This window comes from Streptomyces sp. JW3 (genome assembly GCF_052216785.1).
Classification (GTDB): domain Bacteria; phylum Actinomycetota; class Actinomycetes; order Streptomycetales; family Streptomycetaceae; genus Streptomyces.
Genome location: NZ_JBQOUX010000033.1, coordinates 18589 through 69049 on the forward strand (window position 1 = coordinate 18589; position 50461 = coordinate 69049).

Annotated in this window: 43 protein-coding genes and 1 pseudogene; 23 read left to right on the forward strand and 21 right to left on the reverse strand. The window is 70.7% G+C overall.

Annotated elements, in window-relative coordinates; genetic code table 11:
• The 4 genes from ACTT8P_RS15810 to ACTT8P_RS15825 form a co-directional block, all read left to right on the forward strand.
• On the forward strand, positions 1 to 997 hold a 997-nt coding region (locus ACTT8P_RS15810), incomplete at its 5' end, for an SDR family NAD(P)-dependent oxidoreductase (protein ID WP_442832272.1).
• A 119-nt stretch (positions 998 to 1116) separates the two neighbouring features.
• Positions 1117 to 1689 carry an RNA 2'-phosphotransferase gene (locus tag ACTT8P_RS15815; protein ID WP_442832273.1) on the forward strand — a complete coding sequence of 191 codons (573 nt, stop codon included), beginning with the start codon at positions 1117 to 1119 and terminating at the stop codon, positions 1687 to 1689.
• Positions 1690 to 1766: 77 nt separating this feature from the next.
• The gene (locus ACTT8P_RS15820) at positions 1767 to 2669 is read left to right on the forward strand and encodes an LLM class flavin-dependent oxidoreductase (RefSeq protein WP_442832274.1); all 903 of its coding nucleotides are present in this window, start codon (positions 1767 to 1769) and stop codon (positions 2667 to 2669) included.
• 142 nt (positions 2670 to 2811) lie between these two features.
• A complete protein-coding gene (locus tag ACTT8P_RS15825; RefSeq protein WP_442832275.1) occupies positions 2812 to 3681 on the forward strand; it encodes a Cof-type HAD-IIB family hydrolase in 870 nt (289 codons plus the stop codon).
• Positions 3682 to 3793: 112 nt separating this feature from the next.
• On the opposite strand, the gene ACTT8P_RS15830 is transcribed toward ACTT8P_RS15825, so the two are convergent.
• From ACTT8P_RS15830 to hisC, 6 genes and pseudogenes are all read right to left on the reverse strand, one after another.
• Positions 3794 to 4837: a peptidoglycan DD-metalloendopeptidase family protein gene (locus tag ACTT8P_RS15830; RefSeq protein ID WP_442832276.1), complete on the reverse strand. Its 1044-nt coding sequence runs from the start codon at positions 4835 to 4837 to the stop codon at positions 3794 to 3796.
• A gap of 109 nt (positions 4838 to 4946) precedes the next feature.
• Positions 4947 to 6466 (reverse strand): annotated as a pseudogene (locus ACTT8P_RS15835) (sensor histidine kinase).
• 204 nt (positions 6467 to 6670) lie between these two features.
• Positions 6671 to 10303, reverse strand: coding sequence for a thiol reductant ABC exporter subunit CydD (gene cydD / locus ACTT8P_RS15840; RefSeq protein WP_442832277.1), 3633 nt, complete (start codon positions 10301 to 10303; stop codon positions 6671 to 6673).
• Between the two features lie 34 nt (positions 10304 to 10337).
• On the reverse strand, positions 10338 to 11342 hold the full coding sequence (gene cydB / locus ACTT8P_RS15845; protein ID WP_442832278.1) for a cytochrome d ubiquinol oxidase subunit II: 1005 nt from the start codon (positions 11340 to 11342) through the stop codon (positions 10338 to 10340).
• A gap of 21 nt (positions 11343 to 11363) precedes the next feature.
• Complete coding sequence (locus ACTT8P_RS15850) at positions 11364 to 12869, reverse strand: cytochrome ubiquinol oxidase subunit I (protein WP_442832279.1); 1506 nt, start codon at positions 12867 to 12869, stop codon at positions 11364 to 11366.
• Between the two features lie 293 nt (positions 12870 to 13162).
• Positions 13163 to 14242 carry a histidinol-phosphate transaminase gene (gene hisC, locus ACTT8P_RS15855; RefSeq protein WP_442832280.1) on the reverse strand — a complete coding sequence of 360 codons (1080 nt, stop codon included), beginning with the start codon at positions 14240 to 14242 and terminating at the stop codon, positions 13163 to 13165.
• Between the two features lie 432 nt (positions 14243 to 14674).
• On the opposite strand from hisC, the gene ACTT8P_RS15860 reads away from it, so the two are divergent.
• The 3 genes from ACTT8P_RS15860 (at position 14675) to ACTT8P_RS15870 (ending at position 18204) form a co-directional block, all read left to right on the forward strand.
• Positions 14675 to 15787, forward strand: coding sequence for a LacI family DNA-binding transcriptional regulator (locus tag ACTT8P_RS15860; protein WP_442832281.1), 1113 nt, complete (start codon positions 14675 to 14677; stop codon positions 15785 to 15787).
• Positions 15788 to 16057: 270 nt separating this feature from the next.
• Complete coding sequence (locus ACTT8P_RS15865) at positions 16058 to 17149, forward strand: metallophosphoesterase (RefSeq protein ID WP_442832282.1); 1092 nt, start codon at positions 16058 to 16060, stop codon at positions 17147 to 17149.
• Between the two features lie 182 nt (positions 17150 to 17331).
• Positions 17332 to 18204, forward strand: a complete 873-nt coding sequence (locus ACTT8P_RS15870) for a hypothetical protein (RefSeq protein ID WP_442832283.1) — start codon at positions 17332 to 17334, stop codon at positions 18202 to 18204.
• Positions 18205 to 18350: 146 nt separating this feature from the next.
• Here the strand turns inward: ACTT8P_RS15870 and thiC are convergent, their stop codons facing one another.
• A complete protein-coding gene (gene thiC / locus ACTT8P_RS15875) occupies positions 18351 to 20123 on the reverse strand; it encodes a phosphomethylpyrimidine synthase ThiC (RefSeq protein ID WP_442832284.1) in 1773 nt (590 codons plus the stop codon).
• Positions 20124 to 20377: 254 nt separating this feature from the next.
• Between thiC and ACTT8P_RS15880 the strand changes: the two genes are divergently transcribed.
• Positions 20378 to 22132, forward strand: a complete 1755-nt coding sequence (locus tag ACTT8P_RS15880; RefSeq protein ID WP_442832285.1) for a YibE/F family protein — start codon at positions 20378 to 20380, stop codon at positions 22130 to 22132.
• A 119-nt stretch (positions 22133 to 22251) separates the two neighbouring features.
• Here the strand turns inward: ACTT8P_RS15880 and ACTT8P_RS15885 are convergent, their stop codons facing one another.
• The 4 genes from ACTT8P_RS15885 to ACTT8P_RS15900 all read right to left on the reverse strand — a co-directional run bounded on the left by ACTT8P_RS15885 (position 22252) and on the right by ACTT8P_RS15900 (position 24512).
• Complete coding sequence (locus tag ACTT8P_RS15885; RefSeq protein WP_442832286.1) at positions 22252 to 22689, reverse strand: SsgA family sporulation/cell division regulator; 438 nt, start codon at positions 22687 to 22689, stop codon at positions 22252 to 22254.
• A 98-nt stretch (positions 22690 to 22787) separates the two neighbouring features.
• Positions 22788 to 23513 carry an IclR family transcriptional regulator gene (locus ACTT8P_RS15890; RefSeq protein ID WP_442832308.1) on the reverse strand — a complete coding sequence of 242 codons (726 nt, stop codon included), beginning with the start codon at positions 23511 to 23513 and terminating at the stop codon, positions 22788 to 22790.
• Between the two features lie 312 nt (positions 23514 to 23825).
• A complete protein-coding gene (locus ACTT8P_RS15895; RefSeq protein ID WP_442832287.1) occupies positions 23826 to 24038 on the reverse strand; it encodes a DUF5326 family protein in 213 nt (70 codons plus the stop codon).
• A 156-nt stretch (positions 24039 to 24194) separates the two neighbouring features.
• Positions 24195 to 24512 carry a cupin domain-containing protein gene (locus tag ACTT8P_RS15900; RefSeq protein ID WP_361158897.1) on the reverse strand — a complete coding sequence of 106 codons (318 nt, stop codon included), beginning with the start codon at positions 24510 to 24512 and terminating at the stop codon, positions 24195 to 24197.
• 59 nt (positions 24513 to 24571) lie between these two features.
• Here ACTT8P_RS15900 and ACTT8P_RS15905 point away from each other — a divergent pair, with 59 nt between their 5' ends.
• The 5 genes from ACTT8P_RS15905 to ACTT8P_RS15925 all read left to right on the forward strand — a co-directional run bounded on the left by ACTT8P_RS15905 (position 24572) and on the right by ACTT8P_RS15925 (position 28282).
• Positions 24572 to 24949 (forward strand): phage holin family protein, encoded by a 378-nt coding sequence (locus tag ACTT8P_RS15905; protein ID WP_442832288.1) that lies wholly within the window; start codon positions 24572 to 24574, stop codon positions 24947 to 24949.
• A gap of 4 nt (positions 24950 to 24953) precedes the next feature.
• Entirely contained in the window at positions 24954 to 25442 is a 489-nt protein-coding gene (locus ACTT8P_RS15910) for a low molecular weight protein-tyrosine-phosphatase (protein ID WP_442832289.1), read from the forward strand.
• Positions 25439 to 26614: a cystathionine gamma-lyase gene (locus ACTT8P_RS15915; protein ID WP_442832290.1), complete on the forward strand. Its 1176-nt coding sequence runs from the start codon at positions 25439 to 25441 to the stop codon at positions 26612 to 26614. The genes ACTT8P_RS15910 and ACTT8P_RS15915 overlap by 4 nt, the downstream gene beginning before the upstream one ends.
• A 217-nt stretch (positions 26615 to 26831) precedes the next feature.
• Positions 26832 to 27737, forward strand: coding sequence for a LysR family transcriptional regulator (locus ACTT8P_RS15920; protein ID WP_442832291.1), 906 nt, complete (start codon positions 26832 to 26834; stop codon positions 27735 to 27737).
• 62 nt (positions 27738 to 27799) lie between these two features.
• Positions 27800 to 28282, forward strand: coding sequence for an NUDIX domain-containing protein (locus ACTT8P_RS15925; protein WP_442832292.1), 483 nt, complete (start codon positions 27800 to 27802; stop codon positions 28280 to 28282).
• An 11-nt stretch (positions 28283 to 28293) separates the two neighbouring features.
• Here ACTT8P_RS15925 and ACTT8P_RS15930 read toward each other — a convergent pair whose 3' ends face one another.
• The gene (locus ACTT8P_RS15930) at positions 28294 to 29463 is read right to left on the reverse strand and encodes a globin domain-containing protein (protein ID WP_442832309.1); all 1170 of its coding nucleotides are present in this window, start codon (positions 29461 to 29463) and stop codon (positions 28294 to 28296) included.
• A 281-nt stretch (positions 29464 to 29744) separates the two neighbouring features.
• Here ACTT8P_RS15930 and ACTT8P_RS15935 point away from each other — a divergent pair, with 281 nt between their 5' ends.
• Complete coding sequence (locus ACTT8P_RS15935; RefSeq protein WP_442832293.1) at positions 29745 to 30611, forward strand: GNAT family N-acetyltransferase; 867 nt, start codon at positions 29745 to 29747, stop codon at positions 30609 to 30611.
• A 23-nt stretch (positions 30612 to 30634) separates the two neighbouring features.
• Here the strand turns inward: ACTT8P_RS15935 and ACTT8P_RS15940 are convergent, their stop codons facing one another.
• Positions 30635 to 31840, reverse strand: coding sequence for an MFS transporter (locus ACTT8P_RS15940; protein WP_442832294.1), 1206 nt, complete (start codon positions 31838 to 31840; stop codon positions 30635 to 30637).
• A 140-nt stretch (positions 31841 to 31980) separates the two neighbouring features.
• Between ACTT8P_RS15940 and ACTT8P_RS15945 the strand changes: the two genes are divergently transcribed.
• Together ACTT8P_RS15945 and ACTT8P_RS15950 are read left to right on the forward strand one after the other, a co-directional pair.
• Positions 31981 to 32445 (forward strand): MarR family winged helix-turn-helix transcriptional regulator, encoded by a 465-nt coding sequence (locus ACTT8P_RS15945; protein ID WP_442832295.1) that lies wholly within the window; start codon positions 31981 to 31983, stop codon positions 32443 to 32445.
• An 85-nt stretch (positions 32446 to 32530) separates the two neighbouring features.
• Positions 32531 to 32983: a GNAT family N-acetyltransferase gene (locus tag ACTT8P_RS15950; protein WP_442832296.1), complete on the forward strand. Its 453-nt coding sequence runs from the start codon at positions 32531 to 32533 to the stop codon at positions 32981 to 32983.
• Positions 32984 to 32996: 13 nt separating this feature from the next.
• Here ACTT8P_RS15950 and ACTT8P_RS15955 read toward each other — a convergent pair whose 3' ends face one another.
• On the reverse strand, positions 32997 to 34382 hold the full coding sequence (locus ACTT8P_RS15955; RefSeq protein ID WP_442832297.1) for a serine hydrolase domain-containing protein: 1386 nt from the start codon (positions 34380 to 34382) through the stop codon (positions 32997 to 32999).
• 68 nt (positions 34383 to 34450) lie between these two features.
• Positions 34451 to 35929 (reverse strand): replicative DNA helicase, encoded by a 1479-nt coding sequence (gene dnaB, locus ACTT8P_RS15960; RefSeq protein WP_442832298.1) that lies wholly within the window; start codon positions 35927 to 35929, stop codon positions 34451 to 34453.
• Positions 35930 to 36388: 459 nt separating this feature from the next.
• On the opposite strand from dnaB, the gene ACTT8P_RS15965 reads away from it, so the two are divergent.
• On the forward strand, positions 36389 to 37726 hold the full coding sequence (locus ACTT8P_RS15965; protein WP_442832299.1) for an MATE family efflux transporter: 1338 nt from the start codon (positions 36389 to 36391) through the stop codon (positions 37724 to 37726).
• A gap of 104 nt (positions 37727 to 37830) precedes the next feature.
• On the opposite strand, the gene rplI is transcribed toward ACTT8P_RS15965, so the two are convergent.
• The 4 genes from rplI to rpsF form a co-directional block, all read right to left on the reverse strand.
• On the reverse strand, positions 37831 to 38277 hold the full coding sequence (gene rplI / locus ACTT8P_RS15970) for a 50S ribosomal protein L9 (protein ID WP_361158860.1): 447 nt from the start codon (positions 38275 to 38277) through the stop codon (positions 37831 to 37833).
• 18 nt (positions 38278 to 38295) lie between these two features.
• Positions 38296 to 38532: a 30S ribosomal protein S18 gene (gene rpsR / locus ACTT8P_RS15975; RefSeq protein WP_003949403.1), complete on the reverse strand. Its 237-nt coding sequence runs from the start codon at positions 38530 to 38532 to the stop codon at positions 38296 to 38298.
• 72 nt (positions 38533 to 38604) lie between these two features.
• Entirely contained in the window at positions 38605 to 39207 is a 603-nt protein-coding gene (locus tag ACTT8P_RS15980; protein ID WP_361158858.1) for a single-stranded DNA-binding protein, read from the reverse strand.
• Positions 39208 to 39282: 75 nt separating this feature from the next.
• Positions 39283 to 39573, reverse strand: coding sequence for a 30S ribosomal protein S6 (rpsF, locus tag ACTT8P_RS15985; RefSeq protein WP_442832300.1), 291 nt, complete (start codon positions 39571 to 39573; stop codon positions 39283 to 39285).
• Positions 39574 to 39804: 231 nt separating this feature from the next.
• Here rpsF and ACTT8P_RS15990 point away from each other — a divergent pair, with 231 nt between their 5' ends.
• From ACTT8P_RS15990 to ACTT8P_RS16000, 3 genes are all read left to right on the forward strand, one after another.
• Positions 39805 to 40119 (forward strand): hypothetical protein, encoded by a 315-nt coding sequence (locus tag ACTT8P_RS15990; RefSeq protein ID WP_442832301.1) that lies wholly within the window; start codon positions 39805 to 39807, stop codon positions 40117 to 40119.
• A gap of 165 nt (positions 40120 to 40284) precedes the next feature.
• Positions 40285 to 41406, forward strand: a complete 1122-nt coding sequence (femX, locus tag ACTT8P_RS15995; protein WP_361158853.1) for a peptidoglycan bridge formation glycyltransferase FemX — start codon at positions 40285 to 40287, stop codon at positions 41404 to 41406.
• A 62-nt stretch (positions 41407 to 41468) separates the two neighbouring features.
• Entirely contained in the window at positions 41469 to 42500 is a 1032-nt protein-coding gene (locus ACTT8P_RS16000) for an alanine racemase (protein ID WP_361158850.1), read from the forward strand.
• An 88-nt stretch (positions 42501 to 42588) separates the two neighbouring features.
• Here the strand turns inward: ACTT8P_RS16000 and ACTT8P_RS16005 are convergent, their stop codons facing one another.
• On the reverse strand, positions 42589 to 44094 hold the full coding sequence (locus ACTT8P_RS16005; protein WP_442832302.1) for a glycosyltransferase family 87 protein: 1506 nt from the start codon (positions 44092 to 44094) through the stop codon (positions 42589 to 42591).
• Positions 44095 to 44225: 131 nt separating this feature from the next.
• Positions 44226 to 46898, reverse strand: coding sequence for a transglycosylase domain-containing protein (locus ACTT8P_RS16010; protein ID WP_442832303.1), 2673 nt, complete (start codon positions 46896 to 46898; stop codon positions 44226 to 44228).
• Between the two features lie 362 nt (positions 46899 to 47260).
• Here ACTT8P_RS16010 and ACTT8P_RS16015 point away from each other — a divergent pair, with 362 nt between their 5' ends.
• From ACTT8P_RS16015 to ACTT8P_RS16025, 3 genes are all read left to right on the forward strand, one after another.
• A complete protein-coding gene (locus ACTT8P_RS16015; RefSeq protein ID WP_442832304.1) occupies positions 47261 to 47938 on the forward strand; it encodes a helix-turn-helix transcriptional regulator in 678 nt (225 codons plus the stop codon).
• A 44-nt stretch (positions 47939 to 47982) separates the two neighbouring features.
• A complete protein-coding gene (locus ACTT8P_RS16020) occupies positions 47983 to 49065 on the forward strand; it encodes an inositol-3-phosphate synthase (protein ID WP_442832305.1) in 1083 nt (360 codons plus the stop codon).
• Between the two features lie 79 nt (positions 49066 to 49144).
• Positions 49145 to 50407: an MFS transporter gene (locus ACTT8P_RS16025; RefSeq protein ID WP_442832306.1), complete on the forward strand. Its 1263-nt coding sequence runs from the start codon at positions 49145 to 49147 to the stop codon at positions 50405 to 50407.
• The last annotated feature ends 54 nt before the right edge of the window (positions 50408 to 50461 follow it).

Sequence of the window (50461 nt, forward strand, 5' to 3'; positions counted from 1 at the left end):
CGGGCTAGGCGGAGGCACGGGGCCGGGCGGGAGTGCCGGGCTAGGCGGAGGCACGGGGCCGGGCGGGAGTGCCGGGCTAGGCGGAGGCACGGGGCCGGGCGGGAGTGCCGGGCCGGGCGGAGGCACGGGGCCGGGCCGGAAGCGCGTCGAGGTCGCCGGGCGTGGGAAGTACGCCGATCGGTTCGGCGGGCAGCTCGTGCTGGTCACCGGGGCGGGCGGCGGCATCGGACGGGCCACGGCGCTGGCGTTCGCCGAGGCGGGCGCGCGCGTGGTGGCCGTCGACCGGAACGGCGCGGCCGCCCTGGACACCGCCGAGCGGGCCCGGGCGGCGGGCGCGCAGGCCGCCTGGGCCGAGACCACCGACGTCTCCGACGAGCAGGCGATGGAGAAGCTCGCCGGGAAGGTCGCCGCCGAGCACGGCGTGCTGGACATCCTGGTGAACAACGCCGGCATCGGCCTGTCGGGGTCCTTCTTCGACACCACGCCGGAGGACTGGCGGGACGTCCTCGGGGTCAACCTGTGGGGCGTGATCCACGGCTGCCGGCTCCTCGGGCGGCCGATGGCCGAGCGCGGCCAGGGCGGGCACATCGTCAACGTCGCCTCGGCGGCGGCGTACCAGCCCTCCCGCCTGCTGCCCGCCTACGGTGCCTCCAAGGCGGCGGTGCTGATGCTGAGCGAGTCCCTGCGCGCCGAACTGGCCGGGAAGGGCATCGGCGTCACGGCCGTCTGCCCCGGGCTCGTGGACACGGGCATCACCGCCACCGCGCGGTTCGCCGGCGCCGGTGCCGCCGAGGAGCAGCGCCGGCAACGGCGCACGGCACGGCTGTACGGGCTGCGGAACTACCCGGCGCGAAAGGTCGCCGACGCGATCCTGGAGGCGGTGGTGCGTGACCGGGCCGTCGTCCCGGTCACGCCGGAGGCCCGCGGCGCACGGCTGCTGTCCCGCTTCCTGCCGGGGGCGACGCGTGCACTCGCCCGGGGCAACCCACCGCTGTGAAGCCCCAGTTCTCCACAGTAATCCCCAACCAGCCTGTGGATAACACCCCTTGGCTGTGGACCAAACCTCACCGCGGAAATCGTTCGCGTGACCCGCATCTCATTCGGCACGCTGGTCGCATGAACGAACGAGACAAGAGAACCAAGGGGAGCACCGACGACAGACGCACCGTGAAGGTGTCGAAGTACCTGTCCAAGCATCTGCGGCACCAACCCGAACGGATCGGACTCACCCTCGACGCGGGCGGCTGGGTGGAGATCGAGGCGCTCCTCGCCGCGGTCGCCGCCCACGGCTTTCCCCTCTCCCGCCAGGAGCTGGACCACGTGGTCGCCGACAACGACAAGCGGCGCTTCGCGGTCGAGGGCACCCGCATCCGCGCCAGTCAGGGCCACAGCGTCGACGTCGACCTCGGCCTGCCCCCGGCGACCCCGCCGCCGTACCTCTACCACGGCACGGTCGCCCGCCACCTGGACGCCATCCGGACCGAAGGACTCCGGCCGATGAACCGGCACGCCGTCCATCTCTCGCCGGACCGGGAGACCGCGACCCGGGTCGGCGCTCGCCGCGGCCGTCCGGTGGTGCTGCCGGTGGACGCCGCCGCGATGCACCGCGACGGCCATGTCTTCCAGGTCAGCGCCAACGGGGTGTGGCTGACGCCGGCGGTGCCGCCGCACTATCTGCGCTTTTCCTGACGCCGGCCCGCGCGTGGCGGGTGTTCACGTGGCGGGTGTTTCACGTGAAACAGGCGGCGCCGCTTAGGCTCGGTGCCATGAGTCTGCGCCTGAGCACCGTGATCCTCCCCCACCGCCGCTGGCACGAGGGCGGCCGTGCCACCTGGACACGGGCCGAGCAGCTCGGTTTCCACGCCGCGTACACCTACGACCACCTGTCCTGGCGCAGCTTCCGCGACGGCCCCTGGTTCGGTGCCGTACCGACGCTGACCGCTGCCGCGTCGGCCACCGAGCGGATGCGCCTGGGCACCCTGGTGACCTCACCGAACTTCCGGCACCCCGTGACGCTGGCCAAGGAACTGATCTCCCTCGACGACATCTCCGGCGGCCGGATCACGCTGGGCATAGGAGCGGGCGGCACCGGCTTCGACGCCACCGCACTCGGCCAGGAGCCCTGGACGCCGCGCGAGCGGGCCGACCGGTTCGCCGAGTTCCTCCAGCTCCTCGACCGGCTGCTGACCGAGGACGCGGTCTCCTACGAGGGCGACTTCTACGCGGCCCACGAGGCGCGCAACGTGCCGGGCTGTGTGCAGCGGCCCCGGCTGCCGTTCGCGGTGGCCGCGACCGGTCCGCGCGGCCTGCGGCTGGCCGCCCGGTACGGACAGGCGTGGGTGACCACCGGCGACCCGAAGCTGTTCGAGGAGGGCACCCCCGAGCAGTCGGTACGGGCGCTGCGGGCGCAGGCGGAACGGCTGGCCGATGCCTGTGCCGAGCTCGGCCGTGACGCGGACGAGCTGGACAAGGTGCTGCTCACCGGCTTCACCCCGGACCGCAACGAGCCGCTGCGCTCCCTGGACGCGTTCGTGGACTTCGCCGGACGCCACCGGGAGCTGGGCTTCACCGAGATCGTCGTGCACTGGCCGATCCCGGACTCCGGCTTCGCCACGGACGAGAAGGTTTTCGAGCGGATCGCCATGGAGGCGCCGGCCCAGCTGGCCTGATGTCCCGCCCGCACCGGCTCCCATCGCTTCTCCGCTCACATGGGTTTTCCGCTCACACGGGCGGCCGGCCCGATGAGAGCCGTACCTCACAGATGGGCGGACTCCCGCACGCCCGTGCGGACCCGTGCGTGACAATGGCCCGGTGACCTCAGCGACTCGACAGCCCCAGACCCCGGCCGCCGCCGCTCGCCCCCGGCTCATCGCCACCGACCTCGACGGAACCCTGCTGCGCGACGACAAATCGGTCTCCCCCCGCACGGTCGCCGCGCTGGCCGCGGCCGAGCAGGCGGGCATCGAGGTCTTCTTCGTCACCGGCCGCCCCGCACGCTGGATGGACGTGGTCAGCGACCATGTGCACGGCCACGGCCTCGCCATCTGCGGCAACGGCGCCGCCGTGGTCGACCTGCACGGCGGCCCCGGTGCCCACCGGTTCGTGAAGGTGCGGGGCCTGGCCCGGCAGAACGCCCTGGACACCGTACGGCTGCTGCGCGAGGCGGCACCCGGCACGGTGTACGCGGTCGAGCAGACGTACGGCTTCAACCAGGAGCCGGAGTATCCGAAGATGCACCTGGAGGTCCCCGACGTCCTCCGGCCGGCCGAGGAGCTGCTGGGGCCGGACGGCCCGGCGCCGGACGAGCCGGTGCTCAAGATCCTCGCCTTCCACCCCACCATCGAGCCGGACGCCTTCCTCACCCTGGCCCGCCTCGCCGTGGGCGACCGCGCCAACGTCACCCGGTCCAGCCCCAGCGCCCTGCTGGAGATCAGCGGACCCGACGTCTCCAAGGCCAGCACGCTCGCCCTGTGCTGCGCCGAGCGCGGCATCTCGCACGAGGAGGTCGTCGCCTTCGGGGACATGCCGAACGACGTGGAGATGCTCACCTGGGCGGGGCAGTCCTACGCGATGGGCAACGCCCACCCGGACGCGGTCGCCGCCGCCTCGGGGCGGACCGTCGCCAACAACGACGACGGGGTCGCCCTCGTCATCGAACGGCTGCTCGCGCGGGCCGCCTGACACGCGTCACGGTCTGACACGAGTCACGGTCTGACACGAGTCACGGTCTGACACGAGTCACGGTCTGACACGCGTCACGGTCCAGGCAGCGGGCCGGGGCGCGAGGTGGCGGTCAGATCGTCACGCCGCGCTGCGCCAGCCAGGGCACCGGGTTCAGCGCCGAGCCCGTCTCCGGGGTGACCCGCACCTCGAAGTGCAGGTGCGGTCCGGTGGAGTTGCCGGTGCTGCCCGACTGCCCGATCCACTCGCCGGCCTCGACCCGGTCCCCCTGGTCGACGGCGACGCCGGCCAGATGCGCGTACTGCGTGTAGTACCCGCCGGCGTGCTGGAGGACGACCTGGATGCCGAAGGCGCCGCCGCACGACACCTTCACCACCCGCCCGGCGCCGACCGCCCGCACCGGTGTGCCGACCGGCACCGCGAAGTCCTGCCCGGTGTGCCGGTTCGCCCACCGCGTTCCGCCGCTGCCGAAGGACGCGGACAGGTCGTACGTCTCCACCGGCGCCACCCAGTCCCGGCTGAGCCGGGCCGCCGGCTGGTCGAGCCGGACGGCGCCGGGGCAGGACCCGGCGGCGGCCGACGCCTCGGCCCGGCCCTGCAGCTTGGACCGGGCCGCCGCCAGCTTGCGCTCGATGTCCTGTTTGAGGACGGCGAGTTCGGTGGTGCGCCGGTCCAGCTCCCGCCAGGCCGCCTCGGCCTTCGCCCGGTTCGCGGCCAGCCGGGCCTCGGCCCGCCGGCTGCGGCCGAGGGTGTTGCCGACGGTGCGGTTCACCCGCGCCACGGCACGCTGACCGCGCATCAGCTGGTCGGGGTCGTCGGCGAGGAGCATCCGCGCGGTGAGCGGCAGCCCGCCCCCGCCGCGGTACTGGGCGCGGGCGATCCGGCCCAGGTCCTCGTTGATGACGACGATCTCCCGGCGCTGACGCTCCAGCAGTTCCTCGGCCCGTTGTGCCTCCGCCCGCCGGATTTCAGCTTCGCGCCGCCCGTCCTCGTAGCGCCGGGTCGCCGTGGCGGCGTCCTGGTAGAGCCGGACCACTTCCGCGCCGGCCCCGGAGCCGGGACCGGCGTCCCCGTCCGACCCGGGGCGGGCCGCCAGGACGGCGAGCGCGCACAGCAGCACCGGAACGAGCAGCGTAGGTCGGCGAGATGAGCGCATGCCAGTGATCGTGGACCCTGCGGCACCTCCGGGTCATGTTCAGCTCGTACGGCTGGGGGAGCGGTTGCTGCACACGGGGCATCGGCGTCCCCCGAAAACCCCTCCGGGGTCAGTACGGCACTTCCCACACGACGGTCGTGCCCGCGCCCTCCGCCCCGATGCCCGGACCCGTCCGGCTGGAGCCGCCGAGGGCCCGCGCGCGGCGTTCCAGGTTGCGCAGGCCGCTGCGCCGGCCGCCCTCGGGGAGGCCCACGCCGTCGTCGGCGACGGTCAGCCGGACGCCCGGCCGGCCGTCGGGCAGGGTCACCGTCGCGTCGACGACGACCTCGGTCCGCGAGGCCCGGGCGTGCCGGTAGGCGTTGGAGAGCGCCTCGCGCAGGGCGGCGACGAGATTGCGGCCGGTCTCCTCGCCGACCGCGGTGTCGACCGGCCCGACACAGCGGTGGTCGGGGGTGTGGCCCAGCGGCACGGCGGCCATGGTGATCTCCCGCAGCACACGGGCGCGCAGCCCCGGCGGGGCCTCGGCGGGCTGCCGCAGCGCGAAGATCGCCGAGCGGATCTCCTGGATGGTGACGTCGAGTTCGGCCACCGCCCGGCCGACACCGTCACGCACCTCGGGCACGGCCGAGGCACGCGCGGCGCGCTCCAGCGTCATCCCGGTCGAGAACAGCCGCTGGATGACGAGCTCGTGCAGGTCGCGGGCGATGCGGTCGCGGTCCTCGTACACGGCGAGCCGTTCCCGGTCGCGCTGCGCCTCCGCCATGACCAGGGCCAGCGCGGCCTGTGCGGCGAACCGGTCGGCGAGCGCCCGCTCGGTGCGCGTGAACGGCCGCTCCCCGCGCGCCCGGTGACCAGCCGGGGGTCGGTGGCCGCGTCGTCCACCACCGTGGACCGTCCGGCGAGCAGATCGGCGACCAGGCCGCTGTGCGGCGGGACGACCGTGCCCAGGAACTCGGTGGGCCGCCGCGCGGCGACGGCCGCGATCTCCATCCCGCCCCCGGCGGCCGGCAGCAGCACGATCCCGGCGACGGCTCTGGAGAGCCGGCGCGCCTGTTCGGCGACCACCTGAAGGGAGTCGTCCGCGTCGGCGCCGGACAGCAGCGCCGTGGTGACGGCGACCGATCCGTCGATCCAGCGCTCCCGCTGCCGGGCCGCCTCGTACAGCCGGGCGTTGCCGATGGCGATGCCCGCCTCGGTGGCGAGCACCCGGACCAGGGCGAGGTCGTGGTCGTCGAACGGCACGTCGCCGCGTTTGCCGGCCAGGTACAGGGTGCCGAAGATCTCGCCCTGCACCCGGACGGGTACGCCGAGGAAGCCGCGCATCGGCGGGTGCCGGCCCGGCAGTCCGCCGGTGCGCGGGTCGGCGGTCAGGCCGGCGGGGCGGACCGGTCCCGGCTCGTCGGTCAGGGCGCCCAGCAGTCCGGTACGCGGGTCCGGTGGCCGGCCGATCCGGCGGGCGGTCGCCTCGTCGACGCCGTGGTGGACGAAGTAGGCGAGGCCGTCACCGTCCTCGGCGTCTTCGGCCACGACGCCCAGCGCCGCGTACCGCGCGTCGGCCAGGTCGGCCGCCGTCCGGCAGATCCGCTCCAGGGTGGAGTGCAGCTCCAGGCCGCTGCCGACCGAGCGCATCGCCTCCAGCAGCTTCGGCACCCGGACGCGCAACTCGGCGGCGGCTCCCGGCCCGGACGGCCCGGACGGCCCGGACGGTCGGGGGCCGGGCGGCGGGGTGTCTGAGGGTGGGGTGCCGGAGGGCGGGGTGCCGGGCATGCTCCGAGCCTAGTAAGACCTTTTTGTCCTGGAAAGTCGGGCTGCACGCATGGGCGGCGCCCGGGCCTACCCGGCCGCCGTCACCAGCAGGTCCGCGGCCGCCTCCCGCTCGGCCATCGACCGCAGCGGCCCCGGCGTGGCCACCAGCTCCGCGAAGGGGCCGCGCTGCACGACCCGCCCCGCGTCGAGCACGACCACCTCGTCGACGCTCTCCAGGCCGGCCAGCCGGTGGGTGATGAGCAGGGTCGTCCGGCCCTCGGTGGCGGCCAGCAGATCGGCGGTGAGCGCGTCGGCGGTCGGCAGGTCGAGGTGCTCGGCGGGCTCGTCGAGCACCAGTACCGGGAAGTCGGCCAGCAGCGCGCGGGCCAGCGCGAGACGCTGCCGCTGGCCGCCGGACAGCCGCGCCCCGTGCTCCCCGACCAGCGTGTCGAGCCCGTCGGGCAGACCGTCGGCCCACTCCAGCAGCCGGGCCCGGCCCAGCGCGTCGCGCAGTGCGACCTCGTCGGCATCCTTCCTGGCCAGCAGCAGGTTCTCCCGCACCGAGCTGTCGAAGAGGTGCGCGTCCTGCGCGCACAGCCCGACCAGCCGGCGTACGTCGTCGCTGTCCAGGGCGCGGGCGTCCACCCCGGCCAGCGTGTACGACCCCGCGCTCGGGTCCAGGAACCGCAGCAGCACCTGTGCGAGCGTCGTCTTGCCCGACCCGGACGCCCCGACCACGGCGACCCGGCGGCCCTGCGCCAGCGTCAGGTCCAGGCCGGTCACGGCCGCCCGGTCCTGCCCGGGGTGACGGGCGGCGAGCCCCTTGACGACGACCGGGAACGGCGTCGCGGGCGCCGGCCGGGGCCGCTCCGGCTCCGGTACGGGCTCGGGGGCGTCGAGCACCTCGTGGACGCGCTCGGCGCTGCGGCGTACCCGCTGCCGGTACTGGGCGGCCAGCGGCAGGCCGAGGACGGCCTCGAAGGCGGCCAGCGGGGTCAGCACGACCACCGCGAGGAGTACGCCGCCGAGCCGGCCGGCGCCGACCGCCTGGACGCCCACCAGCGCGGCGGCGGCGACGGTCAGCCCGCAGACCAGCGTGGTGAGTCCGTCGCCGAGCGCGGTCGCGGTGGCCGCCCGGGAGGCGATCCGGGTCAGCGTGGCGTCGGCCCGGCGGGCGTCGGCGGCGCGGGCGGGCAGGGCGCCGGCCACGGTCAGCTCGGCGGTGCCGGTGAGCAGGTCGGTGACCTCGGTGGCGAGCGCGCCCCGGGCGGGGGCCAGCCTGCGCTCGGCCCGGCGGGCCACCGCGCCGGTGACCAGCGGCACGCCGACGCCCGCGGCGAGCAGCCCGGCGGCGAGCACCGCACCGGCCGCCGGCAGCAGCCAGGCCGTGAAGCCGACGGCGGCGGCGGAGACCACCAGCGCGGCACCGGCCGGCAGCAGCCAGCGCAGCCAGTAGTCCTGGGCCGCGTCGACGTCCGCTACCAGCCGGGACAGCAGATCGCCGCGCCGGCTGCCGCGCAGCCCGGCGGGCGCGATCCGCTCCAGTCGCCGGTACACGGCGACCCGGGTGTCGGCCAGCATGCGCAGCACGGCGTCGTGCGAGACCAGCCGCTCGGCATAGCGGAAGACGGACCGTCCGATGCCGAAGGTCCGGGTCGCGGTGACGGCCACCATCAGGTACAGCACCGGCGGCTGCTGGGAGGCCCGCGAGATGAGCCACCCGGAGGTCGCCATCAGACCGACGGCGCTGCCGAGCGCGAGGCTGCCGAGCAGCAGGGCGAGCGCGAGGCGGCCGCGCCGGGCAGCGGACATCCCGCGCACCCGGGCGAGGGCACCGCGCCGGGCACCGGGGGCGGGGCCCGGGTGGCCGAGGGCAGGGCCCGGCTGGCCGAGGGCAGGGTCCAGGTGGCCGAGGGCAGGGTCCAGGTGGCCGAGGGCAGGGTCCAGGTGGCCGAGGGCAGGGTCCAGGTGGCCGAGGGCAGGGTCCAGCGGGCCGAGGGCAGGGTCCAGCGGGCCGGCCGAATCCTCCGCCGGCCCGCTGGACGCCGCGGGCCTGCTCGCAGCGGCCCGCGTGACGGGCTCGGGTTCGGGCGCCGCCAGCCGCACCACCCGGTCCGCCGCCTCCAGCAGCGCCGGGCGGTGCACCACGAGCAGCACCGTCCGCCCCGCCGCGAGCCGCCGTACCGCCGTCACGACCTCCGCCTCGGTCGCCCCGTCCAGCGCGGCCGTCGGCTCGTCAAGCAGCAGCACGGGCCGGTCGGCGAGGAACGCCCGAGCCAGCGCCAGCCGTTGCCGCTGCCCGGCGGAGAGCCCGGCCCCGTCCTCGCCGAGTACCGTCCGGGCCCCCTCGGGCAGCGCGTCCACGAACTCCAGCGCCCCGGCGTCCCGCAGCGCCCGGCGGACAGCGGCGTCGTCGGCTCCGGGCCGGGCCAGCCGTACGTTCTCGGCGATCGTGGTGGCGTACAGGTGCGGGCGCTGCGGCACCCAGGCCACCTGGGCGTGCCATTCGGCCGGGTCCAGCCCGGCGAGATCGGCGCCGCCGACCGTCACCCGTCCCGCCACCGGCCGTACGAACCCCAGCAGTACGTCGAGGAGGGTGGACTTGCCGGCCCCGCTCGGGCCGACCAGGGCGACCGTCTCACCGGGCTCGACGGTGAAGCTCATGTCCGCCACGGCGTCCGCCGCCCGGCCGGGGTACCGCACCGTCACGCCCTCGAAGGACAGGGCTCCCTGGGCCGGCACCGGGCCGGTGCCCGGCGCGGGCGCGGGGGTCTCCAGCACCTCGAAGATCTCCTCGGCCGCGGCCAGCCCTTCGGCCGCCGCGTGGTACTGCGCCCCGACCTGCCGCAGCGGCAGATACGCCTCGGGTGCCAGCACCAGCACGACCAGACCGTCGTAGAGGGCCATGTCGCCGTGGACCAGGCGCATGCCGATGGTCACGGCGACCAGTGCCACCGAGAGGGTGGCGAGCAGTTCCAGCGCGAAGGAGGACAGGAAGGCGATCCGCAGCGTCCGCATGGTCGCCAGCCGGTAGTCGCCGGTGATCCGCTTGATCGACTCGGCCTGCGCCTTGGCCCGGCCGAAGACCTTCAGCGTCGGCAGGCCCGCGACCACGTCCAGGAAGTGCCCGGACAACCGGGACAGCAGCCGCCACTGCCGGTCCATCCGGGACTGGGTGACCCAGCCGATCAGCGCCATGAAGAGGGGGATGAGCGGCAGCGTGACGACGATGATGACCGCCGACAGCCAGTCCTCGGTGACGATCCGGACCAGCACGGCGACCGGCACGACCACCGCGAGGCCCAACTGCGGGAGGTAGCGGGAGAAGTAGTCGTCGAGCGCGTCGACGCCCCGGGTGGCCAGCGCGACCAGCGAACCGGTGCGCTGGCCGGTGAGCCAGCCGGGACCGAGTGCGGTGGCCCGCGCCAGCAGCCTGCCGCGCAGCTCCGACTTCACCGCCGCGCTCGCGCGGTGCGCGGCCAGCTCGGTGAGCCAGCCCACCAGACCACGACCGCAGGCGACGGCCACCAACAACAGCAGCGGAGTACGGAGTCCGGTGGCCGCCAGACCGTGCTGGAAGGCGCCCACCACGATCTCGGCGATGAGCATCGCCTGCGCGATGACCAGCCCCGCGCCGACGGCGCCCAGGGCGACGACGGCCACCAGGAAGAGCCGAGTGGTGCGGGCGTACCGCAGCAGACGTGGATCGATCGGTTTCACGTGAAACACTCCCCGGCCGGACTCATGCCCGGACTCAGTGCGCGGCGTCGGCGAGGTGCTGAGTGCCGATGCGCTTGCGGAAGACCCAGTACGTCCATCCCTGGTAGAGCAGAACGACGGGGGTGCCGATCGCCGCCAGCCAGGTCATGATCTTCAGGGTGTACGGGCTGGACGAGGCGTTGGTGACGGTCAGGCTCCAGTCCGGGTTCAGCGTGGACGGCATGACGTTCGGGAAGAGCGTCAGGAACAGCATGGCCACAGCGGCCACGATGGTGACGCCGGAGAGCGTGAACGCCCATCCCTCGCGACCGGCCTGATTGGCCACCAGCGCGGCGACCAGCGCGGCGACGGCCACCACCAGCGCGACCAGGCTCGCCCCGTCCCCGCTGTCCGCCTGCGTCCACAACAGGAAGACCAACGCCAGCACGGCCGTGAGCAGGCCGACGCGCAGCGCCAGCTTCCGGGCCCGCTCCCGGATCTCGCCGACCGTCTTGAGTGCGGTGAACACCGTGCCGTGGAAGGTGAACAGCGTCAGCGTCACCAGCCCGCCGAGCAGCGCGTAGGGGTTGAACAGGTCCCCCAGGGTGCCGACGTACTCCAGGTCCCGGTCGATCTTCACGCCGCCGACGATGTTGCCGAAGGCCACACCCCACAGGAACGCGGGGATCAGCGAGGTCCAGAAGATCGCGTGTTCCCAGTTGCGCTGCCAGCGCTCCTCGGGCCGCTTCACCCGGTACTCGAAGGCCACGCCCCGGATGATCAGGCACAGCAGGATGACCAGCAGGGGGAGGTAGAAGCCGGAGAAGAGGGTGGCGTACCACTCCGGGAAGGCGGCGAAGGTGGCGCCGCCGGCGGTGAGCAGCCAGACCTCGTTGCCGTCCCAGACCGGGCCGATGGTGTTGATCAGCACCCGCTTCTCGGGCCGGTTTCGGGCCAGCAGCTTGGTCAGCACGCCGACCCCGAAGTCGAACCCCTCCAGGAAGAAGTAGCCGGTCCACAGGAAGGCGATGAGGACGAACCAGACGTCGTGCAGTTCCATGACGGTGCAGCTCCCTTACGCCTAGTACGAGAAGGCCATCGGCTTGTCGGCGTCGCGGACGTCGCCGCCGATCTTCGTGGGCGGATTGAGGTCGGCCTCGGTGAGTTCCGGCGGGCCTGCCTTGACGTACTTGGCCATCAGCTTGACCTCGATGACGGCCAGCACGGCGTACAGCAGGGTGAAGGCGGTCATCGAGATGATGACCTCGGTCTGGGAGACGCCGGGGGAGACCGCGTCGCGGGTCTGGAAGAGGCCGTAGACGACCCAGGGCTGCCGGCCCATCTCGGTGAAGATCCAGCCCCAGGAGTTGGCGATCAGCGGGAAGCCCATCGTCCACAGGGCCAGCAGCCAGTACAGGCGGGTGAGCCGGTTGCCGAGCGGCTTCTTCAGCAGGACCAGGTGCGGCACCTCGTCGTCGCCGGTCCGCCAGGCGGCCGGCAGCAGGAACTTCTTCCGGGTCAGCCACAGCCCCACCAGGCCGAGCGAGAAGGAGGCCATCCCGAAGCCGATCATCCAGCGGAAGCCCCAGTAGGCCACGGGGACGATGGGCTTGTAGTCACCGGGCCCGAACTTCTCCTGCTCGGCCTTGTTGGTGTCGTGGATGCCGGGCACGTACGAGTCGAAGTCGCTGTGTGCCAGGAAGGACAGCAGGCCGGGGATCTCCAGGGCGACCTTGTTGTGACCCTCGTCGACGTCCCCGTAGGCGAAGACGGAGAAGGGCGCCGGCTGTTCGCCGTCCCACAGCGCCTCGGCGGCGGCCATCTTCATCGGCTGCTGCTCGTACATGACCTTGCCGAGGGTGTCGCCGCTGATCGCGGTGAGCATGCCGCCCACGGCCAGGGTGACCAGGCCGAGGCGGAGCGAGGTCCGCATCACCGGGATGTGCTTCTTGCGCCGCAGATGGAAGGCGGCGATGCCGACCATGAAGGCGCCGCCGGTCAGGAAGGCCGCGGAGAAGCTGTGGAAGACCTGGTTGAGCGCGGTGTTCTGGGTGAGCACCTGCCAGAAGTCGGTCAGCTCCGCCCGGCCCTTGGCCTCGTTGATCTTGTAGCCGACGGGGTGCTGCATCCAGGAGTTGGCCGCCAGGATGAAGTACGCCGACAGCAGCGTGCCGAGCGAGACCATCCAGATGCAGGCCAGGTGGATCTTCTTGGGCAGCTTGTCCCAGCCGAAGATCCACAGGCCGATGAAGGTCGACTCGAAGAAGAAGGCGATCAGCGCCTCGAAGGCCAGCGGGGCGCCGAAGATGTCGCCGACGAAGCGGGAGTAGTCGGACCAGTTCATGCCGAACTGGAACTCCTGCACGATGCCGGTGACCACGCCCATCGCGATGTTGATCAGGAAGAGCTTGCCCCAGAACTTGGTGGCCTGGAGGTACTTCTCCTTGCCGGTGCGCACCCAGGCGGTCTCCAGGCCGGCCGTGAGCGCGGCCAGCGAGATCGTCAGCGGCACGAACAGGAAGTGGTAGACGGTCGTGATGCCGAACTGCCAGCGCGCCAGGGTCTCCGGCGCCAGGGCCAAGTCCACGTCGTCACTCTCCTCACATCGCCGTGGTCAGCGGCAGATTGTGCGTGTATGACACACCCATACCGGGAGCGATCCGACACGCTTGTGAACGCGTTCACATTCACAAGCAATTATGACCTACTGCTTTTCGACGCCGGAAGGGGGGTCCCCTGTGACGTCAACCCCAACGCAAAAGGCCCGTTTCACGTGAAACGGGCCTCTGGGCAGCGGGCAGCGGGCAGTGGGCAGTGGGCAGTGGGCAGTGGGGGGGCGCGGAAGCAGGTTCGGGAGCAGGTGCGGGGGGCGCCTGCGGGTCACAGCTCCTTGCGGTACCCCTCCGTCACCTTCAGGAAGATGTCGTTCGCCTCGTTCTCCCCCACCGTCACCCGCACCCCGTCACCCGGGAACGGCCGGACCACCACGCCGGCCCGCTCGCACGCCTCGGCGAAGTCGACCGTGCGCTCCCCCAGCCGCAGCCACACGAAGTTGGCCTGGGTCTCCGGCACCGTCCAGCCCTGGGCCCGCAGTCCCTCGACCACCCGCGTGCGCTCGCACACCAGCGAACCGACCCGGCCCAGCAGTTCGTCCTCGGCGCGCAGCGAGGCGATCGCCGCCTCTTGTGCGATCTGGCTCACCCCGAACGGCACCGCTGTCTTGCGCAGCGCCGCCGCCACCGGCTCATGGGCCACGGCGAACCCGACCCGGAGCCCGGCCAGCCCGTACGCCTTGGAGAAGGTCCGCAGCACACAGACATTGGGCCGCTCGCGGTACAGCTCGACGCCGTCCGGCACCCGGGGATCACGGATGAACTCGCGGTACGCCTCGTCCAGCACCACCAGCACATCGGCGGGCACCCGGTCCAGGAACCGTTCCAGCTCCTCGCGCCCGACCACCGTGCCGGTCGGGTTGTTCGGGTTGCAGACGAAGATCAGCCGGGTCCGGTCGGTGATCGCGGCGGTCATCGCGTCCAGGTCGTGCACGTCACCGTCGGTCAGCGGCACCTGGACCGCCGTGGCGCCGCTGATCCGCGTGATGATCGGGTACGCCTCGAAGGACCGCCAGGCGTAGATCACCTCGTCCCCGGGGCCCGCCGTCGCCTGGAGCAGCTGCTGGGCCACGCCCACCGAACCGGTGCCGGTGGCCAGGTGGGAGACCGGGACGCCGAACCGCTCGGACAACTCCGCCATCAGCCCCGTACAGGCCATGTCCGGGTAGCGGTTGAAGGCACCGGCCGCCGCCATGACGGTCTCCATCACGCCCGGCAGCGGCGGGTACGGGTTCTCGTTGGAGGACAGCTTGTAGGCCACCGGCCCGTCCGCCGCCGCGGGCTTGCCCGGCTTGTAGGTGGGGATCCCCTCCAGCTCGGCGCGCAGCTTAGGGCTCGTCTCGCTCACCGCAGTCCTCCTCGTGACCACCACCGGCATCGAATACTTCTCACCTTATGAGGATTCGGCTCCGGTGCGTACGGTCGAGGACGGGCTGCTCGGTCACACCGAGGCCGGACCGAGTCCGCACCGAGGTCACACCGACATCAGGGGCATCGGCACCCGAAGGCGTACGTTCCGGGGGCGCGCCCTACATATATCTACGCGCCGGTGGCTTGCGCCGTGGCGCGCATCCCCCGTAGTGGTGAGTTGAGACCTCTTCGCAACATCGCACTCTTGGCAGGCCCGCACGCGCCGACACGCTACGTCCGGGGGTCAGATCACCTAACTGACATGCTTTCCAAGGGAGTTGCCCCTTGCCCGCCATGCAGAAACGTGCCTGTCAACGCGCGCATATGCGTCCGCCCTACCCCACTGCATGAGCCCTACTATCGGCTCGCCATGACAGCAGCAGGGAAGCACCAGGTGAGCCGCGCGGAAACCTCACGCCGAGGCAGCCGGCCGGGCCGGGCGGGCATCAGAGACGTCGCCGCCGCCGCCGGAGTCTCCATCACAACCGTCTCCGATGCCCTCAACGGCAAGGGCAGGCTCCCGGACGCCACCCGACGCCATGTCCGCGAGGTCGCCGACCGGCTGGGCTACCGGCCGTCGGCCGCCGCCCGCACCCTCCGTACCGGCAAGTCGGGACTGATCGGCCTGACGGTGACGACGTACGGGAATGAACCTTTCACCTTCACCGAGTTCGCCTACTTCGCCGAGATGGCGCGGGCCGCCACGTCGGCCGCGCTCGCGCGCGGCTACGCGCTGGTCATCCTCCCCGCGACCTCCCGCCACGACGTGTGGTCCAACGTCGCCCTGGACGGCACGGTCGTCATCGACCCCTCCGACCAGGACCCGGTCGTCAGCGAGCTGGTCCGCCAGGGCCTGCCGGTCGTCTCCGACGGCCGTCCGGCCGGCGCGCTCCCGGTCACCGCCTGGGTGGACAACGACCACGAGGCGGCCGTCCTCGGCATCCTCGACCACCTCGCCGACGCCGGCGCCCGCCGCATCGGCCTGCTCACCGGCACCACCACCGACACCTACACCCACCTGTCGACCACCGCGTACCTGCGCTGGTGCGAGCGGGTCGGCCAGGACCCGGTCTACGAGGCCTACCCGGCGCACGACCCGTGCGCGGGCGCCGTCGCCGCCGACCGGCTGCTGGCCCGTCCGGACCGGCCGGACGCCGTCTACGGCCTCTTCGACCCCAACGGCACCGACCTGCTCGCCGCGGCCCGCCGCTACGGGCTGCGGGTCCCCGACGACCTGCTGCTGGTCTGCTGCAGCGAGTCCACCGTGTACGCCACCACCGAGCCGCCCATCACCACCCTGTCGCTCAAGCCGCGCCGCATCGGCACGGCCGTGGTGCAGCTGCTCATCGACGCCATCGAGAGCGTCGACTCGAACCAGCCGGTCGAGCAGGTGATACCGACCGAACTGATCGTGCGGACCTCCTCCCAGCGCCGGCCGCCGCGCACGACGGTCAGCCCGCCGCGCTCTCCCGAGGGCCAGTAGGAGCCGTCCCCTCGGCAGCGGGTCGGGCCCGGCAGGACCCGACCCTCGGGAAGCGGAACGGACGGGAAGGACGGTCAAGAGGTGACCGTGAGGTGACTGAGGGGCGGGCGAAGAGCGGGCCAATCGGGGCGAAAGCCGCGTCCTGGCGGGGACCTGTTCCGATTCACCACCCCTGGGTCATCACACAGCGCGATCCGCATTCCTATGATGGGCCCACGACACCGCGGGCCGCTGCGACCAGGCAGTCCGAAGCGGTGCAGCAGCGGCGCGATGGTGGAGGGGTCGATGACTCAGGGGGCCGGTCAGGGACCCGAGGTGGAGCGGACGGCGACGTTGCGCGACTTCCGAGTGCCCGCGTACGTCCACGAGACCGGTCCGTACGGCCAGGGCGCGCACCCCGGTGACGTCGTTCCGGCGCCCGAACAGGCCCCGCCGCAGGGGTACCCCGCCACCGAGCGCGACCTGCCGGTCATCGACGGGCAGGACACCGCGCAGGTGGCCGTCGAGCCCGTACCGGCCCCGGCGGGACAGCCCGCCACCGGGCCCGGGCCGCTGTACGTCGTGGGCGACGTGCACGGCTATCTCGACGAGCTGGTGGCCGCGCTCCAGGAGCAGGACCTGATCGACGCCGACGGCCAGTGGTGCGCCGGCACCGCCCGCCTGTGGTTCCTCGGCGACTTCACCGACCGCGGCCCGGACGGCATCGGCGTCATCGACCTGGTGATGCGGCTGTCCGCCGAGGCCGCCGCGGCCGGCGGCTACTGCAAGGCGCTGATGGGCAACCACGAACTGCTGCTGCTCGGCGCCAAGCGGTTCGGGGACACGCCCGTCAACTCGGGCGCGGGCACCGCCACCTTCCAGGCGGCCTGGCTGCTCAACGGCGGCCAGAAGACCGACATGGACCGCCTCCAGGACCACCACCTCCAGTGGATGGCCCGCCTGGACGCCGTGGAAGAGGTCGACGGCCACCTCCTCGTGCACTCCGACACCACCGCCTACCTCGACTACGGCGGTTCCATCGAAGAGGTCAACGACACCATCCACGAGGCGCTCACCCGCAATGACGCGGACGAGGTGTGGGACCTGTTCCGCAAGTTCACCAAGCGCTTCTCCTTCCGCGACGAAGGCGGCGCCGACGCCGTGCGCTCGCTGCTCGACACCTACGGCGGCACCCGCATCGTGCACGGGCACAGCCCCATCCCGTATCTGCTCGGCGAGGTCGGCTCCGAGGACGGCGAGGACAACTCCGGTCCGACGGTCGAAGGACCGCATGTCTACGCCGACGGACTCGCCATCGCGATGGACGGCGGCGTGACCATGGCCGGAAAACTGCTGGTCCAGCAACTGCCGATGACCGACTGAGGACTCCCCGGGCGGTCCGGGCCCGCGTGGCGGACCTCCGGGCCGGCACCCAATTTCTGGAAACCCCCTGTCACCCCGCGCCGTCACCGCTCTACCATCGGCTTATCCGTAGCAGGCTCCCCTCCGTTTCTGCCCGACGGCTCGTTGGCATGCGAGCCCCAAGCCCTACGGAGCATCGGGGGATGCACATGAACAGCGTTCCGCAGCACCTGTTGAGCGAGGACCGCCAAGAGTACGAGCGGGTTCTCAACGAGGCGCTGCGCTCCGCACCACACCGCCCGGAACTGGCCGCTGTGGGACAGCGGCTCAACTCGGAACAACTGCGCACCATGGCGCTCAGCGCCACCGCCCTGATCACCGCGGCGGCGGCGACCGAGTACCAGCACTATGTGAAGGTCCGCGAGGAACTGCGCCAGCCGGCGCCGTCCGCCGCGCCGTCGTCCGCCCGCGAACCGGGTGCCACCGAGTCCGGTACGCACTCGATGGGGCTCGCCGCCACCATGGGAGAGGTCGTCGAGACCGCGGGGGCGGGCGCGGGCGCCGTCATCACGGTCCTGGCCCCCGTCCTCACCGGTACGGCCGCCGCGATCTTCCTGCTCGTCGGGTACATCCTGAAGATGATCGACCCGGAGCAGGCGTTCGCCCGGACCATGCTCACCGCCGGCTGGGTGTTCGGCGCCCTGACCGCGATCACGATCCTGGTCGCCGCCGTCGGTCTGCTGACCACCGCGCTGCGCAACCGTCCCTCGGCCGAGGCCGCGGCGTACGGAGAACGCGACGGGGAGGTGAAGCGGGCCAGGGAAGCCTGGCGCGAAGCCCTGCTGGAACAGGGCATCGTGCCGTTCCTGCGGGACGCCCTGGCCGATCCGGCCGCGGCGTCGGCGCCGGGCGGTACGGGGCCGTCCGCACCGGCCGGCCGGATGCCGCAGCTCGGCTACGGCCGCCCCGGCTTCTCCAGCCCCGACGAAGGATCCACCGCCGGTCCACGCCCGAGCTACTCGAGCCCGGACTACTCCAGCCCGGACTTCGGCGGCCCGGAGCACCGGCCCGAGTGACCACCGGTGTGCGCTCCCCGGCGGGCGGGTCCCGCCCAGGGGGAGCGCACGTCGGTGGCGCACCCGGGACCGGCGGGAGGGCTTCCCTCTCCCACCGCTCACCGGACCGGTCGGCCGGGTTGGTTGGGTCGGCCAGGGCGGTCGGGTCAGTCCGCGATCGGCAGATAGACGCGGTTGCCCGCCTCCGCGAACTCCTTCGACTTCTGCGCCATGCCCGCTTCGATCTCACCCCTGCCGCCGCCATGCTCGCGGCGGATGTCCTGGGAGATCTTCATCGAGCAGAACTTCGGCCCGCACATCGAGCAGAAGTGCGCCGTCTTGGCGGGCTCGGCCGGCAGCGTCTCGTCGTGGAACTCCCGTGCCGTGTCCGGGTCGAGGGCGAGGTTGAACTGGTCCTCCCACCTGAACTCGAACCGGGCGTCGGACAGCGAGTCGTCCCATTCCTGCGCACCCGGGTGCCCCTTGGCGAGGTCGGCGGCGTGCGCGGCGATCTTGTAGGTGATGACCCCGGTCTTCACGTCGCCCCGGTTGGGCAGGCCCAGGTGCTCCTTGGGCGTGACGTAGCAGAGCATGGCCGTGCCCCACCAGGCGATCATCGCGGCACCGATGCCGGAGGTGATGTGGTCGTAGGCCGGCGCGACGTCGGTGGTCAGCGGGCCGAGCGTATAGAACGGGGCTTCATCGCAGATCTCCTGCTGAAGGTCGATGTTCTCCTTGATCTTGTGCATCGGGACATGTCCCGGGCCCTCGATCATGGTCTGTACGTTGAAACGCTTGGCGATCGTGTTGAGTTCCCCGAGCGTGCGCAACTCCGCGAACTGCGCCTCGTCGTTGGCGTCCGCGATCGACCCCGGCCGAAGACCGTCGCCGAGCGAGTACGTGACGTCGTAGGCGGCGAGGATCTCGCACAGTTCCTCGAAGTGCTCGTACAGGAACGACTCCTTGTGGTGCGCCAGGCACCAGGCCGCCATGATCGAGCCGCCGCGCGAGACGATGCCGGTCTTCCGGTTGGCGGTCAGCGGCACGTACGGCAGGCGTACGCCCGCGTGGACCGTCATGTAGTCCACGCCCTGCTCGGCCTGTTCGATCACCGTGTCCTTGTAGACCTCCCAGGTCAGCTCCTCCGCCCGGCCGTCGACCTTTTCCAGCGCCTGGTAGAGCGGGACCGTGCCGATGGGCACGGGGGAGTTGCGCAGCACCCACTCGCGGGTGGTGTGAATGTTGCGGCCGGTGGACAGGTCCATGACCGTGTCGGCGCCCCAGCGGGTCGCCCAGGTCATCTTCTCGACCTCCTCCTCGATGGAGGACGTGACCGCCGAGTTGCCGATGTTGGCGTTGACCTTCACCAGGAACCGCTTGCCGATGATCATCGGCTCGATCTCCGGGTGGTTGACGTTGGCCGGAAGGACCGCCCGGCCCGCCGCGATCTCCTCACGTACGACCTCCGGCGCGACGTTCTCCCGGACGGCCACGTACTCCATCTCCGGTGTGATCTCGCCGATGCGCGCGTACGCGAGCTGTGTCACCGCCTGTTGGCCGCGCGCGCGCCGGGGCTGGCGGGGGCGGCCGGGGAAGACCGCGTCCAGGTTGCGCAGTCCGCCGCGCGGCGAGGTGTGCTTTACGCCGTCGTCCTCGGGGCGAACGGGGCGGCCGGCGTACTCTTCGGTGTCGCCGCGGGCGATGATCCAGTTCTCGCGCAGCGGGGGCAGCCCCCGGCGCACATCGGTGTCGACGAGCGGGTCGGTGTACGGGCCCGAGGTGTCGTACAGGGTGACCGACTGCCCGTTGGTGAGGTGCACCTGACGGACCGGCACCCGCAGGCCGGGGCGCGAACCCTCGACATACGCCTTGTGCCAGCCGATGGACTTCCCGGCCTCGTTCTGAACGGAGGCAGGCGTGCGTGCGTCCCTGATGGTCATGAGACCTACTCCCTACGCCGGCATTACCCGGTAACAGGTTCGGCGGTCGACGCAGCGGTATCCGTCTGCCGACGCTTCGTGGGAAACATCACCCGACTTCGGGGATGTTTCCCGTGAAACATCGCTGGGACGGAGGTCAGCGCCCTCTCAGCCCGGTGCTCCGAGCTCCCGCGTGTACAAAAGGTGCCTCCACGCTAGCGTCAATTCGGGCGCGGTGAACAGAGGGCCCCCTTCGTTCTTGCGATGATCGGGCCGTGACCACGACGCAGCGTCCTTCTTTTCCCCCGTCCGAACCTCGCCGCGGACCGGGCACGGGTGGCGGCGACGGCAGCGGCTCCTGGGACGACGACGGTTCCGCCGCTGAGGGCCGTGGGCATGGCCGGGCGCCCGCCCCAGGACCGCAGCAGGAGTACGGACACGGCGGGGCAGCGCAGGGGCCGGGACCGGGTCCGGGCGGCGGACAGGGCCCCGTGGCCGGGGGCGGAGGACACGGCCACGGGCCCGGCGGCGGTCATGGCGGTCATGGCGGTCATGGTCCGGGGGGAGGTGTTCACGGTCCAGGGGGCAGTGCTCACGGGTCAGGAGACGGTCACGGCCCGGGGGGCAGTGGCCACGGTCCAGGAGACGGCGGGCCCGGTCCGGGGGGCGGTCACGGCCCGGGCGGCGGCGGGCACGGCCCCGTCGGCGGCGGGCACGGTCACTCGCACAGTCACGGTCCGGCCGCCCCTGTCTCCCGCCACCTGCGCAAGGTCATCGCCGCGGTGCTGGTCCCCTTCGCCGCGGCCGTGGTGGTGGGGCTCGCCCTGCTCTGGCCGGGCGGCGCGCCGGCCCACGAACGCACCGGGGTGGGCTTCGACCGGCAGACGCAGCAGGCGACGGTCACCAAGGTGACGTCGATGAGCTGCCAGGACGTCAACGGCTCCAACGTCCCTGCCACCGGGGACACGTCCACCGCGGAGGGCTCCTCGGCGCAGCAGCAGGAGAGCGGCACCTGCAAGAAGGCGACGATCCGGGTCGACACGGGCAAGGACAAGGGCCGTACGTTCACCGAGATCGTGCAGCCGGACCAGTCCCGGCAGCTGAGCCAGGGTCAGAAGGTGGTGGTCTCCTACGAGCCCTCCGCGCCGAAGGACCTCCAGTACTCGGTCTCCGACATCAACCGCAGCTTCCCGATGGCGCTGCTGGCCGGCATTTTCGCGCTCGCCGTCGTGGTCGTCGGGCGGCTGCGGGGTGTGATGGCGCTGGTCGCGCTGGCGATCAGCTTCCTGGTGCTGAACTTCTTCATCCTGCCCGCGATCCTCCAGGGTTCGAACCCGCTGCTCGTGGCGGTGATCGGGTCGAGCGCCATCATGCTGATCGCCCTGTATCTGTGCCACGGGCTGTCGGCCCGCACCTCCGTGGCAGTGCTCGGCACACTGGTCTCGCTGGTGCTGATCGGCGTCCTCGGTTCGCTGTTCATCGGCTGGGCCGCGCTGACCGGGGACACGGACGACAACACGGGCCTGATCCACGGCCTGTACCCGTCGATCGACATGAGCGGTCTGCTGCTGGCGGGGGTCATCATCGGTTCGCTCGGTGTGCTGGACGATGTGACGGTGACGCAGACCTCGGCGGTCTGGGAACTGCACGAGGCCAATCCGACGCTGGGCCGGCGGGGCCTGTACCGCGCGGGCATCCGGATCGGCCGGGACCACATCGCGTCCGTGGTCAACACGCTCGTCCTGGCCTACGCGGGTGCCGCGCTGCCGTTGCTGCTGCTGTTCTCGATCGCGCAGAGCAGCGTCGGCTCGGTGGCCAACAGCGAACTGGTCGCGGAGGAGATCGTGCGCACCCTGGTCGGTTCCATCGGCCTGGTGGCATCGGTGCCGGTGACCACCGCGCTCGCGGCGCTCGTCGTCGCCGCCGACCGGCCCGGCCCCGGCGCCGCCCCGGCGGGGACTCCCGCCACCGCCGCCCCGGCCGCCCCGGCCGCGGCTCGCGGGGGCCGGGGGCGCCGCCGCAAGCGGTGACGGGGACGCCGGGCCCGGCCGCCGTCCGCGGCGCTCGGAACGGCTTGCAGGATCGTTCCGGCACGGTGGACGGCATCCGGCGAAGCGTTACGCCACCGCCTCAGGACTGCCGGAACGCTTCAGCCCGCGCTCTGTTCCTCGGCCAGGATGCGGTCCAGCGCCTCGTCGAGGTGTGCGTCGAAGTCGGCGAGCACCCCCTCCTGGCCCAGCGGCACCAGCTTGTCGGTGCGGTCGAGGAAGGCCACCAGCGGTGCCGCCGAGGAGCGGAACAGCGCCTGGTCGGACCCGACCTGAAGGCGGATCAGTACTTCGGCCAGCGGCTCGGGATCGACGGGCGAGATGCGCACATCGCCGTCGCCGCAGGGCCGGCCGACCCCGTCGATCAGCAGCTCACGTCCGAAGGCCCAGGTAACCGGGGCGTCACCGGGCAGATGGAAGGTCAGTCGCACGGCGTAGGGATCACTGGTCTCGTAGCGCAGCTCCACCGGGATACGGAAGGAGAGCTCCTCGGACACGAGAAAGCTCATCATGACCTCTGCCTGTACGGACTCGCGCATCACATACCCCGTCATTCGCCGTCGACTGGCCGGGAATCAACCTCTAACACTGGTGGCATCTTGCTGAACGTACACACCAGATCACAAGGAGTTAGTTTTCACATACTGATAGAGAGCGAGAGCGACCCCAGCAGCCGCCCCACCTCGCTCTGCAGCTGCCGCATGGCGGGCAGCAGCCGGTCGGCCTGGTGCACGGGCAGCGAAATGGCCACGGTCGCCACCGCGCTGCCGACGGTGAGCGGGATCGCCCCGCACACCGTGCCCAGCGCGTACTCCTGGTACTCGGTCACCGGCTCCGTACGCCCCAGGTGCTCGAGCCGCTTCAGCAGACTGTGGCCGTCACGCACGGTGTACCGGGTGACGGGCCGCACCGGATGGCGGTCGAGGTGGTCCCGGCGGGCCTCTTCGTCCAGTTGTGCCAGCAGGCACTGACCGATGGCGTGCGCGTGCGCGGTCGAACGGAAGTCCGCCCATTCCTCGACCGCGGGAGCGCCCGGCGTGTCCGCGACGCACACGATGTCGACCTCCCCGTCGCGGTACACCGCGTAGTACACGGGGACGCCGATCGTCTCGCTCAGTCCGGCGAGCGTCTCCGCCAGCGCGCTGCGACGTTTCTGCTGCGCCGCGCTGCCGCTCAGCCGTTCGGCCGCCGCGCCGAGGAAGAAGAGGCCCTTGTCGCGGCGCAGATAGCCCTCGTGCACCAGGGTGCGCAGCAGATGGTAGGCCGTGGGCAGGGCCAGTCCGGTCTCCCGGGCCAGTTGCTTGGCGGGTGCGCCGTACCGGTGTCCGGCCACGCACTCCAGCAGGCGCATCGCCCGCTGCACGGAGCCGATGAAGGTCCCGGTGGGCGGGTCGGGGGGCGGGGCGTCCGCGGTGGGGGCCGGAGAGCGGGGCTGGGCGGGGAGCGTGGGCGGGTGGACTGGTGCGGTGTCAGCCGTGGTCAAGGGTCACTCCCGGAGCGAGGGGGCAGCCGTTGCGGGGAACACGGGTGGGGGTGTACGCCGCTGCGGGGTCGTCCCCGCCTGGAGTTCCGGACTCTAACCGGCTGTCACCGCGCGCAGGCGGCCTGCCGGGGAAATGTCCCCCGCGCGAGGGAACCGGTGGTTCCTGTTACCCCCACCGGTGCCCCACGGGCCTCACCAGTCGCTGCGGGAGGAGGAGTTCGACATGAACTTCCGCACGATGTAGATCAGGCCACCGACCAGGGCCACGAAGACCAGCAGCTTGAAGAGCAGGCCGATCACGAACCCGACCACGCTGGCGATCAGGCCGCCGAACACGACCAGGGCGATGACCGGCACCGCGATCCACTTCACCCACCACGGCAGTCCCGCGAAGATCTCACGCATCGACCTCGTCCTCGTCTCTCCCGTTCCCGGGATTCTCCCGGTGTCCGGGAATCCTGATGTCCTGCACTCGATGCTAGGCGGCGCGGGTTCGGTGCGGGGGCCCGGCAGCCCTTGTCCTCCCCTGACCGATCCCCTAGGGAATCCGGAGGCCACGGGTCAGCTCTCGGGCGGAGAGAAGACCACCAGCACCCTCAGGTCCTCGCTGATGTGGTGGAACTTGTGGGCGACCCCGGCCGGCACGTACACCACGCTGCCGCGGGCCACCTGGGTCGTCTCCATGCCGACGGTGATCGCGGCCCGGCCGCTGACGACGAAGTACACCTCGTCCTGCGCGTGCGGCTGCTGCGGGTCGGCGGTGCCGGCGTCGAGCGCGTACAGGCCGACCGACATGTTCCGCTCCCGCAGGAATTGCAGGTAGGCACCGTCGTTGGCGGCGCGTTCCGCCTCCAGTTCGTCCAGCCGGAATGCCTTCATCGCCTCGTCCGCCCCTGCTTCACCATTGGTTGCCGATCGTGTCTGCCACGATCAGACACATGAAGAATTTCGTAGTCAAGACGATCGCGAACGCGGCCGCCCTGGCGGTCGCCGTGTGGCTCATCGACAAGATCACACTGACCGGGGGCGGCACCGGCAAGAAGGCCGGCACGCTGATCCTCGTCGCGCTGGTCTTCGGCCTGGTGAACCTTCTGGTCAAGCCGATCGTCCAGGTGCTGACGTTTCCGCTGTTCATCCTGACCCTCGGCCTGTTCACCCTGGTGGTGAACGCGCTGATGCTGATGCTCACCTCCTGGCTGGCCGACAAGCTCGATCTCAGCTTCCATGTGGAGGGATTCTGGACCGCTGTCCTCGGCGGTCTGATCATCTCGATCGTCTCCTGGGCGCTGAACATGGTCCTGCCGGACAAGGACTGACCCGATGACCTACCGCGTCTGTTTCGTCTGCACCGGCAACATCTGCCGTTCACCGATGGCCGAGGCCGTCTTCCACGCGCGCCTGGCCGAGGCCGGGCTCGACGGCCTGGTCGAGGCCGACAGCGCCGGCACGGACGGCTGGCACGAGGGCGAGGGCGCGGACCCGCGCACCGTGGACGTCCTCGAGGCCCACGGTTACGCCGTCGACCACACGGCCCGGCGGTTCCACGCCTCCTGGTTCGCCCGCCTGGACCTCGTCATCGCCCTGGACGCCGGACACCTGAGCGACCTGCGCCGCCTGGCGCCCACCGCGCGGGACGCCGCCAAGGTGCGCCTGCTGCGGTCGTACGACCCGGGCGCCGACGGCCTCGACGTACCGGACCCGTACTACGGGGGCGCGGACGGCTTCGAGGAGTGCCTTGAGATGGTGGAGGCGGCGAGCACCGGTCTGCTCGCCGCGGTACGCGAGCAAGTGGAAGGACGAGCGGCATGAACGATTCAGCCGGCGACGGACGGAACATCGAGGCGGCGGCGCTGCCGCGGGAGGCGGGCGACGGCACGCGCGCCGTGCGCGCCGGGCTGCCCGAGCCGGTCAAGCACGAGCCGACCCTGCCCGGTCCGGTGTTCGCCGCCCACTTCCATCTGCCGGGCGACCCCACCGGCCCGTACACGTACGGCCGCGACGAGAACCCGACCTGGACGCTGCTGGAGAGCGCCATCGGCGGTCTTGAGGCACCCGGGCGGGACGACGTGGAGACGCTCGTGTTCGCCTCCGGCATGGCGGCGATCTCCTCGGTGCTCTTTTCCCAGCTGCGCGCCGGCGACGCGGTCGTCCTGCCGGACGACGGCTACCAGGTGCTGCCGCTGGTGCGCGCGCAGCTGGAGGCGTACGGCATCGAGGTGCGCACCGCGCCCACCGCCGGGGACGCCCAGCTCGGCCTGCTGGACGGGGCGAGGCTGCTGTGGATCGAGTCGCCCTCCAACCCCGGCCTCGACGTCTGCGACATCCGGCGGCTGGTCGAGGCGGCCCACGCGCGGGGCGCGCTGGTCGCCGTCGACAACACCCTCGCCACGCCGCTCGGGCAGCGCCCGCTGGAGCTGGGCGCGGACTTCGTGGTGGCCAGCGGCACCAAGCAGCTCACCGGCCACGGGGACATCCTCCTGGGATACGTCGCCGGCCGCGGCGGCGAGGCCATGACCGCGGTACGGCGCTGGCGCAAGATCGTCGGTGCCATCCCCGGCCCGATGGAGGCCTGGCTCGCCCACCGCTCGCTCGCCACCCTCCAGCTGCGCGCGGACCGGCAGAACGCCACCGCCCTGAAGGTCGCCGAGGTGCTGCGGAGCCGTTCCGAGGTCACGGGGCTGCGGTACCCGGGGCTGCCCGACGACCCGTCGCACCAGATCGCCGCGCGGCAGATGCGGCGCTACGGGTGCGTGGTGTCCTTCACGCTGCCCACGCGCGCGCGTGCCGACCGTTTTCTGGACGCGCTGCGCCTGGTGGACGACGCGACCAGCTTCGGCGGCTTGCGTTCCACGGCGGAGCGGCGCGGCCGCTGGGGCGGCGACGCGGTGCCGGAGGGCTTCATCCGCCTGTCGGTCGGCGCCGAGGACCCGGAGGATCTGGTGGCCGATCTGCTGCGGGCCCTGGACGCGGCCGCCGGCTGACCCGGCTGCGGGACCTGTTCCCGGTACGGCGGGCGGTCCGAGCCTCCCCCCTCGTGACTCGGACCGCCCTCGGTTCCGCGCGCGAAGAACCGCGTGCACAAGGCTAGTTGACTCTGTGTCAGTGTCCAATCACAGTAGCGACAGACGCCTATCGACATATTTATAGTTGGGCGGTGCCGGGGGGCCGGGAGAAGGGCGGAAGAGGGGAAGGGCTCTCGTGGATCTGGCCTTGTTGCGCACGTTCGTGACGGTTCACCGGGCCGGTTCCTTCACTCGCGCCGCCGCCCTGCTCGGCCTCTCCCAGCCGGCCGTCACCTCGCAGATCCGCACGCTGGAGCGGCAGCTCGGCCGGCCGCTCTTCCTGCGCCAGGCGCGCGGCGTGACCGCCACGACCATCGGCGAGGAACTGGCGCACAAGGCCGCCCCGCACCTCGACGCCCTGGTGGAGATAGCCGAGACCGGCCTCGACGACGAGTCGTCCTTACGTACGCTGCACCTGGCCGGGCCCTCCGAGTTCACCGCCGAGCGCGCGCTGCCCGCGCTCACGGAGCTCACCGGCGAGGACGGCCAGGGTTTCGCACTGCGCGCCTCCTTCGGAAACGCGGACCAGACGCTGGAGGGACTGGCCGCCGGACATCATGATCTGGCCATCAGTACGGCCCGTCCACGCGGCGCTCTGCTCACGGCGACTCCGCTCTGCGACGAGGAGCACGTTCTGGTCACCGCTCCCCGCTGGGCCAAGCAGATCGGCGCCGCCGGGCGGACCGGTGACGGGATGTCCGCGCTGGAGCGCGTGCCCGTGGTCGAGGTGCATGAGTCGCTGCCCTTTGTGGCCCGCTACTGGGCCTCCGTCTTCGACACCTGCCCGGCCGTCCCCGGGACGATCATCGTGCCCGACCTGCGGGCGGTGCTCGCCTGCGCCGTCGCGGGCGCCGGGCTCGCGGTGCTGCCCCGCTATCTGGGCGCCGAGGCGCTGGAGCGCGGTGACCTGGTCCGCCTGCACGACCCGGCGGTGCCGCCGCTGCGCACCTACTTCCTGGCGGTGCGCACCGGCACGCTGGCGATGCCGCACATCGCGCGGGCCCATGAGTGGCTGCTCCGAGCCGCGGTCGACTGGAACTGAGCGCCGCCGCCCGTGACGTTCCGCGATGTTTCACGTGGAACCAGCCGGGCCACATTTCCCCCATGACCGACCGACCCGTGGTCAAGCGCACCGCCCGTGCCGTGCTGCTGGACGGCGCCGACCTGATCCTGATCAAGCGCACCAAGCCCGGTGTGGACCCCTACTGGGTCACCCCTGGCGGCGGGGTCGAGCCGGAGGACTCGACCGTCGTCGACGCCCTGCACCGCGAGGTGTACGAGGAGCTCGGCGCCAAGATCACCGATGTGGTGCCCTGTTTCGTGGACACGGTGGAGCACATCGGCGAGGACGGCGGCGCGACGGGTGTGAAGGTGCAGCACTTCTTCGTCTGCCACCTGGAGTCCATGGATCCGGCCCTGCGCCACGGCCCCGAGGTCGAGGAGCCGGCCGGGGAGTACGAGATCGTCCGGGTGCCGTTCACCCGGGTCGGCATCGCCACGGTCCATCTTGTCCCGCTGTCGCTGCGGCACTATCTGGACGGCAACATCGAAGGGGTACGGGCCATGCACGCGCCCGACCTGGGCTGAGACCGGCGCGCTCAGTCCCCCGCCCCGACCGGTTCGTCCACCGTGTCGTGCCGTATCCGCTCCAGCGGGATGCCGCTCGCCCGCAAGGTGGTCACGCCCCGGCGGATCATCCCGGGCGGCCCCGACAGATAGGCGTCGTACTCACTCCAGGGTCCGTAGGAACGGACCGCGTCGGGGAGCCGGAGACGGGCCCGCTGATCCGTGACCGCCCGGACCGAGAGCCAGGAATGGGCCTGCTGGAGCCGCAGCATGGTGTCGATGTCGTACAGGTCGTGGTCGGTGCGGGCGCCGTAGAACACCTCGACCGGCCGCCGCTCGCCATGTTCCGCGATGTCCTCGACGAGGGCCTTGATGGGTGCTATGCCGGTTCCGCCGCCGAGACAGAGCAGACCGCTGTCGGTGGTGTGGTCCACGGTCATCGACCCGGCCGGCGGCCCGAGACGGATGATGTCGCCGGGCCGGGCGCGGTGCACCAGGGCCCCCGAGACCCAGCCCGCCGGGACGGCCTTCACATGAAGGGACAGCAATCCGTCGGAGCGGGGCGCCGACGCGAAGGAGTAGTGCCGCCAGACCCGTGGCCACCACGGGGTCTCCAGGCTCGTGTACTGCCCGGCGAGGAAGGGGTACGGCTGATCGGGGCGGAGGGTGAGAACCGCGACGTCCGCCGTTCTGAGGTCGTGCCCGACGATCTCCGCGTGCCACCAGGCCGGGGCGTGCAGTTCGTCCTGCGCCGCCGCGTCGATCATGATCTGCGAGATGCCCGTATAGGCCCGGACCCAGGCCCGTTCGGTCTCCGCGTCCCAGGTGTCGGTGGCGTACTGGCTCAGCGCGCCGAGCAGGCACTCCCCGACGGCCGGGTAGTGCTCGGAGCGGGTGCCGTACTTGCGGTGGCCGCGGCCGAGGTGCTGAAGGTACGCGGTGAGGACCGGCGGATTGTCGATGTGCTCGGCGGCCGTGAGCAGCGCGTTGAACAGTCGGTCGCGTTGCACGTCCATCGCGGGCGGGAACAGCGTGCGCAGCTCCGGGTGGCGGACGAAGAGGAGGGCGTAGAAGTACGAGGTGACCTTTTCGGACATGGGCGCGATCTCCGCCAGGGTGCGGCGGATGAGGAGGGCGTCCAAGGACGCGTCCATGTGTGCCTCACCTCGAACAGCTTGCGGCCGGTCCCCGCCCTTCGCCAGGACATGCGTCGCAGCGCTCTGCCCGAGAGTCCCACCGTGCGAGGGCGTCCCGGTCGCATACCCGGAATCACGGGTCTTCGATCAGACCGCAGGTTACGCTGCCCGCCTGTCTGCGCCCTGTCGCCCTTCTGGGCCGACCACCCACGTTCGCCGCTGTTTCACGTGAAACATCCCGCCGCGCCTCCCACACCGCCCAGCTCACCCATGACATGGCCAAAAGCCCGTGCGTCTCACCGGAAACAGGTGGACGACAGAGGCCGCCGTCGGACAGCCTGGCCCGCGTGCCGACTCCTTCCCTCGCCGCCCTGCCGATCCGCCGGCTGACCTTCCGCGACCTCACCGCGTGCGCCGATCTGTCCGAGGACCGCGGATGGCCCCGCGAAGAACACAAGTGGGGTCTGCTCCTCACGGCCGGGAAGGGGTATGGCATCGACGACCCTGGTGGCGGTCTGGTCGCCGCCTGCACCGTCACCGAGTACGGGCTGCCCGAGCGTCCGTCGCTGGCGGCTGTCGGCATGGTGCTGGTCGCCGCGCGGCATGCCCGCCGGGGAGTCGGACGCCGACTCATGCGCCATGTCATGACGGCGCTGGGACCCACTCCGCTGACCCTGCACGCGACCCCGAACGGCCGGCCGCTCTACGAAGAGCTGGGCTTCAAGGTCACCGGCGGCGCGGAGATGGTCCGCGGCCGCTTCTCGCCGGACGGCTCCGCGTCCCGGATCGCCACCCGGGCGGCCACGGCCGAGGACCTCACCACGGTGCTGCGTCTCGACGCGGAGGTCTTCGGCACGGACCGCACGCACATCATCACGCGGCTGCCCGCCTTCGCCGACCGCTTCCGGGTCGCGGAGGAGAACGGCCGGCTCCTTGGCTACGCCGCGGCCTGGCCCACCACGGACAGCCTTGTCGTGGGTCCGCTGATCGCCCGCGACCCGGAGACGGCCAAGGCGCTGTTCGCCTCCCTCGCCGCGCACACCGACGGCCCGCTGCGCACGGACATCGATGTGCGGCACGAGGAACTGCTGGTCTGGGTCAAGGCCCACGGTCTGTCGTCCGTCGCCCACACCGCGGTGATGACGTACGGCGTCACGGAGCTGCCGGGGGACTGGACCCGCCGGTTCGCTCCGCTGACGGTGGCGGCCGGCTGACCACGGGCGCCGACCCGAGGCGGTCAGTGCACGGCCGTCCGGTGGCCGGCCGGCCGGGAGCCCGCGACGACGGTGCCGGTACCGCCGGCCCGCCGTTCGAGGGCGGCCGAGACGAGGGCGAGGACCAGGGCGGCCGCGGCCAGCACGGCGCCCACCCCGTTGGGGGCGGTGTAGCCGAGTCCGGCGGCGATGACGAGACCGCCGAGCCAGGCGGACAGGGCGTTGCCCAGGTTGAAGGCACCGATGTTCACGGCCGAGGCCAGGGTCGGCGCTCCGTGGGCGTGGTCGAGGACCCGCTTCTGGAGCGGCGGAACGGTCGCGAAGCCGAAGGCACCGATCAGCACGACGGTCACGGCCGCCGCGGCCTGGTTGTGCGCGGTCAGCGTGAACAGCGCCAGCACCACGGCCAGCGCGCCCAGCGACACGTACAGCAGGGGCATGGTGGCGCGGTCGGCCAGTCGGCCGCCGACGAGATTGCCGCCGACCATGCCGAGTCCGAAGAGCACCAGCAGCCAGGTGACCGAGGCGTCGGCGAAGCCCGCCACCTGGGTCATCATCGGCGCGATGTAGGTGATGGCCGCGAAGACTCCGCCGAACCCGAGGACGGTCATCGCCATCGCGAGCAACACCTGGACGTTCCGGAAGGCGGCCAGTTCGTGCCGGAGCCGTACGCCCTCCGGCTTCGGCAGATCGGGGACCAGTTTGGCGATGCCGGCCAGGCCGACGACGCCGAGCGCGGCGACGAGAGCGAAGGTGACCCGCCAGCCCAGGGACTGACCGACGAGGGTACCCAGCGGGACACCGACCACGTTGGCGACGGTCAGCCCGGTGAACATCATGGCGATGGCCCCGGCCTTCCTGCCGGGCGCCACGAGCTCGGCGGCGACCACCGAACCGATACCGAAGAAGGCGCCGTGGGCGAGTGAGGCCACCACCCGGCCGATCAGCATGACGGAGAAGGCGGGCGCGAGGGCGGACAGCAGGTTGCCGACGACGAACAGCGCCATCAGCAGCATCAGCATCCGTTTGCGGCGGATCCTGGTGCCGAGCACGGTCATCAGCGGCGCGCCGAGCATGACGCCCAGGGCATAGCCGGTCACCAGGAACCCGGCGGTGGGGATGGAGACCCCGTAGTCGGCGGCGACCTCGGGCAGCAACCCCATGATCACGAACTCGGTCGTTCCGATCCCGAAGGCCCCGATCGCCAGGGCGAGAAGCGCGAGCGGCATGGGCGGGTACACCTTCCCAGAGATTGCAGGAGCACGTTGGACGCGTCCACAATAATTGCACACGCGGGATAACTGCAAAAGCAGGCTATTGCATTTCTGGTCTACCCTTGTCTCAGCCGCTCCGGGACGGAGGAAACGCCATGACAGCGACAGACCCCGCGCTCACCGCCCTCGCCCAGGGCTGGTGCGCTCTCTCCCTGCTCCACGGGAGGATCGAGACCCACATCGAACGCGCCCTGCAGGCCGGCCACGGACTCAGCGTGCGCGAGTACTCCCTGCTCGACGTACTCAGCCGGCAGCACGACGGCGACGGAGGGCATCTCCAGATGAAGCAGGTCGCCGACGCGGTGGTACTCAGCCAGAGCGCCACCACCCGCCTGGTGACCCGGCTCGAGGACCGCGGTCTGCTGGAGCGCTACCTCTGCCCCACCGACCGACGCGGCATCTACACCAACGTCACCGAGGACGGTCTGAAGCTGCTGGAGGAGGCCCGGCCCACCAACCGGACCGCGCTGCGCGAAGCCCTCGACGAGGCGGCGCAGAACCCCGACATCGCTCCGCTGGTCCGGGTCATCGAGACACTGAAGTCACCGGTCCCCGCCTGAGCCCGTTCAGCCGCCCGCACTCCACTCCCTGCGTAAGGTCCCTGCGTAAGGTCCCCGCGTAAGGTCCCCGCGTAAGGTGCGGATCATGACAGATCTTGAGATACGGCCGGCCGTCGAGGAGGACCTCACGGCGATCGTGGCGATGCTGGCCGACGACCCGCTGGGTGCCCAGCGGGAGTCACCCGACGACCTGACTCCGTACCTGGCCGCTTTCGAGCAGCTTCGCACCGACCCGAACCAGCAGCTCGTCGCCGCCGTCCGTCAGAGCAGGGTGGTGGGCACGCTCCAGTTGACCGTCATTCCCGGTCTGTCCCGGCGCGGTGCGACCCGGTCGATCATCGAGGCCGTGCGCATCCACGCCGACGAGCGCGGCAGCGGCCTGGGCACCCGGCTCATCGAGTGGGCGATCGACGAGTCCCGGCGCCTCGGCTGCGGCATGGTGCAGCTGACCTCCGACGCCAGTCGTACCGATGCCCACCGCTTCTACCAGCGGCTCGGCTTCGCGGCATCGCACGTGGGCTTCAAGCTCCAGCTCTGACCCGGCCAAGACCTCAGCCGATCCCCCGCCAGCCCTCCGGGTCCACCCCGCCCGGCACCGGAGCGTCCTGCTCGTACGGCTGCCGGGTGAAGACGAACGACCCCAGGTCCAGATGGCTCACGCTGCCGTCCGGGCGCCGCACGGCCCGCAGCAGCTCGCCGGCGTAGTAGCCCTCCAGGCCGCGCCAGGTGCCGTCGCCGTTCGACCGGAACCGTGAACGCCGCCCGCCACCCGCCAACGGCTCCAGGGAAACACCTCCTTCGGCGATGAGCCGCAGCACGAAGGCGTTCGTCCCCCAGTACCACGGCCCGGCCAACTCCAGCACGGACGCGTCGACGTCCGGCAGCGGCCGCCACGGTTCGGGAATCCGCGGCTCGGCCTCCGCGACGATACAGACCAGATCGGCACCGACCGCGGAGAGCCGCGGGCCGGAGGTGCAGTTGGCCAGGACCACCGCCGCGACATCGTCCTCGACCGCGATGGTGAGGTTGGCCAGGAATCCCGGCAGGGAACCGGAGTGCCCCACCAGCAGCCGTCCGTCCCGGTGCTGAATCTGAAGCCCGAGGCCGTACGTCGCACCGTCCACGACATCCGCCGCCTCGGCGGGTGCCGCGGGTGCCCGCATCTCGCGCACGCTCTGCGCGCTCAACACCTTGTCGTCCCCGTGCGCCAGGAACGCGGCGAACCGCGCCAGGTCCCCGGCCGTGGACCAGAGCTGGCCGGCCGGCGCCATCCGCCCGAGATCCTCGGCCGGCTCGGGCAGCAGCACATCCGCCCACGGATGCACCGCCCAGCCGCCCGCGTACGGCGGCCGGGGACGCGTACTCGTACGTGTCAGCCCCAGCGGTTCCAGCACCTCCCGTCGCAGGACGTCCTCCCACGGCGCCCCGCGCACCTCCTCGACCAGTGCGCCGAGCAGGGTGTACCCGGGGTTCGAGTAGTGGTGCCGACGTCCCACCGGGTGCAGGAGGGGCCGCTCGCCCAGCACATCGGCGAGTTCGGGACGCAGCGAACCGGGGGTCCGCTCCCACCACGGCGCCGGCGACTCGGCCGCCAGGCCCCCGGTGTGCGCGAGCAGCCCGGCGATCGTGGCCTCCCCCGCCCCGGTGCCCGGCAGATGCTTCTCCAGCACGTCGCCCAGGTCCAGCAGACCCTCGTCCCGCAGGCGCAGCACGAGCACGGCCGTGAAGGTCTTGGTGATCGACCCGATCCGGTACTGCACATCCGCGTCCGGGCCGTGCTCGTCCACCGAGGTCCGCGCACCGTGCCAGACGGCCCGCCCGCCCCGGACGACCGCGGCGGTCAACGACGGCGCACGCCCCGCGGACTGGGCCACGGCGATCCGGTGCAGCAGCGCACGACGGGTGGCGGGCAGCAGTTCTTCATGAGGTGACGTCATGTCACCAGTGCACCCCGCCCGGGCTCCCCGCGTCGAACACATTCATTCCCGGGGTGCCCCGCCCCGGATCAGGTCTGCGCCATGTCCACGAAGCGTGAGTAGTGCCCCTGGAAGGCGACCGTGATCGTCGCGGTCGGGCCGTTTCGGTGCTTGGCGACGATCAGGTCGGCCTCGCCCGCGCGCGGGGACTCCTTCTCGTAGGCGTCCTCGCGGTGCAGCAGGATGACCATGTCGGCGTCCTGCTCGATGGAACCGGACTCACGCAGGTCGGAGACCATCGGCTTCTTGTCGGTGCGCTGCTCGGGGCCACGGTTGAGCTGCGAGAGCGCGATGACCGGGATCTCCAGCTCCTTGGCCAGCAGCTTGAGGTTACGGGACATGTCCGAAACCTCCTGCTGACGGGACTCGGCCCGCTTGGAGCCACCGGACTGCATCAGCTGGAGGTAGTCGATGACGACCAGCTTCAGGTCGTTGCGCTGCTTGAGGCGGCGGCACTTGGCGCGGATCTCCATCATCGACAGGTTCGGGGAGTCGTCGATGTACAGCGGCGCGGCCGAGACGTCCGGCATCCGGCGGGCCAGCCGCGTCCAGTCGTCGTCGGTCATCGTGCCCGACCGCATGTGGTGCAGGGCGACCCGGGCCTCGGCGGACAGCAACCGCATCGCGATCTCGTTGCGTCCCATCTCCAACGAGAAGACGACACTGGGCAGGTTGTGCTTGATCGACGCGGCCCGCGCGAAGTCCAGCGCGAGCGTCGACTTGCCCATCGCGGGACGGGCCGCGATGACGATCATCTGCCCCGGATGCAGCCCGTTGGTCAGCGAGTCGAAGTCCGTGAACCCGGTGGGCACGCCGGTCATCTCACCGCTGCGCGAGCCGATCGCCTCGATCTCGTCGAGCGCCCCCTCCATGATGTCGCCGAGCGGCAGATAGTCCTCGCTGGTGCGCTGCTCGGTGACCGCGTAGATCTCCGCCTGCGCCCGGTTGACGATCTCGTCGACGTCGTCGTCGGCCGCGTATCCCATCTGGGTGATCCGCGTGCCGGCCTCGACCAGACGGCGCAGGACCGCGCGCTCATGGACGATCTCGGCGTAGTGCGGCGCGTTCGCGGCCGTCGGCACGGTCTGGACCAGGGTGTGCAGATACGACGCCCCGCCCACCTTGTTGATCTCGCCGCGCTTGGTCAGCTCGGCGGAGATCGTGATGGGGTCGGCCGGCTCACCCTTGGCGTAGACGTCGAGGATCGCCTGGTAGATGGTCTCGTGGGCGGGCTTGTAGAAGTCGTGGCCCTTGAGGATCTCCACCACGTCGGCGATGGCGTCCTTGGACAGCAGCATGCCGCCCAGCACCGACTGCTCGGCCTCCAGGTCCTGCGGGGGCACCCGCTCGAACGCCGGGCCCGCGCCCTCCCAGACACCGCCGTCCCGGCCGCGCTCGTGCTGATCGTCCCGGCCGCGCGCCCCGTCACCGCGGCGGCGGGAAGCGGGCAGACGATCGCTTGGGCCGCTGTCGGCCCACGGCTCGTCCAAGGGCTCGGAAATACTCACCGAGCCACCTCCTCCCGTCCGCGGTGCGGACCTCACCGTGCCCCTCATTTCTACGGCACGGCACTGACAAATAAGAGGCCCAACTCCGCTTCCGGCGCGACGGATTTATGCCGTTTCGCGAGCCGGTGGACGGAGCGGGCGCCGGACCACCGTAGGCCCCTCCGCACCGTCAGCCAATCTGGTTATCCACAGGCCATGTGGACGACGGGCCAGATGCTGTGGAGAACTCCGTGAAACCTGTGCACGACCCGGTGGACAGCCCTGTGAACAAGCCCTCGCCACCCCCCACACTCAGGCCGTGACCAGCGATTTCACCGTCCACCGGCTGTGCAGAAGAAAAACTTGCCCGGTCGGACCAAGATCATTGGGGACCGCGCCCGGATATCCACACCTCGGGAGAGCAAGTAAGGGTCCCTAATGCTTTGCATCTCTTACCTGTGGAAGATTAGATTGGTGCTCATGACACAGGCCCCCGCGCGCTCCCGCCCCAGCCGGGCCCGGCACGACCGAGAGATCATCGCGCTGGCCGTACCGGCCTTCGGCGCGCTCGTCGCCGAGCCGCTCTTCGTCCTGGCCGACAGTGCGATCGTCGGCCATCTCGGCACCGCGCAACTCGCCGGCCTCGGCGTCGCCTCGGCCCTCCTGACCACCGCCGTCAGCGTCTTCGTCTTCCTCGCGTACGCCACCACCGCGGCCGTCTCCCGCCGCGTCGGCGCGGACGACCTCCCGTCCGCCATCCGGCAGGGCATGGACGGCATCTGGCTCGCCCTGCTCCTGGGCGCGGCCGTCATCGCCGTCGTCCTGCCCACGGCACCGTTCCTCGTGGAGCTCTTCGGCGCCTCCGACACCGCGGCCCCCTACGCCACCACCTACCTGCGCATCTCCTCGCTCGGCATCCCCGCCATGCTCGTGGTGCTCGCCGCGACCGGTGTCCTGCGCGGCCTACAGAACACCCGCACCCCCCTGTACGTCGCCGTCGGCGGCTTCGTCGCGAACGCCGCCCTCAACGCCGGGCTGGTCTACGGCGCCGACCTCGGCATCGCGGGTTCGGCCTGGGGCACGGTCATCGCCCAGTGCGGCATGGCCGCCGTCTATCTCGTCGTCGTGGTCCGTGGAGCGCGCAAACACGGCGCCTCGCTGCGACCGGACCTCGCCGGGATCAGGGCCTCCGCCCAGGCGGGCGTACCGCTGCTGGTCCGTACGCTCTCCCTGCGGGCGATCCTGATGATCACCACGGCGGTCGCGGCCCGCCTCGGCGACGCCGACATCGCGGCGCACCAGATCATCCTGTCCCTGTGGAGTTTGCTGGCCTTCGCTCTCGACGCGATCGCCATCGCCGGCCAGGCCATCATCGGCCGCTATCTGGGAGCCGGTGACGGACAGGGGGCCCGGGACGTCTGCCGCCGCATGGTGCAGTGGGGCATCGCGGTCGGGACAGTCCTCGGGGTGCTGGTCCTGGTCACCCGGCCGGCCTTCCTGCTCCTGTTCACCGGTGACTCCTCGGTCAAGGACGCGGCCCTGCCCGCGCTGGCGGTCGTGGCCCTGTCCCAGCCGATCTGCGGCATCGTCTTCGTCCTGGACGGAGTCCTGATGGGTGCGGGCGACGGCCCGTACCTGGCCTGGGCGATGCTGGTCACCCTGGCGGTCTTCACCCCGGTGGCGCTGCTCGTCCCAGTCTTCGGCGGAGGGCTCACCGCCCTGTGGGCGGCCATGTCGCTGATGATGACCGTCCGCCTGATCACCCTGTGGCTACGGACCCGCTCCGGCCGCTGGGTCGTGACAGGCGCCACCCGCTGACCGTTTCACGTGAAACACCCGCTGTGCCGTCTTACGTACACGAGGAGGGGGCCGCGTCCCGAAGGACGCGGCCCCCTCACTTACCGCTCAAGCGGGTACGGCACTCAGGCCGCGACCACCTCGAGGTTGACCTTGGCGTCGACCTCGGGGTGCAGACGCACGGACGTCGCGTGGGCGCCCAGCGTCTTGATCGGCGAGCCGACCTCGATGCGGCGCTTGTCGACCTCGGGGCCACCGGCAGCCTTGATCGCCGAAGCGATGTCGGCCTGGGTGACGGAACCGAAGAGCCGACCGGCGTCGCCGGCACGGACTGCCAGGCGGACCTTGACGCCCTCGAGCTGGGCCTTCACCTGGTTGGCCTGCTCGATGGTCTGGATCTCGTGGATCTTGCGAGCACGACGGATCTGCTCGACGTCCTTCTCGCCGCCCTTGGTCCAGCGGATCGCGAACTTCCGCGGGATCAGGTAGTTACGGGCGTAACCGTCCTTGACGTCGACGACGTCGCCCGCGGCACCGAGGCCGGAGACCTCGTGGGTGAGGATGATCTTCATGTGTCGGTCACCCTTCCCTTATCGCGCGGTGGAGGTGTAGGGCAGCAGCGCCATCTCACGGCTGTTCTTCACGGCCGTGGCGACGTCACGCTGGTGCTGGGTGCAGTTGCCGGTCACGCGGCGGGCACGGATCTTGCCGCGGTCGGAAATGAACTTCCGCAGCATGTTCGTGTCCTTGTAGTCCACGTACGTGACCTTGTCCTTGCAGAAAGCGCAGACCTTCTTCTTCGGCTTGCGCACAGGCGGCTTCGCCATGGTGATTCTCCTGTGTGATCAAGAAGTGTGGGTACGAACCCGTCCCTGGAGGACGTCCCTGGAAGGGGCGCCCTAGAAGGGGGGCTCGTCCGAGTAGCCGCCGCCGGCACCGCCGCCGCCGGAGTTTCCACCCCAGCCGCCGCCACCGCCACCGCCCTGCTGGCCACCGGCGGGAGCGCCGGTCGCCCACGGGTCGTCGGCCGGAGCGCCGCCGCCCTGCTGACCGCCGCCGGGGCCGCCGCCCCAGCCGCCGCCACCCTGGGCGCCGCCGCCACCGCCGCCGTAACCGCCCTGGCCGCCGCGGCCCTGGCCCGAGGTCTTGGTGACCTTGGCCGTGGCACTGCGCAGGCTGGCGCCGACCTCGTCGACGTCCAGCTCGTAGACCGTGCGCTTGACGCCCTCACGGTCCTCGTAGGACCGCTGCTTCAGCCGGCCCTGCACGATGACGCGCATGCCTCGCTGAAGCGACTCCGCGACGTTCTCCGCCGCCTGGCGCCAGACCGAGCAGGTGAGGAAGAGGCTCTCGCCGTCCTTCCACTCATTGGTCTGACGGTCGAAGGTGCGGGGAGTAGACGCGACACGGAACTTCGCGACGGCCGCACCGGAGGGGGTGAAGCGCAGCTCGGGGTCGTCGACAAGATTGCCGACGACCGTGATGACGGTCTCGCCTGCCATGGGGGAACCTCTCGGCGGGTTTGCTGCTGGCTGCTTGTGCTGCTACTCGAATCCCGGACCGGCTGAGCGGGAGGCTCAGTGGGTCTCGGGACGGAGGACCTTGGTCCGGAGGACCGACTCGTTCAGGTTCATCTGGCGGTCGAGCTCCTTGACGACCGCAGGCTCGGCCTGCAGGTCGATGACCGAGTAGATGCCCTCGGGCTTCTTCTTGATCTCGTACGAGAGACGACGACGGCCCCAGGTGTCGACCTTCTCGACCTTCCCGCCGCCGTCACGGACGACAGACAGGAAGTTCTCGATCAGCGGAGAGACAGCGCGCTCCTCGACCTCGGGGTCGAGGATGACCATCACCTCGTAGTGACGCATGTGGAACCCACCTCCTTTGGACTCAGCGGCCACGGTCGTTCCGTGGCAGGAGGGTTGTGATGCGTTCGCCTCGGTACCTGTCAGGAAAAAGACGCTGAGCAGACACCGGTGCAGACGGTACACAGTACCCGCACACCGGCTTCCGGTTGAAATCCGGCCGCAGAGGCAGACAATCTGTACACAAAGGGTGTGCAAGGCGCTACGATGCGCCGCTTCTCGCAGGAGGTGCCCATGGCACAGGTAATGCGAACCGACACCGCCGGAGGCCTCTTCGCCACGGACGGCAGGCCCCACCCGCTCCAGGACGCCCTCATGGCCGTGACCCTGGTGCTGGGCGTCCTGGCCTTCATCACCGGCTTCTTCCACCATCTGCATCTGCTCAGCTCCTGGGCGGGCCTGATCGGCCTCCTCACCGGCGCCTACGGCCAGTGGATCTCGGTCACCACCCGGGAACGCTTCGGTCTGATCGTGGGCATGGGCGCCGCGGGCGTCGGCCTCCTCCTGGGCATGGCGCACGGCGGCCTGTTCGGCGGGGTCATCGACTGACACCGGGAACACCCCGGGCGAACGGCGGGTGACGCTCCGGTCCCGGCCGGGCCGGAGCGAAGGTGCCGTGGGCCCAGTCGGGGCGTCCCGCGGGCGCAGTAGGCTTCGCGCGAGAGCCGGAGCCCCTGTACCCATGGGGACACACCAGCCCGAGGAGCGCCCCGAATGAGCCTGACCCTGAGGACCATCAGTCGCGAGCAGCATCTGGCGTACATCCAGAGCCTGCCGTCGGCGAGTCACATGCAGGTCCCGGCATGGGCAGACGTCAAGGCGGAGTGGCGTTCGGAGAACCTCGGCTGGTTCGACGATCGGACCGGCGAGCTGGTCGGCGCGGGCCTGGTCCTCTACCGCCAGCTGCCCAAGATCAAGCGCTATCTCGCGTACTTGCCCGAGGGCCCGGTCATCAACTGGTTCGCGCCGAATCTGCAGGAGTGGATGGAGCCGATGCTGGCGCACCTCAAGCGCCAGGGCGCCTTTTCGGTCAAGATGGGCCCGCCCGTGATCATCCGCCGCTGGGAGGCGGCGTCCATCAAGAAGGGCATCCAGGACCCGGACGTCAAGCGCCTGCGGGACATCGAGGCCGACTTCATCGAACCGCGCGCCTTCGAGGTGGCCGACAAGCTGCGCAAGATGGGCTGGCAGCAGGGCGAGGACGGCGGCGCCGGCTTCGGTGACGTCCAGCCCCGCTACGTCTTCCAGGTGCCGCTGGCCAACCGGTCCCTGGAAGAGGTCCACAAGAACTTCAACCAGTTGTGGCGCCGCAACATCAAGAAGGCCGAGAAGGCCGGCGTCGAGGTGGTCCAGGGCGGCTACCACGACCTGGAGGAGTGGCAGCGGCTGTACGAGATCACCGCCGTGCGCGACCACTTCCGGCCCCGCCCGCTCTCCTACTTCCAGCGCATGTGGTCGGCCCTCAACAGCGAGGACCCCAACCGCATGCGGCTGTACTTCGCCCGCCACAACGGCGTGAACCTGTCGGCGGCGACGATGCTGGTCGTCGGCGGGCACGTCTGGTACTCCTACGGCGCCTCCGACAACATCGGGCGTGAGGTCCGGCCCTCGAACGCCATGCAGTGGACGATGCTGCGGGACGCCTACGCGCTCGGCGCCACCGTCTACGACCTGCGCGGCATCTCCGACTCCCTGGACGAGACGGACCACCTCTTCGGTCTGATCCAGTTCAAGGTCGGCACCGGCGGCGAGGCCGGCGAGTACCTCGGCGAGTGGGACTTCCCGCTCAACAAGCTGCTCCACAAGGCACTCGACCTCTACATGTCGCGTCGCTGACGCCCCGCTCTCCCGTCCCTCTCTGCCCCATCGCAGCCACGAGAAAGGTCCCAGGTCCGGCCATGGCGCTCACGCTCTACGTCGACACCGCGCGCTGGCGGGCGCATCACAAGCACGTGCAGGAGCAGTTCCCCGGACTGGTCCCGGTCTGCAAGGGCAACGGCTACGGCTTCGGGCACGAGCGGCTGGCGGAGGAGGCCACCCGGCTCGGTTCGGACGTGCTGGCCGTCGGTACGACGTACGAGGCCGCCCGGATCAAGGACTTCTTCGGCGGCGACCTGCTGGTGCTGACGCCGTACCGGCGCGGCGAGGAGCCCGTACCGCTGCCCGACCGGGTCATCCGCTCGGTGTCCTCGATCGACGGGGTCTACGGCCTGGTCGGCGCCCGCGTGGTGATCGAGGTGATGTCCTCGATGAAGCGGCACGGCATCAGCGAGCAGGAACTGCCGCAGCTGCACGCCGCCATCGAGAATGTCCGACTGGAGGGCTTCGCCATCCACCTGCCGCTGGACCGCACCGACGGCTCGGACGCCGTCGAGGAGGTCATCGGCTGGATGGACCGGCTGCGCGCGGCCAGGCTGCCGCTGCACACCATGTTCGTCAGCCACCTCAAGGCCGAGGAACTGGCCCGGCTGCAGCAGCAGTTCCCGCAGACCCGCTTCCGCGCCCGGATCGGCACCCGGCTGTGGCTGGGGGACCACGACGCCACCGAGTACCGCGGGGCCGTCCTGGACGTCACCCGGGTCGTCAAGGGCGAGCGCTTCGGCTACCGGCAGCAGAAGGCGGCCTCCGACGGCTTCCTGGTGGTCGTGGCCGGCGGCACGTCGCACGGCGTGGGACTGGAGGCGCCGAAGGCCCTGCACGGTGTGATGCCGCGCGCCAAGGGCGTCGCCCGGGCGGGTCTGGCCACGGTCAACCGGAACCTGTCGCCGTTCGTGTGGGGCGACAAGCAGCGCTGGTTCGCCGAGCCGCCGCACATGCAGGTCTCGATCCTGTTCGTGCCCTCGGACGCGCCGGAGCCGAAGGTCGGGGACGAGCTGGTGGCCCATCTGCGGCACACCACGACGCAGTTCGACCGGATCCTGGACCGCTGAGGACCGGCCCGGCAGTGAAAAGGCCGTACCCGGATCGCCGGGTACGGCCTTCTGCGTTCGGGGACGGGCCAGCGACCCGACTGTTCGCTCAGAGCGAACCGTCGTCCCGTCGCTCGGTGCCCCACTCCACGTGCGGGCCCTCGTGGTCCTCCGCGTCCCGCGAAGGACGCGCCGCGCGGGCGAGGGCGAAGACGTCGGGGGCACCGTCGAGCACCCCGCCGGAGGGATCGTCGTCGCCGGCCCTGCGCACCGGGTCGCGGTCCGGCATGAGGATGTCGCGGACGACCATCACGCAGAGGTAGAGGGTGCCCAGCAGATGCAGTCCGATCGCCCAGTGGTAGCCGTCGGTCGGCAGCCCCTTGTGGGCGTCTCCGCTGGTCGTGTACGCGAGGTACAGCCAGATGCCCAGGAAGTAGGCCACCTCGCACGCCTGCCAGATCAGGAAGTCCCGCCACTTCGGCCGGGCGAGCACGGCCAGCGGCACCAGCCACAGGACGTACTGCGGTGAGTAGACCTTGTTGGTGAGGATGAAGGCCGCGATGATCAGGAAGGCGAGCTGGGCGAGACGCGGCCGGCGCGGCGCGGTCAGCGCGAGTGCCGCGATGCCGCCGCAGCACAGCACCATCAGCAGCATGGCCAGGGTGTTGACCGTCTCGGTGCTGAGCGGGTCGTCCGAGTTCTGCGCCAGGACCAGCCAGAAGGACCCGAAGTCGACGCCCCGTTCCTGGCTGAACGTGTAGAACTTCGACCAGCCGTCGAAGGCGAAGAGCATCACCGGCAGGTTCACCACGAGCCAGGCACCCGCGGCGCCGGCGAGAGCGGTGCCGTACTCCCGCCACTTGCCCGCCCGCCAGCACAGCACGAGCAGCGGTCCGAGGATCAGGAACGGGTAGAGCTTGGCGGCCGTGGCCAGCCCCAGCAGGATGCCGAAGGCGAGGGAGCGGCCCCGGGACCACATCAGCATCGCCGCGGCCGTCAGAGCGACGGCCAGCAGGTCCCAGTTGATGGTCGCGGTGAGCGCGAAGGCGGGCGCCAGGGCGATCAGCAGGCCGTCCCAGGGACGGCGCGCGTGGGTGCGGGTCACGCAGACCGCGATGACCACGGCGCAGATCATTAGCATGCCGGCGTTGACCAGCCAGTACCACTGCTGCTGGTCCTGGAGGCTGTCGCTGCCCGGCGTGAGCCAGGAGGCCACCTCCATGAACACACCGGTCAGCACCGGGTACTCCAGGTACTGCATGTCACCGGGGAGCTTGTCGAAGTACGGGACGAGGCCGTCCGCGAACCCGCGTCCGGTGAAGAGGTGCGGGATGTCCGAGTAGCAGGCGTGGGTGTACTGCGAGCTGGCGCCGAAGAACCAGCCGCCGTTGTAGCAGGGCGCCTTCTGGACCAGGCCGAGGGCGAACATGCCGATCGCCACGAGCGCGATCACCCGCGCCGGGGTCCACCAGGACGTGCCGAGCAGGGCGCGGCGGCCGAGGGGACCGCCGATCAGCTCACTGCCGGCCGCCGCGACCTGATCCTCCTGAGTCGGCCGCACGGGGTCCGACGGGGCGCTCGCTTGCGTCGATTCTGCACGGGGCATGGGGCACATCCTGCCGTACGTACCTCGGAGAACGCCGAGGGCCGCCGCACCAGCTCGGTGCGGCGGCCCTGTTTCACGTGAAACATACGGGTGTTTCACGTGAAACACCCATGTCTGACGATCCGGCGGCTATCCGTCGATCATCCGAAGATGCCGCCGTTCTGATTGCCTCGTGAGTTACCGGTCTCCTCCGACTCCGTCGCGGATGACGTGGGGGACTCGCTGGTGTCACCGTCTCCCTCGTCGCCTGTCTCGGTACCGCCGTCCGACCCTTCCTCACAGCCCCAGTCCCAGGCTCCACAGGTCTCACTGGTGGTCGGCGACGGCGAGGTCTCCTCCTGGGTCTCCGACTGCGTGGGAGATGCCGACGGGCTCTCCGACTCCTCCTCCTCGGTCTCCGTGACCGAGGGGGACGCGGACGGCGAAGGCTCGTCATTGACGACCTCACCGATCTCCTCCGGCTTGGGGAACTTCACCACCGGCTCGCCCTTCAGGGCGTCCTCCATGTAGTCCTTGAAGATCTCGGACGGGAACGAGGCGCCGTGGATCTCTTTCTCGCCACCCGTCCCGTACATCTCCAGGAACGTACGGTTTTTGACGGTCTCGTCGTCCGGGTAACGGAACATGCTGATCGCGGTCGAGAGCTGCGGGGTGTAACCAACGAACCAGGCCGACTTGTTGCCATCGGTCGTACCGGTCTTGCCCGCCACCTCGCGGCCCTCTAGCTGGGCGTTGGTACCCGTGCCCTTCTCCACGACGGTCTTCAGGACGTCCGTGACGTTGTCCGCGACCTTGGCGGTGAACGCCTGCTTGGTCTCGACCTTGTGCGTGAAGATCGTGCCGTCCTTGTCCGTCACCTTGGTCACGGAGAAGGGGTCGCGCTGCTTGCCGCTGGTCGCGAAGGTGGCGTAGGAGCCGGCCATCCGGATCGCGCTCGGGTCGGAGATACCGATGGAGAACGAGGGGAACGTGGTACCGGCCAGGCTGTCCTCCAGCAGGCCGGCCTTGAGCGCGGAGTCCTTCACCTTGTCCAGGCCGACGTCCATGCCGAGCTGGACGAAGGCGGAGTTGATCGACTCCCGCATCGCCTCGCGCAGGTCGATCATGAAGTCTGGTGCCTCACCTGCGGAGGCGTTGGCGTTGCCGTCGTTGGTCTGGAGCCACTCCTCGCCCTTCTCGTTCTGCCAGACGCTCCCGTCGTAATTCTTGACCTTCCACTCGTTCTTGCCGCTGTAGAGGCTCTTCGGCGAGACCACGGTGCGTTCGTCCTCCGACTGGACCTCGCCGAGGTCCGGGTCCCGCACGCCGTAGGTCATGGCGGACGCGAGCACGAACGGCTTGAACGTCGAACCGACCTGCGCACCGGTCACATCGGCGTTGTTGGTGAAGTGCGTGGTCGCGTCCGCACCGCCGTAGATGGCCTCGATGGCACCGGTCTCGGGATTCACCGAGGCGCCGCCGAACTGGACGTCGGTGTCCGTCTCGGGGCGCTTCTTCGGGTCGATGTTCTCCTTGTAGACCTTGGTGACCGCCTTCTCGAGCTCCGTGACCTTCTTCTTGTCGAAGGTCGTGTAGATCGAGTACCCGCCCTGCTCGAGCTGGTTGGTGGTGACCACGTCGTTCTTGACCAAGGACGCCTTGGCCAGGTCGACCAGGTAGCCGATCTGACCGCTGAGCTGGGTGTTCGACCGCGGGTTCTGCCACTTGGGCAGCTTGGTGTACTTCGCGCGCTCGGTCGCGTCGAGGTGCCCGTACTCGACCATCTTGTCGAGGGTGTCCTGCATCTGAAGCAGGGCCCGCTTCTGGTTGGCCTCCGGCGTGGCCGACGAGTCGATGGAGGTCGAGCCGGCCGGGTCGTAGTAGGTCGCGCCCTTCAGCATCGCCGAGAGGAAGGCGCACTCCCCGGGATTCAGCTTCTCGGAGTCCTTGTCGAAGTACGCCCGGGACGCCGCCTGGATGCCCCAGGCGCCGCGGCCGTAGTAGGCGGAGTTGAGATAGCCCGCGAGAATGTCGTCCTTGTCGAGCTGGCTGCCCACCTTGATCGAGACGAAGATCTCCTTCACCTTGCGGGAGATCGTCTGCGACTGGTCGTCCAGCATGGCGTTCTTGACGTACTGCTGGGTGATGGTGGAGCCGCCCTGGGTGTCACCGCCCCGGGCCATGTTGAAGACGGCGCGCGCGATGCCCTTGGGGTCGATGCCGCTGTCGTCGTAGAAGGTCTTGTTCTCTTGCGAGATCACGGCGTTCTGCATCGCCTTGGGGATCCGCGAGAGGTCGACGATCTGCCGGTTGCGCTCACCACCGGTGGACACCATCTGGGTGCCGTCGGCCCAGTAGTAGACGTTGTTCTGCGCGGTGGCGGTCTTGGCCTCGTCCGGGATGCCCACCATGGCGTAGGCGATGCCCGCCGCGGCGACCATGGCGCCGAAGAACCCGACGCACAGGCCGGAGAACAACTTCCAGGACGGCACCCAGCGGCGCCATCCGTACTTGTCGAAGCGCGGATAGTCGATGATCCGCTTCTTGCCGGGTGCCGGCGACCGGCCGCGCCCGGGTGGTCCCGCGCGCCGGCCCGCGCGGCCGGGTTCGGCCGCTCTGCGACGGCCGCCACCGCTGCGCTGCGCCGTACGACGGGCCTCGGCACGGCCCGCAAAATCACGTTCCTCACCTCCCTCCGCATAGGAGCCGGACGGAGACTCTGTGGCGCCCCGCGGTGCCGCGCGGCGGCCGGAGGACGAACCGGACTGGCCGCGTCGGGCCGCGGCACGTCCGCCTCCCTGCGGCTGCGGCGGTTTGCGACGGTGCTCGCTCATCGAACGACTACTCCTCGGGCAGGCGCACCATTGCGCGCCTGGCAACGGCGGCTGGTTTCCGGTCCCCCCGAAGTACGGATGCGGCCCCTGCCGTATTCACCCGTACTGCTCCGGGGACAGGGACGCCCCCGGGCATCACTCGGTTCCCGGTGGTCTGCATGGCGCACAGACTACGCACCGGCAAAACCCCTGAGCTCCGAAGTTCACCTCAAATCAGGCAACTTGCTTCCCATGAATCAGCGATGTGATCCCGTTCACGGGTTTCCCTCTTGTCGCGCGGGGGCGGCCGTTCTATCGTCTGGATGTATCGAGTCGATACATCAGCTCGGCATAAGGACCCAGGCGACGAAGAGGAGGCGACGATGAGCCGACGTTCCGGCATCCTCGAGTTCGCCGTCCTCGGGCTGCTCCGCGAGTCCCCGATGCACGGCTATGAGCTGCGCAAACGGCTCAACACATCGCTGGGTGTGTTCCGGGCGTTCAGCTACGGAACGCTGTACCCCTGCCTCAAGACGCTGGTCACCAACGGCTGGTTGATAGAGGAACCGGGGAACACCCCCGAGGCCACCGCCCCTCTGGCAGGACGCCGAGCCAAGATCGTCTACCGGTTGACGGCCGAAGGTAAGGAGCACTTCGAGCAGCTCCTGTCGCAGACCGGTCCCGACGCGTACGAGGACGAGACTTTCGCCGCCCGCTTCGCCTTCTTCGGACAGACGTCGCGTGACGTACGCATGCGCGTACTGGAAGGGCGTCGCAGCCGGCTGGAGGAGCGCCTGGAGAAGATGCGCGCTTCGCTGGCGCGCACCCGGGAGCGTCTGGACGACTACACGCTGGAGCTCCAGCGCCACGGCATGGAGTCCGTGGAGCGCGAGGTGCGCTGGCTGAACGAGCTCATCGAGAGTGAGCGGGTGGGACGGGACCTGCGCGGTTCCGGCCCCGAGGGGCCCGCTCAACAGGACACCACACATGGAACGCCGGGCGGCCTGCCCCGGTCCGGGGGACAGCCCCGGCCGGATACGCCCGACGACACCGCCACGTGAGCGCCCGGTCAGGGCCTCACTCGTACACACAGGGAGCAACCGGAATGGGTTCGGTTCGCGTAGCCATCGTCGGTGTGGGCAACTGCGCCGCATCGCTGGTGCAGGGCGTCGAGTACTACAAGGACGCCGACCCGGCGGCCAAGGTGCCGGGCCTGATGCACGTCCAGTTCGGCGAGTACCACGTCAGTGACATCGAGTTCGTCGCCGCCTTCGACGTGGACGCCAAGAAGGTCGGCCTGGACCTCGCGGACGCCATCGGCGCCTCCGAGAACAACACCATCAAGATCTGCGACGTGCCGAACAGCGGTGTGCAGGTCCAGCGCGGCCACACCCTCGATGGTCTCGGCAAGTACTACCGCCAGACCATCGAGGAGTCCGCCGAGGAGCCGGTCGACATCGTCCAGATCCTCAAGGACAAGCAGGTCGACGTCCTGGTCTGCTACCTGCCGGTGGGCTCCGAGGCCGCGGCGAAGTACTACGCCCAGTGCGCCATCGACGCCAAGGTCGCCTTCGTCAACGCTCTCCCGGTCTTCATCGCCGGCACCAAGGAGTGGGCGGACAAGTTCACCGAGGCGGGCGTGCCGATCGTCGGCGACGACATCAAGTCGCAGGTCGGCGCCACCATCACGCACCGCGTCATGGCGAAGCTGTTCGAGGACCGGGGCGTCGTCCTGGACCGCACGATGCAGCTGAACGTCGGCGGCAACATGGACTTCAAGAACATGCTCGAGCGCGAGCGCCTGGAGTCCAAGAAGATCTCCAAGACGCAGGCCGTCACCTCCCAGATCCCCGACCGGGACCTGGGCGCGGACAACGTCCACATCGGACCGTCCGACTACGTGGCCTGGCTGGACGACCGCAAGTGGGCCTACGTCCGCCTCGAGGGCCGTGCCTTCGGCGACGTCCCGCTGAACCTGGAGTACAAGCTCGAGGTCTGGGACTCCCCGAACTCGGCCGGCGTGATCATCGACGCGCTGCGCGCCGCGAAGATCGCCAAGGACCGCGGCATCGGCGGCCCGATCCTGTCGGCGTCGAGCTACTTCATGAAGTCCCCGCCGGTCCAGTACTTCGACGACGAGGCCCGGCAGAACGTCGAGAAGTTCATCGCGGGCGAGGTCGAGCGCTGAGCCGCTCCCGACCGCGAACGGAGGAGGGTCCCCGAGGCAGTGCGCCCGGGGACCCTCCCCGTATGTGAGGCTGTGCCCCATGGCCGTCGTCCGTGACCTCCGCGTCCTGCTGCGTCTGAAGGGGTTCCGGCGCCTGCTCGCCGTCCGCCTGCTCTCCCAGGGCGCCGACGGCGTCTACCAGGTCGGGCTCGCCACCTACGTCGTCTTCGCGCCGGAGAAACAGACCTCCCCCGCCGCGGTCGCCTCCGCGATGGCGGTACTGCTGCTTCCGTATTCCCTGGTCGGTCCCTTCGCCGGCGTCCTGCTGGACCGCTGGCGCCGCCGCCAGGTCTTCCTCTTCGGCAATCTGCTGCGCGCCCTGATGGCCTCGGTGACCGCCCTCCTGATGATCGCCTCGGTCCCGGACTGGCTCTTCTACGTCTCGGCCCTGTGCGTCACCGCTGTCAACCGCTTCGTGCTGGCCGGGCTGTCCGCCGCGCTGCCCCGGGTGGTCGACGCCGAGCGCCTGGTGATCGCCAACTCGCTCTCCCCGACCGCCGGCACCCTGGCGGCGACGGCCGGCGGCGGTCTCGCCTTCGTCGTCCGCATCGTGGTCGCCGACACCGACGCCGCAGTGGTGGTGCTGGGAGCCGTCCTGTATCTGTGCGGCGCGCTGGCCTCGCTGCGGATGGCGGCCGACCTGCTGGGACCCGACCGGGCGCTGATACGGCCCCGGCTGGCCACCGCTCTCGCCAGCACCGCACGCGACCTGATGGCGGGAGTACGGCACCTCGCCGCACCGGCCCGCCGGGAGGCGGCCTGGTCGCTGGCCGCCATGACGCTGATGCGGTTCTGCTACGGCGCCCTGCTGGTGATGCTGCTGATGCTGTGCCGGTACGCGCTGACCTCCGGTACGGACGAGGGGCTCGCCCTGCTGGGACTGGCGCTGGGCGTCTCCGGCGCCGGCTTCTTCGCGGCGGCGGTCCTCACGCCCTGGACGGCGGGCCGGCTCGGCCCCGGCCGCTGGATGGCTCTGTGCGCCGCGGCCGCCGCGGTCCTGGTGCCCGCGCTCGGCCTCCCGTTCGCCACCGCACCGCTGATCGCCGCGGCGTTCGTGCTGGGGCTCATCACCCAGGGCTCGAAAATCGCGACCGACACCATCGTGCAGTCCTCGGTCGACGACGCCTTCCGGGGCCGCATCTTCTCCGTCTACGACGTGCTGTTCAACGTCGCCTTCGTAGGCGCCGCCGGGGTCGCCGCCCTCATGCTGCCACCGGACGGCCGCTCGGTACCGCTCGTGATGACGGTGGCCCTGGTCTATGCGGTGGTCGCGGCGGCCATGCTCCGGCGCACCCGCCCGTAATGACGGGAGGGGCGGTGTTTCACGTGAAACACCGCCCCTCCAGCAGCGTGAAAC

What these genes read in the sequence shown, in the direction of transcription:
- ACTT8P_RS15955 (WP_442832297.1), bottom strand. Translation starts at nt 34,382, where the DNA reads ATGACGTCACCTCATGAAGAACTGCTGCCCGCCACCCGTCGTGCGCTG.
- ACTT8P_RS15940 (WP_442832294.1), bottom strand. Translation starts at nt 31,840, where the DNA reads ATGCCGCTCGCGCTTCTCGCCCTGGCGATCGGGGCCTTCGGGATCGGA.
- ACTT8P_RS15900 (WP_361158897.1), bottom strand. Translation starts at nt 24,512, where the DNA reads ATGAAGGCATTCCGGCTGGACGAACTGGAGGCGGAACGCGCCGCCAAC.
- ACTT8P_RS16025 (WP_442832306.1), top strand. Translation starts at nt 49,145, where the DNA reads ATGGCCGTCGTCCGTGACCTCCGCGTCCTGCTGCGTCTGAAGGGGTTC.
- ACTT8P_RS15860 (WP_442832281.1), top strand. Translation starts at nt 14,675, where the DNA reads ATGACAGCAGCAGGGAAGCACCAGGTGAGCCGCGCGGAAACCTCACGC.
- ACTT8P_RS16000 (WP_361158850.1), top strand. Translation starts at nt 41,469, where the DNA reads ATGGCGCTCACGCTCTACGTCGACACCGCGCGCTGGCGGGCGCATCAC.
- ACTT8P_RS15820 (WP_442832274.1), top strand. Translation starts at nt 1,767, where the DNA reads ATGAGTCTGCGCCTGAGCACCGTGATCCTCCCCCACCGCCGCTGGCAC.
- ACTT8P_RS15895 (WP_442832287.1), bottom strand. Translation starts at nt 24,038, where the DNA reads ATGCGTGAGATCTTCGCGGGACTGCCGTGGTGGGTGAAGTGGATCGCG.
- ACTT8P_RS15915 (WP_442832290.1), top strand. Translation starts at nt 25,439, where the DNA reads ATGAACGATTCAGCCGGCGACGGACGGAACATCGAGGCGGCGGCGCTG.
- thiC (WP_442832284.1), bottom strand. Translation starts at nt 20,123, where the DNA reads ATGACCATCAGGGACGCACGCACGCCTGCCTCCGTTCAGAACGAGGCC.
- ACTT8P_RS15945 (WP_442832295.1), top strand. Translation starts at nt 31,981, where the DNA reads ATGACAGCGACAGACCCCGCGCTCACCGCCCTCGCCCAGGGCTGGTGC.
- ACTT8P_RS15910 (WP_442832289.1), top strand. Translation starts at nt 24,954, where the DNA reads ATGACCTACCGCGTCTGTTTCGTCTGCACCGGCAACATCTGCCGTTCA.
- ACTT8P_RS15905 (WP_442832288.1), top strand. Translation starts at nt 24,572, where the DNA reads ATGAAGAATTTCGTAGTCAAGACGATCGCGAACGCGGCCGCCCTGGCG.
- rplI (WP_361158860.1), bottom strand. Translation starts at nt 38,277, where the DNA reads ATGAAGATCATCCTCACCCACGAGGTCTCCGGCCTCGGTGCCGCGGGC.
- femX (WP_361158853.1), top strand. Translation starts at nt 40,285, where the DNA reads ATGAGCCTGACCCTGAGGACCATCAGTCGCGAGCAGCATCTGGCGTAC.
- ACTT8P_RS15980 (WP_361158858.1), bottom strand. Translation starts at nt 39,207, where the DNA reads ATGGCAGGCGAGACCGTCATCACGGTCGTCGGCAATCTTGTCGACGAC.
- rpsR (WP_003949403.1), bottom strand. Translation starts at nt 38,532, where the DNA reads ATGGCGAAGCCGCCTGTGCGCAAGCCGAAGAAGAAGGTCTGCGCTTTC.
- ACTT8P_RS15990 (WP_442832301.1), top strand. Translation starts at nt 39,805, where the DNA reads ATGGCACAGGTAATGCGAACCGACACCGCCGGAGGCCTCTTCGCCACG.
- ACTT8P_RS16015 (WP_442832304.1), top strand. Translation starts at nt 47,261, where the DNA reads ATGAGCCGACGTTCCGGCATCCTCGAGTTCGCCGTCCTCGGGCTGCTC.
- cydB (WP_442832278.1), bottom strand. Translation starts at nt 11,342, where the DNA reads ATGGAACTGCACGACGTCTGGTTCGTCCTCATCGCCTTCCTGTGGACC.
- ACTT8P_RS16010 (WP_442832303.1), bottom strand. Translation starts at nt 46,898, where the DNA reads ATGAGCGAGCACCGTCGCAAACCGCCGCAGCCGCAGGGAGGCGGACGT.
- ACTT8P_RS15965 (WP_442832299.1), top strand. Translation starts at nt 36,389, where the DNA reads ATGACACAGGCCCCCGCGCGCTCCCGCCCCAGCCGGGCCCGGCACGAC.
- ACTT8P_RS16020 (WP_442832305.1), top strand. Translation starts at nt 47,983, where the DNA reads ATGGGTTCGGTTCGCGTAGCCATCGTCGGTGTGGGCAACTGCGCCGCA.
- ACTT8P_RS15925 (WP_442832292.1), top strand. Translation starts at nt 27,800, where the DNA reads ATGACCGACCGACCCGTGGTCAAGCGCACCGCCCGTGCCGTGCTGCTG.
- ACTT8P_RS16005 (WP_442832302.1), bottom strand. Translation starts at nt 44,094, where the DNA reads ATGTGCCCCATGCCCCGTGCAGAATCGACGCAAGCGAGCGCCCCGTCG.
- ACTT8P_RS15870 (WP_442832283.1), top strand. Translation starts at nt 17,332, where the DNA reads ATGCACATGAACAGCGTTCCGCAGCACCTGTTGAGCGAGGACCGCCAA.
- ACTT8P_RS15885 (WP_442832286.1), bottom strand. Translation starts at nt 22,689, where the DNA reads ATGCGCGAGTCCGTACAGGCAGAGGTCATGATGAGCTTTCTCGTGTCC.
- ACTT8P_RS15865 (WP_442832282.1), top strand. Translation starts at nt 16,058, where the DNA reads ATGGTGGAGGGGTCGATGACTCAGGGGGCCGGTCAGGGACCCGAGGTG.
- ACTT8P_RS15830 (WP_442832276.1), bottom strand. Translation starts at nt 4,837, where the DNA reads ATGCGCTCATCTCGCCGACCTACGCTGCTCGTTCCGGTGCTGCTGTGC.
- ACTT8P_RS15950 (WP_442832296.1), top strand. Translation starts at nt 32,531, where the DNA reads ATGACAGATCTTGAGATACGGCCGGCCGTCGAGGAGGACCTCACGGCG.
- ACTT8P_RS15815 (WP_442832273.1), top strand. Translation starts at nt 1,117, where the DNA reads ATGAACGAACGAGACAAGAGAACCAAGGGGAGCACCGACGACAGACGC.
- rpsF (WP_442832300.1), bottom strand. Translation starts at nt 39,573, where the DNA reads ATGCGTCACTACGAGGTGATGGTCATCCTCGACCCCGAGGTCGAGGAG.